Source organism: Flavobacterium sp. GNP008 (assembly GCF_056428965.1).
The window spans coordinates 346,030-402,401 of record NZ_JBWJVL010000001.1 but is presented as its reverse complement, the minus strand read 5'-3'; the positions used below and the strand labels follow the sequence as shown (position 1 = coordinate 402,401).

64 protein-coding genes (2 of these 64 only partly in view) are annotated in these 56,372 nt (G+C 34.5%); 50 read left to right on the top strand and 14 right to left on the bottom strand.

Annotated elements, in window-relative coordinates:
* Window positions 1–436, top strand: the 3' portion of a protein-coding gene (locus tag AC0608_RS01895; protein WP_478287944.1) for a hypothetical protein. Its footprint begins 380 nt before the window's first position; the window shows 436 of its 816 coding nt (coding positions 381–816); its start codon lies beyond the left edge, outside the window; the stop codon is at window positions 434–436.
* 427 nt (window positions 437–863) lie between these two features.
* On the opposite strand, the gene AC0608_RS01890 is transcribed toward AC0608_RS01895, so the two are convergent.
* Both AC0608_RS01890 and AC0608_RS01885 read right to left on the bottom strand, forming a co-directional pair.
* A complete protein-coding gene (locus tag AC0608_RS01890; protein WP_478287943.1) occupies window positions 864–1,649 on the bottom strand; it encodes a YqjF family protein in 786 nt (261 codons plus the stop codon).
* A gap of 10 nt (window positions 1,650–1,659) precedes the next feature.
* Complete coding sequence (locus AC0608_RS01885) at window positions 1,660–3,687, bottom strand: M3 family metallopeptidase (RefSeq protein WP_478287942.1); 2,028 nt, start codon at window positions 3,685–3,687, stop codon at window positions 1,660–1,662.
* A gap of 224 nt (window positions 3,688–3,911) precedes the next feature.
* Here AC0608_RS01885 and AC0608_RS01880 point away from each other — a divergent pair, with 224 nt between their 5' ends.
* Complete coding sequence (locus tag AC0608_RS01880) at window positions 3,912–4,583, top strand: hypothetical protein (protein ID WP_478287941.1); 672 nt, start codon at window positions 3,912–3,914, stop codon at window positions 4,581–4,583.
* A 50-nt stretch (window positions 4,584–4,633) separates the two neighbouring features.
* Here the strand turns inward: AC0608_RS01880 and purE are convergent, their stop codons facing one another.
* Both purE and AC0608_RS01870 read right to left on the bottom strand, forming a co-directional pair.
* Complete coding sequence (gene purE, locus AC0608_RS01875; protein ID WP_478287940.1) at window positions 4,634–5,116, bottom strand: 5-(carboxyamino)imidazole ribonucleotide mutase; 483 nt, start codon at window positions 5,114–5,116, stop codon at window positions 4,634–4,636.
* Between the two features lie 96 nt (window positions 5,117–5,212).
* Window positions 5,213–6,364, bottom strand: coding sequence for a 5-(carboxyamino)imidazole ribonucleotide synthase (locus AC0608_RS01870; protein ID WP_478287939.1), 1,152 nt, complete (start codon window positions 6,362–6,364; stop codon window positions 5,213–5,215).
* A gap of 216 nt (window positions 6,365–6,580) precedes the next feature.
* On the opposite strand from AC0608_RS01870, the gene hpt reads away from it, so the two are divergent.
* The 4 genes from hpt to obgE all read left to right on the top strand — a co-directional run bounded on the left by hpt (window position 6,581) and on the right by obgE (window position 10,217).
* On the top strand, window positions 6,581–7,111 hold the full coding sequence (hpt, locus tag AC0608_RS01865; protein WP_478287938.1) for a hypoxanthine phosphoribosyltransferase: 531 nt from the start codon (window positions 6,581–6,583) through the stop codon (window positions 7,109–7,111).
* Between the two features lie 12 nt (window positions 7,112–7,123).
* Window positions 7,124–7,696 carry an adenylate kinase gene (locus AC0608_RS01860; RefSeq protein WP_417990329.1) on the top strand — a complete coding sequence of 191 codons (573 nt, stop codon included), beginning with the start codon at window positions 7,124–7,126 and terminating at the stop codon, window positions 7,694–7,696.
* A gap of 158 nt (window positions 7,697–7,854) precedes the next feature.
* Window positions 7,855–9,126, top strand: a complete 1,272-nt coding sequence (locus AC0608_RS01855; RefSeq protein WP_417961135.1) for a hemolysin family protein — start codon at window positions 7,855–7,857, stop codon at window positions 9,124–9,126.
* An 89-nt stretch (window positions 9,127–9,215) separates the two neighbouring features.
* Complete coding sequence (obgE, locus tag AC0608_RS01850; protein ID WP_417961133.1) at window positions 9,216–10,217, top strand: GTPase ObgE; 1,002 nt, start codon at window positions 9,216–9,218, stop codon at window positions 10,215–10,217.
* 64 nt (window positions 10,218–10,281) lie between these two features.
* Here the strand turns inward: obgE and AC0608_RS01845 are convergent, their stop codons facing one another.
* Window positions 10,282–11,274 carry a glycosyltransferase family protein gene (locus tag AC0608_RS01845; protein ID WP_478287937.1) on the bottom strand — a complete coding sequence of 331 codons (993 nt, stop codon included), beginning with the start codon at window positions 11,272–11,274 and terminating at the stop codon, window positions 10,282–10,284.
* 85 nt (window positions 11,275–11,359) lie between these two features.
* Window positions 11,360–12,175 carry a UDP-2,3-diacylglucosamine diphosphatase gene (locus AC0608_RS01840; RefSeq protein ID WP_478287936.1) on the bottom strand — a complete coding sequence of 272 codons (816 nt, stop codon included), beginning with the start codon at window positions 12,173–12,175 and terminating at the stop codon, window positions 11,360–11,362.
* Window positions 12,176–12,319: 144 nt separating this feature from the next.
* On the opposite strand from AC0608_RS01840, the gene AC0608_RS01835 reads away from it, so the two are divergent.
* From AC0608_RS01835 to AC0608_RS01810, 6 genes are read left to right on the top strand one after another with little or no spacing between them, the layout of a single operon-like run.
* Window positions 12,320–13,027 (top strand): tetratricopeptide repeat protein, encoded by a 708-nt coding sequence (locus AC0608_RS01835; RefSeq protein ID WP_417961127.1) that lies wholly within the window; start codon window positions 12,320–12,322, stop codon window positions 13,025–13,027.
* A 37-nt stretch (window positions 13,028–13,064) separates the two neighbouring features.
* On the top strand, window positions 13,065–14,420 hold the full coding sequence (locus AC0608_RS01830) for a UDP-N-acetylmuramate--L-alanine ligase (protein WP_478287935.1): 1,356 nt from the start codon (window positions 13,065–13,067) through the stop codon (window positions 14,418–14,420).
* A gap of 7 nt (window positions 14,421–14,427) precedes the next feature.
* Window positions 14,428–14,886: a GNAT family N-acetyltransferase gene (locus AC0608_RS01825; RefSeq protein ID WP_478287934.1), complete on the top strand. Its 459-nt coding sequence runs from the start codon at window positions 14,428–14,430 to the stop codon at window positions 14,884–14,886.
* 11 nt (window positions 14,887–14,897) lie between these two features.
* Window positions 14,898–15,593 (top strand): RadC family protein, encoded by a 696-nt coding sequence (gene radC / locus AC0608_RS01820; RefSeq protein WP_478287933.1) that lies wholly within the window; start codon window positions 14,898–14,900, stop codon window positions 15,591–15,593.
* 9 nt (window positions 15,594–15,602) lie between these two features.
* Window positions 15,603–16,292, top strand: a complete 690-nt coding sequence (locus AC0608_RS01815; protein ID WP_417961119.1) for a YjjG family noncanonical pyrimidine nucleotidase — start codon at window positions 15,603–15,605, stop codon at window positions 16,290–16,292.
* A 2-nt stretch (window positions 16,293–16,294) separates the two neighbouring features.
* Complete coding sequence (locus AC0608_RS01810; protein WP_478287932.1) at window positions 16,295–17,056, top strand: hypothetical protein; 762 nt, start codon at window positions 16,295–16,297, stop codon at window positions 17,054–17,056.
* 73 nt (window positions 17,057–17,129) lie between these two features.
* On the opposite strand, the gene AC0608_RS01805 is transcribed toward AC0608_RS01810, so the two are convergent.
* Complete coding sequence (locus tag AC0608_RS01805) at window positions 17,130–18,407, bottom strand: replication-associated recombination protein A (RefSeq protein WP_478287931.1); 1,278 nt, start codon at window positions 18,405–18,407, stop codon at window positions 17,130–17,132.
* A 253-nt stretch (window positions 18,408–18,660) separates the two neighbouring features.
* Between AC0608_RS01805 and AC0608_RS01800 the strand changes: the two genes are divergently transcribed.
* The gene (locus AC0608_RS01800; protein WP_417961114.1) at window positions 18,661–19,359 is read left to right on the top strand and encodes a rhomboid family intramembrane serine protease; all 699 of its coding nucleotides are present in this window, start codon (window positions 18,661–18,663) and stop codon (window positions 19,357–19,359) included.
* A 105-nt stretch (window positions 19,360–19,464) separates the two neighbouring features.
* Here AC0608_RS01800 and rlmB read toward each other — a convergent pair whose 3' ends face one another.
* From rlmB to AC0608_RS01770, 6 genes are all read right to left on the bottom strand, one after another.
* On the bottom strand, window positions 19,465–20,199 hold the full coding sequence (gene rlmB / locus AC0608_RS01795; protein ID WP_417961112.1) for a 23S rRNA (guanosine(2251)-2'-O)-methyltransferase RlmB: 735 nt from the start codon (window positions 20,197–20,199) through the stop codon (window positions 19,465–19,467).
* A gap of 66 nt (window positions 20,200–20,265) precedes the next feature.
* Complete coding sequence (locus AC0608_RS01790) at window positions 20,266–21,714, bottom strand: SusD/RagB family nutrient-binding outer membrane lipoprotein (protein ID WP_478287930.1); 1,449 nt, start codon at window positions 21,712–21,714, stop codon at window positions 20,266–20,268.
* Between the two features lie 4 nt (window positions 21,715–21,718).
* Window positions 21,719–24,934 carry a SusC/RagA family TonB-linked outer membrane protein gene (locus AC0608_RS01785; RefSeq protein ID WP_417961108.1) on the bottom strand — a complete coding sequence of 1,072 codons (3,216 nt, stop codon included), beginning with the start codon at window positions 24,932–24,934 and terminating at the stop codon, window positions 21,719–21,721.
* Window positions 24,935–25,211: 277 nt separating this feature from the next.
* Window positions 25,212–26,663, bottom strand: a complete 1,452-nt coding sequence (locus tag AC0608_RS01780; protein WP_478287929.1) for a SusD/RagB family nutrient-binding outer membrane lipoprotein — start codon at window positions 26,661–26,663, stop codon at window positions 25,212–25,214.
* Between the two features lie 3 nt (window positions 26,664–26,666).
* Window positions 26,667–29,924, bottom strand: coding sequence for a SusC/RagA family TonB-linked outer membrane protein (locus tag AC0608_RS01775; protein WP_478287928.1), 3,258 nt, complete (start codon window positions 29,922–29,924; stop codon window positions 26,667–26,669).
* An 84-nt stretch (window positions 29,925–30,008) separates the two neighbouring features.
* Entirely contained in the window at window positions 30,009–31,520 is a 1,512-nt protein-coding gene (locus AC0608_RS01770) for a BamA/TamA family outer membrane protein (RefSeq protein ID WP_478287927.1), read from the bottom strand.
* Window positions 31,521–31,895: 375 nt separating this feature from the next.
* On the opposite strand from AC0608_RS01770, the gene rpsL reads away from it, so the two are divergent.
* From rpsL to ctlX, 37 genes are all read left to right on the top strand, one after another.
* Window positions 31,896–32,279, top strand: a complete 384-nt coding sequence (rpsL, locus tag AC0608_RS01765) for a 30S ribosomal protein S12 (RefSeq protein ID WP_007136570.1) — start codon at window positions 31,896–31,898, stop codon at window positions 32,277–32,279.
* Window positions 32,280–32,377: 98 nt separating this feature from the next.
* Window positions 32,378–32,854 (top strand): 30S ribosomal protein S7, encoded by a 477-nt coding sequence (rpsG, locus tag AC0608_RS01760; protein ID WP_035668130.1) that lies wholly within the window; start codon window positions 32,378–32,380, stop codon window positions 32,852–32,854.
* Window positions 32,855–32,864: 10 nt separating this feature from the next.
* Window positions 32,865–35,021 (top strand): elongation factor G, encoded by a 2,157-nt coding sequence (fusA, locus tag AC0608_RS01755; protein WP_417961100.1) that lies wholly within the window; start codon window positions 32,865–32,867, stop codon window positions 35,019–35,021.
* Window positions 35,022–35,032: 11 nt separating this feature from the next.
* Entirely contained in the window at window positions 35,033–35,338 is a 306-nt protein-coding gene (gene rpsJ / locus AC0608_RS01750) for a 30S ribosomal protein S10 (RefSeq protein WP_011963470.1), read from the top strand.
* Between the two features lie 154 nt (window positions 35,339–35,492).
* Window positions 35,493–36,110 carry a 50S ribosomal protein L3 gene (rplC, locus tag AC0608_RS01745; protein WP_478287926.1) on the top strand — a complete coding sequence of 206 codons (618 nt, stop codon included), beginning with the start codon at window positions 35,493–35,495 and terminating at the stop codon, window positions 36,108–36,110.
* On the top strand, window positions 36,110–36,739 hold the full coding sequence (rplD, locus tag AC0608_RS01740; protein ID WP_478287925.1) for a 50S ribosomal protein L4: 630 nt from the start codon (window positions 36,110–36,112) through the stop codon (window positions 36,737–36,739). The genes rplC and rplD overlap by 1 nt, the downstream gene beginning before the upstream one ends.
* Window positions 36,740–36,745: 6 nt before the next feature.
* The gene (gene rplW, locus AC0608_RS01735; RefSeq protein ID WP_073018945.1) at window positions 36,746–37,036 is read left to right on the top strand and encodes a 50S ribosomal protein L23; all 291 of its coding nucleotides are present in this window, start codon (window positions 36,746–36,748) and stop codon (window positions 37,034–37,036) included.
* A 6-nt stretch (window positions 37,037–37,042) separates the two neighbouring features.
* Window positions 37,043–37,867 (top strand): 50S ribosomal protein L2, encoded by an 825-nt coding sequence (gene rplB, locus AC0608_RS01730; protein WP_059114053.1) that lies wholly within the window; start codon window positions 37,043–37,045, stop codon window positions 37,865–37,867.
* A gap of 6 nt (window positions 37,868–37,873) precedes the next feature.
* Entirely contained in the window at window positions 37,874–38,152 is a 279-nt protein-coding gene (rpsS, locus tag AC0608_RS01725; RefSeq protein ID WP_007136562.1) for a 30S ribosomal protein S19, read from the top strand.
* 6 nt (window positions 38,153–38,158) lie between these two features.
* A complete protein-coding gene (gene rplV / locus AC0608_RS01720; RefSeq protein WP_478287924.1) occupies window positions 38,159–38,572 on the top strand; it encodes a 50S ribosomal protein L22 in 414 nt (137 codons plus the stop codon).
* 2 nt (window positions 38,573–38,574) lie between these two features.
* Entirely contained in the window at window positions 38,575–39,333 is a 759-nt protein-coding gene (rpsC, locus tag AC0608_RS01715) for a 30S ribosomal protein S3 (protein WP_131909655.1), read from the top strand.
* 19 nt (window positions 39,334–39,352) lie between these two features.
* Window positions 39,353–39,778, top strand: coding sequence for a 50S ribosomal protein L16 (rplP, locus tag AC0608_RS01710; RefSeq protein ID WP_007803637.1), 426 nt, complete (start codon window positions 39,353–39,355; stop codon window positions 39,776–39,778).
* 13 nt (window positions 39,779–39,791) lie between these two features.
* The gene (rpmC, locus tag AC0608_RS01705) at window positions 39,792–39,983 is read left to right on the top strand and encodes a 50S ribosomal protein L29 (protein WP_035668115.1); all 192 of its coding nucleotides are present in this window, start codon (window positions 39,792–39,794) and stop codon (window positions 39,981–39,983) included.
* A gap of 8 nt (window positions 39,984–39,991) precedes the next feature.
* On the top strand, window positions 39,992–40,252 hold the full coding sequence (rpsQ, locus tag AC0608_RS01700) for a 30S ribosomal protein S17 (protein ID WP_066081027.1): 261 nt from the start codon (window positions 39,992–39,994) through the stop codon (window positions 40,250–40,252).
* A gap of 2 nt (window positions 40,253–40,254) precedes the next feature.
* Complete coding sequence (gene rplN / locus AC0608_RS01695) at window positions 40,255–40,623, top strand: 50S ribosomal protein L14 (RefSeq protein ID WP_026717863.1); 369 nt, start codon at window positions 40,255–40,257, stop codon at window positions 40,621–40,623.
* Window positions 40,624–40,635: 12 nt separating this feature from the next.
* On the top strand, window positions 40,636–40,950 hold the full coding sequence (rplX, locus tag AC0608_RS01690; RefSeq protein ID WP_035668111.1) for a 50S ribosomal protein L24: 315 nt from the start codon (window positions 40,636–40,638) through the stop codon (window positions 40,948–40,950).
* Between the two features lie 2 nt (window positions 40,951–40,952).
* Window positions 40,953–41,504, top strand: a complete 552-nt coding sequence (gene rplE / locus AC0608_RS01685; RefSeq protein WP_091173704.1) for a 50S ribosomal protein L5 — start codon at window positions 40,953–40,955, stop codon at window positions 41,502–41,504.
* Between the two features lie 3 nt (window positions 41,505–41,507).
* Window positions 41,508–41,777, top strand: coding sequence for a 30S ribosomal protein S14 (gene rpsN / locus AC0608_RS01680; RefSeq protein WP_007136553.1), 270 nt, complete (start codon window positions 41,508–41,510; stop codon window positions 41,775–41,777).
* A 123-nt stretch (window positions 41,778–41,900) separates the two neighbouring features.
* Window positions 41,901–42,299 (top strand): 30S ribosomal protein S8, encoded by a 399-nt coding sequence (gene rpsH, locus AC0608_RS01675; RefSeq protein ID WP_066081018.1) that lies wholly within the window; start codon window positions 41,901–41,903, stop codon window positions 42,297–42,299.
* A gap of 17 nt (window positions 42,300–42,316) precedes the next feature.
* Window positions 42,317–42,859, top strand: a complete 543-nt coding sequence (gene rplF, locus AC0608_RS01670) for a 50S ribosomal protein L6 (protein WP_417961095.1) — start codon at window positions 42,317–42,319, stop codon at window positions 42,857–42,859.
* Between the two features lie 11 nt (window positions 42,860–42,870).
* Entirely contained in the window at window positions 42,871–43,221 is a 351-nt protein-coding gene (gene rplR / locus AC0608_RS01665) for a 50S ribosomal protein L18 (protein WP_113636694.1), read from the top strand.
* Window positions 43,222–43,227: 6 nt separating this feature from the next.
* The gene (rpsE, locus tag AC0608_RS01660) at window positions 43,228–43,755 is read left to right on the top strand and encodes a 30S ribosomal protein S5 (RefSeq protein WP_035668102.1); all 528 of its coding nucleotides are present in this window, start codon (window positions 43,228–43,230) and stop codon (window positions 43,753–43,755) included.
* 12 nt (window positions 43,756–43,767) lie between these two features.
* Window positions 43,768–43,950 carry a 50S ribosomal protein L30 gene (gene rpmD, locus AC0608_RS01655; protein WP_027310825.1) on the top strand — a complete coding sequence of 61 codons (183 nt, stop codon included), beginning with the start codon at window positions 43,768–43,770 and terminating at the stop codon, window positions 43,948–43,950.
* A gap of 11 nt (window positions 43,951–43,961) precedes the next feature.
* Window positions 43,962–44,414 (top strand): 50S ribosomal protein L15, encoded by a 453-nt coding sequence (gene rplO, locus AC0608_RS01650; protein ID WP_126451843.1) that lies wholly within the window; start codon window positions 43,962–43,964, stop codon window positions 44,412–44,414.
* Window positions 44,415–44,427: 13 nt separating this feature from the next.
* The gene (gene secY, locus AC0608_RS01645) at window positions 44,428–45,774 is read left to right on the top strand and encodes a preprotein translocase subunit SecY (RefSeq protein ID WP_099713440.1); all 1,347 of its coding nucleotides are present in this window, start codon (window positions 44,428–44,430) and stop codon (window positions 45,772–45,774) included.
* Between the two features lie 4 nt (window positions 45,775–45,778).
* The gene (gene infA / locus AC0608_RS01640; RefSeq protein WP_011963449.1) at window positions 45,779–45,994 is read left to right on the top strand and encodes a translation initiation factor IF-1; all 216 of its coding nucleotides are present in this window, start codon (window positions 45,779–45,781) and stop codon (window positions 45,992–45,994) included.
* 12 nt (window positions 45,995–46,006) lie between these two features.
* Window positions 46,007–46,123: a type B 50S ribosomal protein L36 gene (gene ykgO / locus AC0608_RS01635; protein WP_008992256.1), complete on the top strand. Its 117-nt coding sequence runs from the start codon at window positions 46,007–46,009 to the stop codon at window positions 46,121–46,123.
* A gap of 2 nt (window positions 46,124–46,125) precedes the next feature.
* Window positions 46,126–46,500, top strand: a complete 375-nt coding sequence (gene rpsM / locus AC0608_RS01630) for a 30S ribosomal protein S13 (RefSeq protein WP_417961092.1) — start codon at window positions 46,126–46,128, stop codon at window positions 46,498–46,500.
* A gap of 8 nt (window positions 46,501–46,508) precedes the next feature.
* Window positions 46,509–46,892: a 30S ribosomal protein S11 gene (gene rpsK / locus AC0608_RS01625; RefSeq protein WP_024981527.1), complete on the top strand. Its 384-nt coding sequence runs from the start codon at window positions 46,509–46,511 to the stop codon at window positions 46,890–46,892.
* A gap of 91 nt (window positions 46,893–46,983) precedes the next feature.
* On the top strand, window positions 46,984–47,589 hold the full coding sequence (rpsD, locus tag AC0608_RS01620; RefSeq protein WP_091173719.1) for a 30S ribosomal protein S4: 606 nt from the start codon (window positions 46,984–46,986) through the stop codon (window positions 47,587–47,589).
* Between the two features lie 21 nt (window positions 47,590–47,610).
* Window positions 47,611–48,603, top strand: a complete 993-nt coding sequence (locus AC0608_RS01615) for a DNA-directed RNA polymerase subunit alpha (RefSeq protein WP_039110214.1) — start codon at window positions 47,611–47,613, stop codon at window positions 48,601–48,603.
* A 31-nt stretch (window positions 48,604–48,634) separates the two neighbouring features.
* The gene (rplQ, locus tag AC0608_RS01610) at window positions 48,635–49,120 is read left to right on the top strand and encodes a 50S ribosomal protein L17 (protein ID WP_073210393.1); all 486 of its coding nucleotides are present in this window, start codon (window positions 48,635–48,637) and stop codon (window positions 49,118–49,120) included.
* 371 nt (window positions 49,121–49,491) lie between these two features.
* Window positions 49,492–50,592, top strand: coding sequence for a glutamine-hydrolyzing carbamoyl-phosphate synthase small subunit (carA, locus tag AC0608_RS01605; RefSeq protein WP_478287923.1), 1,101 nt, complete (start codon window positions 49,492–49,494; stop codon window positions 50,590–50,592).
* A gap of 418 nt (window positions 50,593–51,010) precedes the next feature.
* A complete protein-coding gene (gene eno, locus AC0608_RS01600; protein WP_417961086.1) occupies window positions 51,011–52,303 on the top strand; it encodes a phosphopyruvate hydratase in 1,293 nt (430 codons plus the stop codon).
* A 153-nt stretch (window positions 52,304–52,456) separates the two neighbouring features.
* Window positions 52,457–53,740, top strand: coding sequence for a citrate synthase (locus AC0608_RS01595; protein WP_417961084.1), 1,284 nt, complete (start codon window positions 52,457–52,459; stop codon window positions 53,738–53,740).
* Window positions 53,741–53,804: 64 nt separating this feature from the next.
* Complete coding sequence (locus AC0608_RS01590) at window positions 53,805–54,719, top strand: dimethylarginine dimethylaminohydrolase family protein (protein WP_478287922.1); 915 nt, start codon at window positions 53,805–53,807, stop codon at window positions 54,717–54,719.
* Window positions 54,720–54,781: 62 nt separating this feature from the next.
* Window positions 54,782–55,717: a citrulline utilization hydrolase CtlX gene (ctlX, locus tag AC0608_RS01585; RefSeq protein WP_478287921.1), complete on the top strand. Its 936-nt coding sequence runs from the start codon at window positions 54,782–54,784 to the stop codon at window positions 55,715–55,717.
* Between the two features lie 49 nt (window positions 55,718–55,766).
* Here the strand turns inward: ctlX and AC0608_RS01580 are convergent, their stop codons facing one another.
* Window positions 55,767–56,372, bottom strand: partial view of a MarC family NAAT transporter gene (locus AC0608_RS01580; RefSeq protein WP_417961077.1) — the 3' portion only. It continues 24 nt past the right edge of the window; only the last 606 of its 630 coding nucleotides appear in the window; the start codon falls outside the window, past its right edge — the gene reads right to left on this strand; the stop codon is at window positions 55,767–55,769.

The window sequence follows — 56,372 nt, the reverse complement described above, 5'->3', positions numbered from 1 at the left end:
CGGTGTAAAAATTTATATTGTGGCTTCGTGTTGGGTAGGAGTGACTTTGGTATTACCACTCTTAAATGCGGGTATTCCTCTTACTTCCGACTTCTATTTGAAATGCATGCAACGCTTTCTCTTGATTTTTATTTTGGTACTAATTTTTGAAATCATTGATTTTGCAGAAGACGACCCACATTTGCAAACCGTGCCACAGCAAATAGGAGTAAAGCGAACAAAAATAGTAGGGTTATTACTTTTGCTGCCATTTTATTTTTTAGAGTTTTTCAAAAGCAATTTTGATAAAAAGCAATTGATTGTCAACTTGATTTTAGTGATTATTATTTCTTTATTTCTGCTTTTTGCCAATAAAAAAAGGACAAAATATTACACCTCTTTTTGGGTAGAAAGCATTCCGATAATTTGGTGGATACTACTTCTTGCTTTAAGATGAAGCTTTCCAAATTATATTTCCTTCAAGAATAAAAGGAATCAGGTGATTTTTGGAAACATAAATAATAATAAACCAAAGATATCGTAAGGTACTTTATAATGAATTTTTATCGTTCATAACGATTTATTACTTTTTTGTATAAAACAAATGGTTGTGTCTTAATGGATTGAATTTTGCCTCCTCTATTTAATCTGCAAAATAAATAGACTGTTCATTAAGTTATATGGTTTTTGAGCGTCTGATAAAAATAAAATATTTTCCATGTCATGTTCTCGTTTTATTATAAGTGACCAATCCCTTTGTTGTTCTTTCAATTGCAATTGTAGTGCTTATAGATTGTTGCTGTTCACTAACCTTTCATGATACATCAAAAACGGTTTGTAGCGGAGCATTTATTTAGATCCGTATTTTTTTTCGGGTCATTAAATTATATTTTTCTTTTGTCTTCGATGGTTATTTTTGAGCCAACAGCGAGAAAGACGGAGGTAGGTTCTAAATCTTTAATAAAAGCAAATTCTTTACCGTAAACCCCTTCAAAATCAATTACTGATTTGTTCTTGATGACTTCATATTGTTGCCATCTGGGATGCGTAATTTGATATTCAAAAGTTTCGTTTTTATTGATTTTGGTGTACCCAAAATAATGTTCTGTGATAAATTCTGCTTCAGAATTCGGTTCAATTGCTATGGGTTTTTTATTGGTTTCTACATGAATAGTGTTCCAGTTGTTATTTACTTTCCATTGGTAAATAAATTTGCGAGAATGTTCTAGTACTTCAAGCGTATGTTTCATCGGTAAGGTCTGGTAATGTTCGTTGTAGAACGTATTTGCAATGAACGAAATAGCGTATTTAGGGACAATTTCGCTAATAAAAACAGCGCCTCTTTTCCATACTCCATTTTCAAAACGCCTTACGTAAAACCGAAGATTAACTTCCTCGAAATCAGAATGAAATGGAATTTTCATTCCTAAAACACGTACTTTTTCGAAAAGGAATCCAATAAAGCTGACATAACATTTGCCATTCCAGTAATCTATTTCGGTTCCTTTTGGAACATATTTTTCTAAAATTTCAGGATTGACTTCATAATTAATCATGGCTAAATTATTCCATTCGGCTTTTAAAAAACTCATCGTTGTTTTGGGTTTTAACTTGTGTGAAATATTAAAAGTGTATTGCAAACCAAGAGGGGTTACACTTCTGGTTTGCAATACTTGTGTTTTAAACCAATCCGGCTCTTTTTAATAGCGCTTCTGGTTTGGGTTCTTGTCCTCTAAAGCGTTTGTATAAAATCATTGGATGTTCCGTACCACCTTTAGAAAGTACATTTTCTTTAAATTTGGTAGCCACTTCTTTATTAAAAATTCCTTTTTCCTGAAAATATTCAAAAGCATCAGCATCCAGTACTTCTGCCCATTTGTAGCTGTAATATCCAGAAGAATAACCACCTTGAAAGATATGGGAAAAGGAAGTGCTCATTGCATTCTCTTTTACTTCTGGATACAATTGTGTAGCTGCAAATTGTTCTGTTTCAAAAGCTTTGATGTCTTTGATATTGGAAGGATCTTGTGCATGCCAGCCCATATCTAACAACCCAAAACTCAATTGGCGCATTGTTGCCATGCCTTCTTGAAAACTAGCACTTTCTTTAATTTTATGAACCAATTCCATCGGAATCATTTCGCCAGTTTCATAATGATACGCAAATAAAGCGAGTGCTTCCGGTTCGTAACACCAGTTTTCGAGAATCTGACTTGGTAATTCTACGAAATCCCAATAGACAGAAGTTCCTGAGAGACTTGGATATGTTGTATTGGCTAATATTCCATGTAACGCATGCCCAAATTCATGGAATAAAGTTGTTACTTCGTTGAAAGTTAATAGCGATGGTTTTGTTTCGGTGGGTTTTGTGAAATTGCACACAATAGAAATATGCGGTCTTTCGTTGGTCTCTTTTTTGATGTATTGCGATTTAAATGACGTCATCCAAGCACCGTTGCGTTTGCCTTTTCTTGGAAAGAAATCAGTATAAAACACAGCGACAAGTTGGTTCTCTTCGTCTTTAACTGCGTATGTTTTTACTTCTTCATGGTATTTGTCCACTTCGAAAATTTCTTCGAAAGTGATTCCATATAATTTTTGCGCTACTGCAAAAGCACCGTCTAAGACTTTTTCCAATTGAAAATACGGTTTTAATATTTCATCGTCCAAATTGAATAATTGTTGCTTCAATTTCTCCGAGTAATAGGCGCCATCCCATTTTTCCAGTTGTTCAATACCGTCTAGCGCTGTAGCGAAAGCAGTTAATTGCGCAAATTCTTTTAAAGCTGCTGGTTTGGCTTTCTCCAATAAATCATTCGAAAATGTTTTTACTCTTTCCGGACTTTCTGCCATTCTTTCTTCGAGAACAAAATGAGCGTGTGTAGCATAACCCAAAACCTGCGCTCTTTCAAAACGCAATTGGGCAATTTTAAGCACAATTTGCTGATTGTCAAATTCATTGTTTTGAAAACCTTTGGCGCCAAAAGCAATGGCCATTTTTTGACGCAATTCCCGATTGTCAGCATAGGTAACAAAGGGAACATAACTGGGATAATCCAACGTGAAAATCCAACCTTCTTTTTCTTGGCTTTTGGCCAAAGAGCGAGCGGCTTCGATTGTACCTTCCGGTAAACCGGCTAAATCCGATTCATTGGTAATGTGTAATTGATAGGCTTGCGTTTCGGCCAAAACATTTTCGCCAAATTGCAAACTCAATTGCGATAATTCTTTGTCAATTTCTCGCAATTGATTTTTTTTGTCTTCCGGCAAATTGGCTCCGTTTCTGGAGAAGCTTTTGTATTTTTTATCCAAAAGCGTAGTTTGCTCTGGATTTAAATTCAGTTTTTCTCGTTGCTCATAAACCGTTTTTACTCGAGCGAATAAATCAGGGTTAAGACGTACATCATTTCCAAATTCAGATAATAATGGAGAAACTTCCTGAGCTATTTTTTGAATCTCATCATTCGTTTCCGCTGAATTCAAGTTGAAAAATATACTGGAGATTCTGTCCAAAACATCACCGCTGAAAGCCAATGCTTCAATCGTGTTTTCAAAAGTTGGTTTTATAGGGTTTCTTACAATAGCTTCAATTTCAGCTTTTGCTAATTCGATTCCTTTTTGAAAAGCAGGAAGAAAATCTTCGTTTTTAATTTTCGAAAAAGGCGCTGTGTTATAGGGAGTATTGAAATGGTGGGTTAGGATGCTCATTTGTGTTTTTTAGTAAAAAGAATTCAGTGTTTAAAGATATCAAAGGTACGGATTTAATAAAAAAATGTGTTAGTCTAATTAATTGATTTGGTAAAAAATAGCACATTCAATACTGTTATTTAAATGTTATTTATTTCTTCTCACCGGAATAAAGTCTTAAATTGTAAAAAAAGATTGGTTTTTGAAGAAACGAATTAAAAACACACCGTAAAATTAAATAAAAGATGAACTACCAAATTACAATAAATAGGGCGACTACTGTAGATGAAATTGAAGGATACTGGACTGACGAAGATTACATAAAGTTATTGGAGAAATTCGATTACCCAGATGCTTCAGATGCTGATACAGCTAGTTTAAGAGAGTTGTTGTTTATGGCAATTTCTGATTTCGAGCCTAAAGATGCTGCTGCAATCGTATTAGAATATAAATTATCCGAAGATTTGAATGAAGGTCAGATTCAGCAAATTTCGAACGATATGCTTTTAGACAAAGTATGTGAAGAATATCCTGAAATAGGATTGCATTCCACTTTATTTCATATTAATCAATTGCTTTTTAAAGCTTACAATGGTAAATTTCCCAATGCAAAAGCTACTATTATTGAATGTAGTTTTACACCAATAGCAGGAGAAAATGAAAACGAATTGACTAAAGAAAATATTTTAAAATTATTAAATAACGGATTGTCGGACAGTACTCTTATCAAAAGATTGTTTGATGTTCCTATGAAGGAAAACGTACCTTTCCCGGAAGCAGAGGATATTCTTTGGGACGCAGAGACTAAAGATATGTTGAATTATACGCTTACAACCTCTGAATACTGGTTGAGTAAAGATGATATTATTGCTTCAGAATTTGAAGGAGTTCTGGAGATTGTAGTTGAAGCGGAATAAATTAGTGCAAGATTTAAAGTAATAAAAAAAGCTCCATCATGGAGCTTTTTTTATTTTTGAAGACTTTCTGAGGCGATGTTTACCGCTTCTTTTAATCCTGTTTTGTAATGTATCATTTTGTCCATCACACTTTTGTCGTGGCTTCCGAGAATTTGAACTGCCAGAATTCCTGCGTTTTTAGCGCCGTTTAATGCAACAGTTGCTACGGGTACACCTCCAGGCATTTGTAAAATGGATAAGACGCTATCCCATCCATCAATTGAATTGCTTGATTTTATAGGAACGCCAATTACTGGAAGTGGAGACATTGATGCGACCATTCCAGGCAAATGCGCCGCACCTCCTGCTCCGGCGATAACTACCGATATGCCTCGATTGTGTGCGTTTTTGCTGAAATCAAATAGTTTTTCGGGAGTTCTATGTGCTGAAACAATGTCGACTTCAATTTCTATATCAAATGCTTTTAAAATATCAATTGCTTCTTGCATGATTGGCATATCTGAAATGCTTCCCATTATTACGGCTACTTTCATTTTTTGTTTTTATTTAAAGATTTGAGTATTTAAAGATTTTTTGAGAAATTCAATTTAGTTGGTGTCCTGAATTTTTCAATCTTTTAATTTTTTTAATTAACTGATTACTCTGATTGTATTCTTGACATCTTCGGCAATTCTTCGGGCTTCATTAATATCTTTGTTTACGATAGTGACATGTCCCATTTTTCTAAATGGACGTGTTTGTTTTTTTCCGTAAATGTGCGGGGTAACACCATTCCATCCTAATATTTTCTCAATATTTTCATAAACCACCTCACCTGAAAATCCTTCGGCTCCCACTAAATTTACCATAATTCCGGCTACTTTACTGTCAGTATTTCCTAATGGTAAATCAAGAATGGCGCGCAAATGGTTTTCGAATTGTGAAGTATAACTGGCTTCAATTGAATAGTGTCCTGAATTATGTGGGCGGGGAGCTACTTCGTTCACAAGGATTTCATCGTCTTCGGTTTGAAACATTTCTACCGCTAGCAATCCCACATGGTTGAATTTCTCTGAAACATTCAATGCTATTGCTCTTGCTTTTTCGGCTACTTTATTATCAATTCGAGCCGGACAAATCACATATTCTACTTGGTTTGCTTCTGGATGGAATTCCATTTCTACTACAGGATAGGTTTTTATTTTGCCTGATGGATTGCGGCAAACGATAACAGCCAATTCGTTTTTGAACGGAACCATTTCTTCAGCAATACATTCAACATTGGCTAAATTGTCTAAATCTGAAATTTGTCGTATGACTTTTACGCCGTTTCCATCATAACCAAATTCCGTACATTTCCATACAAATGGCAATTTTAATTTAGAATCCAGAATGTCAACAATTAGGCTTTTTAGGTTGTTGAATCGTTTGTAATTGGCTGTTGGAATGGCATGTTGCGTGTAAAAATCTTTCTGAATTCCTTTATTTTGAATCAATTTCAATGTTTTTGGCGAAGGATATACTTTTAATCCTTCTTTTTCGAGTTGCAACAAAGCTTCCAGATTTACCAACTCAATTTCGAAAGTCAAAACGTCTACTTTTTTGCCAAAGTTATAAACCGTTTCAAAGTCCATCAAATCGCCTTTGAAGAATTGGTCACAGGCAATTTTGCAAGGTGCTTCGTCACTTGGATCCAGAACATAGGTTTGTATGTCAAATTTTCGGGTATCAAACAACAGCATTTTGCCCAGTTGTCCGCCTCCGAGAATTCCTAATTTGAAATCAGAAGAAAAATAATTCATTATCTAGTTGTATGTTTAAGCAAAGATACTTTATAATGATTGAATCCGAAAATGGTATTTTATTTTCTTCGGAATTTCTATTGTATAATTTGTCGCATTCCCTACATTTTAAATTCTTTTTTTGTGAATTTTACTAATAAATACAAATTAATACTCATTTATCAATTCTCAAACCCGAATTCAGTATCTTTGCACATTATTTTAAATACGAAAATAATGATACAACTTCACGATAAACAATTTGTTCCGTTTATTTCGGCTAAAGAAATAGAATTTGCCTTGACAAAAATGGTAGCCCAGATAGGGGACGATTTTGCTGATGAAACGCCACTATTTATAGGTGTTTTGAATGGTTCTTTTATGGTTGTTTCAGATTTTATGAAACTGTATAAAAAACCATGTGAAGTATCTTTCATAAAAATGGCTTCTTATGAAGGAATTTCTTCAACAAACCAAGTGAAACAATTGATAGGATTGAACCAAGATTTGACAGGACGATCAGTTATTATAATAGAGGATATTGTAGATACAGGAAATACTTTGGTAGCATTGAAAGAATTATTCAAACAACAAAACGTAAAACATTTTAAGATAGCCACTCTGTTTTTTAAACCGGAAGCATACACTAAAGACATCAAAATAGATTATATTGGGATTCGAATTCCAAATAAATTTATTGTGGGTTATGGCTTGGACTACAATGGTTTAGGCAGGAATTTACCGGAAGTATATAAATTAAAAGAATAATTACACAACAACATGACTAACATTGTTTTATTTGGAAAACCAGGAGCAGGTAAAGGGACTCAAGCAGAGTTTTTGAAAGAAAAATACAAATTAACACATATATCCACTGGTGATGTATTTCGTTTTAATTTAAAAAACGATACTGAACTTGGTAAGCAAGCAAGAGTATACATGGATGCGGGTGATTTAGTACCGGATGAATTGACTACAAAAATGCTTATTGATGAGGTGAACAAACATCCTGAGACGAATGGAGTTTTATTTGACGGCTATCCAAGAACAATATCGCAAGCTGAAGATTTAGATCGATTTCTAACTTCAATTGGGTCTAAAGTTGCCGCGACAATTGCCCTTGAAGCCGATGATGAAGTTTTAGTTCAACGGTTGTTAGAAAGAGGGAAAACAAGCGGTAGAATAGACGATCAAGATGAAGAGAAAATTAGAAATCGCTATCAGGAATACAACGAAAAAACAGCACCATTAATGGAGTATTATCAAACTCAAGGTAAATTCTATACTGTTAATGGAATAGGTTCCATTGCAGAGATTACCAAAAGAGTTAGTGAAGTGATTGATAATTTATAACAGTAAATTCCAGTAGTTCTTACGAGTCCTGGATGGTAAGTGGTTTTTTCAATAAAATTTTACTGCTTTCGGAACTACAGAATAGAAACTACAAACTACCGATTTCAAAAAAAAAATTAGAAATCACATTTTAATACATAAACGAATCAACTAAGAAATTGGAAATACTAATAATATTTTTTCTAATACTATTAAATGGGGTTTTCTCGATGTCAGAAATCGCATTGATTTCTGCACGAAAAAACAGATTAGAGACTGCAGCAAAAAAAGGGAATAAAAGTGCAAAAATTGCTTTAGACCTGGCGAATTCGCCAAATAAATTTTTGTCAACTGTACAAATCGGGATTACCTTAATAGGTATTCTTACGGGGATCTATAGTGGGGATAAAATAACCAAAGATGTTGAGGTATTTATAAAAGGATTCGAAGTACTAACTCCTTATGCACATCCTGTGGCAGTAGGATTAGTTGTGGTTGTGCTTACTTTTTTCTCTCTAGTGTTAGGGGAATTATTGCCAAAAAGACTAGGATTGAATCATCCAGAAGCAATAGCAAAAGCTGTAGCTTTACCGATGAAAGTAGTTTCAATCATAACCGCACCATTCATTTGGTTGCTAACACATTCAACTGATTTTTTACTGAATATTTTACAAATTAAGCCAACGGCAGACGGAAAAGTAACCGAAGAGGAAATAAAGGCGATTATTAAAGAAGGTACTGAAGGTGGTGAAGTTCAGGAAATAGAGCAAGATATTGTGGAACGTGTTTTTCACATTGGAGATAGAAAGATAAATTCATTGATGACACATAGGAAATCAGTGGTCTTTTTACCTTTTCATTCGGATAAAGAGCAGGTCAAAGATTTTATGCTCAAAGAGTTGCATTCTATTTATCCGGTTTATGGGGAAAATTATGACGATATTGTAGGAGTTGTTAATTTAAAAAATATTTTTGCTCATTTTGAGAATGAAAATTTTAATTTGGCTGATATAATGACCGAAGCTCCTTTTATGATGGAGCAAACCACGGCTTATATTGCTTTGGAAAATTTCAAAAAAACAGGTATACATTATGCATTTGTATCAGATGAATATGGTGTTTTCCAAGGAATAATTACATTGAATGATATTTTGGAAGCCTTGGTAGGAGATGCGTCTGATTTTTACAAGGATGATTTTCAACTGATAGAAAGAGAGGATGGTACGTGGTTAGTTGACGGGCATTATTCGTTACACGATTTCTTGACTTATTTTGAATTGGATGAATTAATCAATGATTATGAAGTCACTACGGTAAGTGGATTAATAATGACCGAGCTTTCTCATATTCCAAAACAAGGCGAGAAATTAATTTGGCAAAAATTTGAGTTAGAAGTCATAGATATGGATGGCGTGAAGATTGATAAAGTGATGGTGAAAGCACTTAAATAATAATACAAGCTTTTGGAGATAGGATTTGGGATTTAAGTACATGGGTGCTGAAACTAAATACTGCGACTGAATGCTGAATACTAAAAAAAATGACAGAAGGGAATTTTGTAGATTACGTTAAAATATATGTTTCTTCCGGCAAAGGAGGAAAAGGATCTACGCACTTGCATAGAGAAAAATTTATTGAAAAAGGTGGTCCTGATGGGGGTGATGGTGGTCGTGGTGGTCATGTTTTTTTGGTTGGTAACAAAGGTCTTTGGACATTGTTTCATCTTAAATTTGCACGTCATATCAAAGCTGGTAATGGTGGTGATGGGAGCGGAGATAGAAGTACGGGTGCTGATGGAGACGATAAATTTATCGAAGTTCCATTAGGAACGGTAGTAAAAGATAAAGAAACAGGAGAAATACTATTTGAAATTACCGAAGACGGTGAAAAACAAATTCTTTCTCGTGGAGGTAAAGGAGGGTTAGGAAACTGGCATTTTAGAAGTTCAACGAATCAGACACCAAGATATTCACAGCCTGGTTTACCAGGAGCAGAAATGGATGTGATTTTAGAACTTAAAGTATTGGCTGATGTCGGTTTAGTGGGTTTTCCTAACGCAGGTAAGTCAACATTGTTGTCAGTACTTACTTCAGCTAAACCCAAAATTGCAGATTATCCGTTTACTACCTTAAAGCCAAATCTTGGAATTGTTGCCTACAGAGATTTTCAATCTTTTGTAATCGCTGATATTCCCGGAATTATTGAAGGTGCTGCCGAAGGGAAAGGTTTAGGACATTATTTCTTGCGTCATATTGAACGTAATTCAACTTTATTATTTCTAGTTCCCGTGGATACGACAGATATTAAAGCCGAGTATGATATTTTAGTTAACGAATTGACAAAATACAATCCAGAGATGTTGGATAAAGAGCGTTTGTTAGTAATTTCAAAATGCGATATGCTCGATGATGAATTGAGAGCGGAACTTAAAGTAGAATTAGATGTCGCTTTCAAAGATATTCCGTACATGTTTATTTCTTCTGTTGCTCAACAAGGTTTGACAGAATTAAAAGACAAGTTGTGGAAAATGTTGAACGACTAATTTTCTTAAATTTCATAAAAAAAGGTGTTCTTTTAGAACACCTTTTTTATTGCTATAATTTGAATTAATTGCTATTATAGGTGTCAAATAAGAACTGTAATGTTTCAGGGACTGTATTAGCTATTATGTTGGGGATAGGAGTATCCGTATTAAGCCAGTTTTCTATAATTAACTCAAAATTATCACCTACTTCGTAAACTACTGGAACCCCCATTTTTTTTAGTGCTGCGGCATTACACTCTTGCTCGTAATGATTTCGTATAGGGATGCTAAGTATTTTTTTTCTAAGATACAATGCTTCTGCGGGTGTTTCAAATCCACCACCGGTTATGATGCCATGACAGTTGATTAAGCTTTGATTGAACTGTTTTTGATTCACAGGATAATAGGTGATGTTGCCAATGGTATGTTTGAGTTTTACATCATTCAAAAACCAGTGAAAATTAATCTCGGTGCGTTTATTAAAAGCCTTTTCTAAACAGTCTTTTTGGAAAGAAGGCAGATAAACGGTTATGTGTTTTAGATCTTTTGGTTCGGCTTCTATAATTTCATCTTTAATAATTGGAGGGAGAATGAAAGAATCATATTTCTCAAAATGCAATCCAATATACTGTGGAGAAGGTGCATAATGTTTTAAAATTATTTCTCCCACAAGACTTTTTTTCTCTGGTCTGGGGGTTGAATCTGAAGCAAAACTGGCTTGATGTCCAAGTTGTACGGAATGTACTTTCTGTAATTTACACGCAAGAGAAGTAATGGAATCAAAATCATTAATTACTACATCATAATTTTTTAAAGGCAGGGATTTCGCATCTTTAAACATCTGTAGTGGTCTAATATTTCTAGCAATATCTAAATAATTTAATCCACCACATTTACTATAGTGCAAGCTACACCCGTCGCTTTTGTATTTTATTGGTAAATCAATTTTTAGACTAGCATTATTTCCACTCATGAAAAAATCTACAGTGCCAAATTTTTGTAAATATGGGTAAAGTTGCATAGCCCTACTGATATGACCGTTGCCAGTTGCTTGAATTGCATAAAATATTTTCATGTGCTTTATTTAAATGGTATTGAATAGTAGTTTTTTTAAATTGATCTTTAAAATGAAATAGATTTTTATAAAGTAGCTGAATTAATTAGGACAGAATTTTGGTTACAATGTCATTCATAATTAATTCTTCTTTGTTATCATGGTGTATATAGTCCGTTTTATTGTATTGATAAATACTCCATTTTTCTTTTTTGTATTCCAATGCGGTAAGGTTTTCGACCCAGTCACCACTGTTTAAATACATAACTTTTCCATATTCGTTTTCTACTTCTCTCATTTGGGGTTTGTGAATGTGTCCGCAAACTACATAGCTGTATTTTTTTTGGATGGCAATTTCGGCGGCTGTAGTTTCAAAATTTGACACAAAAGAAACGGCTTTCTTTACACTGTCCTTAATCATTTTAGAATAGCTTCTTTTTTCTTTTCCTAAAAGGACTAAAACCCAATTGATAAAACTATTTATCAAAATCAATAAATCATAGCCTTTTCCGCCAAGTTTGGCCAATATTTTTGCATAGCCTTTTGTAGAAGAATCGAAAACATCTCCGTGAAAAATCCAGGTTTTTTTTCCGTCTAAGTCCAGAATTAATTTATCTGCCAATTCAAAATTCCCTAAAATAAAATCGGAATATTTTCTTAAAGCTTCATCATGATTTCCAGTAATATAAATAACCCGGGTTCCTTGATTGGACATTTTTATGATTTGTCGCAATACATTCATGTGTGAGGCGGGAAAATATCTTTTGGTAAAACTCCACATATCAATGATGTCTCCATTTAAAACCAGCATTTTTGGCTGAATCGATTTCAAATATTGCAGTAATTCGTTGGCTTGACAACCATATGTTCCTAAGTGTACATCGCTTAATACGACTAAAGGAATTTTTCTCTTTCTTTTCATAATTTGTTTTGACGAAATTAATTGCTCTGTGTTATGGTAATGTTTCTTATGTATTATTATTACACATTACACATATTGATTTGTTAACTTTTTTTAAGATTAAAAAAGCTGTTTAATACTTTAAATTTTCCTTATTTTTGAAGAATGAAACATTTTATACTAGTCTTTTTATTATTTCCTATTATGATTTGGTCTCAATCCAATTTTGAAAAAGCGGAAAAACTCTTCAAAGAGGAAAAGTATGAGCAGGCGCAAACCATATTTGAATCGGTTCTAAAAACGAATCCATCGGATCTAAAAACGATAGAGTATTTAGGAGATATTGCAGGCTTTTATAATTCTTGGGATAAAGCAATTGTTTATTATAAAAAGTTGAAAATAGTGAAGCCATCTGAAGCCAACTATTATTATAAATATGGGGGTGCGATGGGAATGAGAGCTAAAGAGAGCAGTAAATTTAAGGCGCTTGGGATGATTGCTGAAGTGAAAGCATCTTTTGAAAAGGCTATAAGTCTTAATCCAAAACACATAGACGCGCGCTGGGCTTTAATAGAATTGTATATTCAATTACCAGGTATTATTGGTGGGAGTGAAACTAAGGCGGTGAAATATTCTAATGAATTATTGCGATTATCTCCTGTTGATGGTTATTTGTCCAGAGGACATATTGAGGAATATTTCAAACGATATAAAGGGGCGGAACAGCAGTATAAAAAAGCAATCCTTGCCGGAGGTTCAAAAATAAGTTACCAAAAGCTAGCTAGCTTGTATAAGAATAAAATGAATGAAACTGAAAAGGCAAAATCTCTTTTAGAATCCTATAATAACAAAAAAGTTCAAAGTAATTTTTAATTCACTTGGACTGTAAAACCTTAAATTAAAACAATTAATGCGTACACATTTTATAGCTATCGGAGGAAGCGCCATGCACAATCTGGCTTTAGCATTACACAACAAAGGATATCAAGTTACGGGAAGTGACGACGCCATTTTTGAACCATCAAAATCAAGATTAGCTAAAAAAGGAATCTTGCCTTTAGAGTTGGGTTGGTTTGCTGAAAATATTACACAAGATATCGGAGCTGTTATTCTAGGAATGCATGCTAAAGCGGATAATCCAGAATTGCTGAAAGCACAACAACTAGGATTAAAAATATATTCTTATCCAGAATTTTTATACGAGCAATCCAAAAATAAAACTCGTGTCGTAATTGGTGGTTCTCATGGGAAAACAACCATAACCTCAATGATTTTGCATGTGATGCATTACCATGGTATAGCTTTAGATTACATGGTAGGAGCCCAACTGGAAGGATTTGATACGATGGTACATCTTACCGAGGAAAATGATTTTATCGTTCTAGAAGGGGATGAATATTTGTCTTCGCCGATAGACAGAAGGCCAAAGTTCCATTTGTATCAACCTAATATTGCTTTGATTTCTGGAATTGCTTGGGATCATATTAATGTTTTCCCTACCTATGAAAATTACGTAGAACAATTTGAAATTTTTATTGGTAAAATTACTAATGGAGGAATTCTCGTTTACAATGAAGATGATGCTGAAGTAAAACGTGTTTCCGAATCGGCTACGAATCCAATACGTAAATTAGCGTATCATACCCCAAAGTATTCTGTAAGTGATGGAATCACGCTCCTTGAGACACCAGAGGGCGATATGCCAATTGAAGTTTTTGGGGCACATAATCTTAATAATTTAGCTGGAGCCAAATGGATTTGCCAGAATATGGGAGTTGATGAAGCTGACTTTTACGAAGCGATTGCTAGTTTTAAAGGCGCATCAAAACGATTGGAAAAAATTGCGGAGAGTAAAACAAAAGTTGCCTACAAAGATTTTGCACATTCCCCAAGTAAAGTAGCAGCAACTACCAAAGCGGTTAAAGAACAATATCCAAACCGTACCTTAGTTGCTTGTTTAGAACTCCATACCTATAGTAGTTTGAATGCGGAATTCTTGAAAGAATATGAAGGCGCATTGGAGTTTGCTGATACCGCAGTGGTTTTTTATTCACCGGATGCAGTAAAAATTAAGCAATTGGAAGAAGTTTCGTATGAACAAATTGCAACGGCTTTCAATAGAAAAGATTTAATAATTTATACTAATCCCAAAGATTTCAAAGATTATTTATTTCATTTAAATTTAGAGAATTCAGCTTTATTGTTGATGAGTTCCGGGAATTATGGCGGGCTGAATTTTGATGAGGTTAAGGTATTGATACAATAATGAATTTATGAAGGACACCCTAAAAATTTTTAAAACCACCAGTGAAAATCCAGATTTTGTCAATTTGATAGCTAAATTAGACAAGAGCTTATGGGACCGATATCCAGAATTAAAAGTGGATTATTGGGGTAATAATATTTTGGAATTAAATCCAAATGTTATTGTTGTTTATGTCAAGGACAAGCCTGTAGCCTGCGGTTGTTTTAAGAAGTACGATAAAAGTTCAATTGAAATAAAACGGATGTTTGTTTCTCCAGAAGTGCGAGGAAAAGGTTTGGCTCAAGCTATTTTGAAAGAGTTAGAACTTTGGGCACAAGATTTTGGGTATTCGTTTTCTGTTTTGGAAACGTTATACAAACAAGAAGAAGCTATTGCGCTGTATCTAAAGGCCGGGTATGCTATAGTTGATAATTACGAACCCTATGTAGGTTTAAAAAACAGTATTTGTATGCGTAAACAACTTTAAACACTAAATGAATGGCCGAAAATCCCTTTTTTCCTATTACGAATTGGTCCGAAGAGGATAAGCCACGGGAGAAACTCATGCTAAAAGGCAAAAGTGTTTTGAGTGATGCGGAACTTATTGCCATCTTGATAGGTTCAGGAAGTAGGAACGAATCGGCGGTGGATTTAAGTAAACGCATTTTAGCAAGTGTCGATAATAACTTGAATGCACTGGGTAAATTATCCCTTTCACAATTGATGACTTTTAAAGGAATAGGGGAAGCAAAGGCAATTTCTATCCTAGCAGCTATGGAATTAGGTAGGCGAAGGCGTTCGGAAGGAGTAGTAGAATTAAAGAAAATTACTTCTAGTAAAATAATTTTTGATATTATGCAGCCTATTATTGGGGAACTGCCACATGAGGAATTTTGGATTATCTATTTAAATAATTCCAATAAAGTGATTTCAAAATCACAATTAAGTAAAGGTGGAATTACGGGGACATTAGTTGATGTCAGAATAGTTTTCAAAACGGCACTCGAAATGGGGGCCACAGCATTGGTATTGTGTCACAATCATCCTTCAGGAAGTTTAATTCCCAGTGATGCAGACAAGCATATTACAAGAAAGTTGAAGTTAGCAGGCGATAGTTTAGAAATAAAAGTATTGGATCATCTTATTATTACTGAAAACAGTTATTTCAGCTTTGCGGATGAAGGAATATTTTAAAATAAAAAAATGAAACACACACACATAAAAGACGTTTTTTTCGATTTAGATCATACGCTTTGGGACTTTGATAAAAATTCAGAGTTGACATTTGAAACTATTTTCAATAGTAAGCATCCAACCATTGAGACCAAAGAATTTATTGATAAATATGTGCCTATAAATCAAGCGTGTTGGAAATTATACCAGTACGATAAGATAACCCATGAAGAGTTGCGCTACAACCGATTGAAGTACTCTTTTGATGCAATGAATTATTCTATTTCTGATGAGGATATAGAAACGATTGCCACAGATTATATTCGTTTTTTACCGGATAATAATCATCTTTTTGATGGGACAATTGAAGTATTAGAGTATTTGAAACCGAAATATAACTTGCACATTATTACAAATGGTTTTGCAGAGGTTCAATTTAGAAAATTGAATAATTCAAAAATCGGAACTTATTTTCAGACTATAACTAATTCTGAAATGGCAGGAGTAAAAAAACCAAACCCTATTATATTTGATTACGCTTTAGATTTGGCTAATGCTCAAAAAGCCAATAGTATCATGATAGGAGATAGTTTAGACGCGGATGTTCAAGGCGCACTTGATGCGGGATTGGATGCTATTTATTTTAATGAGAGTAAAATGCTGGTTGAAGATCACATCAAACAAATTAATCATTTATTAGAACTTAAAAAATATTTGTAAATATGAAAAAGTTATTTATTACCCTATTAGTATTCGTTATTAATTGTTCTTATGCTCAATCAGTGAATGAGTATAAAGCTTTAATTGTTCCTTTAAAGTATGATTTTCTAAAAGGGGAGAATCAATATCGTTTGAATACATTAACCAAGTTTAATTTGAATAAAGCCGGTTTTAATTCGTTTTATAATAATGAGATAATTCCAACTGAATTTAATGATAGATGTAGTTTGTTATATGTGGATGTGGTAAAGGAAAAGTCTTTTTTAACAACAAAACTGTATATTACTTTCAAGGATTGTAATGGTAAAATGATTTTTCAATCAGGAACCGGTATGAGTAAAGAAAAAGAATACCAAGCTGCTTATACTGAGGCATTAAATAAAGCGTTTCAATCAGTCAATGATTTACAATATACATATACTGGAACTGCAGTTACAAAAATTCAGCCAAAGGCGTTGCAAGAAATAAGTACAACCGTAACGGCTTCGCTTGCTGAGGTTGAAAAAACGTTACGAACGGGGACTAATGTAATAAATAAGACAGATGTTAACGTGCTTTATGCGCAACCTACTACTACCGGCTATCAATTAATAGACAGTACGCCAAAAGTTATTATGAAAGTATTTAACACTTCTAATAAAGAATGTTACATCGCATACAAAGGAAATATTCAGGGAGTTTTAGTCAGTAAAAATAGCCAGTGGTATTTTGAATATTTTCAAAACGATAAATTATGGTCTGAAAGTGTCACCATAAAGTTTTAGAGTTGAAACGTTAAATAATTAAAATTTATAGAAAGAAATTGTATTGATTTCTCCCATGATTTCTTTTGAATTATTAATATCCATATTTATTTTTCCAGCGATTTTTAAGAAATTCTCGTATTGTATTTTCTCTGGAATTAGTGCCGGGAGTATATATTGGTTTATTAGTTAATCCTTCAGGCAGGAATTCCTGCTCTGCAAAATTATTGTTATAATCATGTGCGTATTTGTATTCTTCGCCATATCCTAATTCCTTCATTAATTTAGTTGGCGCATTTCGAAGGTGAATAGGGACAGGTAAATCTCCAGTTTGTTTTACGAGTTGTTGTGCGGTTCCAATGGCTAAATAAGAGGTATTGCTTTTAGGGGATGTCGCTAAGTATATGGCACATTGACTCAATATAATTCTACTTTCAGGATAACCAATAATTGCAACGGCCTGAAATGTATTGTTGGCCATAATAAAAGCAGTAGGATTTGCATTTCCAATATCTTCACTGCTAAGAATAAGCATTCTTCGGGCAATAAATTTTACATCTTCGCCACCTTCAATCATTCTGGCAAGCCAATATATAGCGCCGTTAGGGTCACTACCGCGAATCGATTTTATAAAAGCAGATACAATGTCATAATGTTGTTCGCCTGTTTTGTCATATAAAACTGTGTTTTGTTGTACTAAATTAAAAACTAGATCGTTAGTGATTACAATTTCGTCTTCATCAGATGCATTTACCACAAGTTCGAAAATATTTAATAGCTTACGTCCATCTCCACCGGAAAGTCGTAATAAGGCTTCTGTTTCGTTCAGTTTAATGTTTTTTCTCAACAAATAGGGGTCTGTTTTCATAGCTCGGTCTAGTAATAATTTTAAGTCTTTTTTGGTAAAAGCATTTAAAACATAAACTTGACAACGGGAAAGTAAAGCAGGAATAACTTCAAAACTTGGGTTTTCGGTAGTGGCACCGATAAGTGTAATCCACCCTTTTTCAACGGCTGCTAGTAGTGAATCTTGTTGTGATTTGCTGAAACGATGAATCTCATCGATGAATAAAATAGGATTTTTAGCGGTAAATAAACCACCGCTTTGCTTGGCTTTTTCAATCACATCACGAATATCTTTAACCCCGGAATTGATAGCACTTAAAATATAAAACGGTCGCTTTGATTCCTGTGCGATAATTTGTGCCAAAGTTGTTTTCCCCGTTCCTGGTGGCCCCCAAAAAATTAAAGACGGAATGATTCCTTTTGCAATTTGTTGTGTCAAAGAGCCATTTGGTCCTACCAAGTGAGATTGACTGATGTAGTCTTCTAATTTTTGTGGTCGTATGCGTTCTGCAAGTGGTGCTTCCATGATGTAAAATTACTATTTTTCAAACTGAACTCGTTTTAGTTTCTAATTTTTTTTGCAGCTATTTCCAGCTGTTCACTATATCTTTTTATCTCGTTAAAAAAAAACGAGATAAAAAGGATGCCGTTTCCATCTGGGCTAGGCATACTAATTTAAAAATATTTTTTTAATTTTAGTATGACAAAAATAGCTTTAGATTACTTTTGGAGAAGTTTCTAATTTTAATTAAGCTAGAACACGAAATCTAACACTTATAATGGATAATCATTTCAAATTTACTAATTCAGTTATCGGACTTCCGCTGTTTTTTGTGGTGTTGCTGTGGTTTGTTTTTTGGCTGGAAATCCGATTCGATTTTGACTTTGTGCAAAATGGTATTTATCCAAGAACTTTTTCAGGTTTACAAGGTGTTTTTCTAAGCCCATTTATTCATGCTGATATGGAGCATCTGTATAATAATTCAATTCCGTTATTAATTTTATTGGCTGCAGTACAATTTTTTTATGCAAATCTGTCTGTTAGGATCATTGTTTTTGGAATTTTATTTTCAGGAATGATAACTTGGGTTGTTGGTAGGGAAAATTTCCATATTGGTGCTAGCGGTTTGGTTTATGTTTTGGTGAGTTTTATTTTTTTTAAAGGCATTCAAACAAAATATTATCGCTTGGTTGCTTTATCGCTATCAGTGATTGTAATTTATGGTGGTTTAATTTGGTATGCTTTTCCGGAAGTAGATGATAAAGTTTCTTGGGAAGGTCACTTAGCTGGATTGATTACGGGTTTTTGTCTTTCTTTAATTTATAAAACACCAGAGTACAAAAAGATAATCAAATACGATTGGGAAAAAGCAGAATACAATCCATGCGAAGATAAATTCATGCAGCGATTTGATGCCAATGGAAACTTTGTTAATTTACCAAAAGTTGAAGATGTTGACGAACAGCAGGGATTGTAAACATAATATATTTCAATTTTAGATAAATTACCAAGTTGATGCAAAAAAAAATGAACCATAACCGAAGTCATAATTCATTTTATAAGAAGTTAATGTAATAAAATTCTAAGCTCGCTGTCTGACCGCTTCGTATAAAAAAGCGCCACAAGCCACTGATACATTTAAGGAGCCAATGGTTCCAAACATAGGAAGTTTTGCTTTTTCATCCACAATTTTAAGAACGGAAGGATTTACACCGCGATCTTCAGATCCCATAATTATCGCTACAGGTTCATTTAATGAAATGTCATATATAGTTTGATCTGTTTTTTCCGTTGCAGCTACAGTTTTTATACCACTAGCTTGTAAAAGAAAAATAGCATCTTTGATGTGTTCTACTTTGCAAATAGGAATGTTGAATACGGCGCCTGCGGATGTTTTTACAGTATCGCCATTGACAGGAGCTGATCCTGCTTTTTGAACAATGATTCCATTTACTCCAGTACATTCGGCTGTTCGAATTATTGCACCAAAATTACGGGCATCCGATATTTGATCCAAAATTAAAAACAATGGTTTCTTTCCATTCTCTATTACGGATTCAATCAAAGATTCTAAATCAAAAAAGGAAATTGGCGAGATAGTCGCCACCGCACCTTGGTGATTATTTGGGGTTAATCTATTTAGTTTTTCAACAGGAACATACGAAAAGTTAATATTGCCACGCTTCATTACTTTCATCAAGTCTTTCATTAGCTCGCTGCTCGCTTCCTTTTGAATATAGACTTTATCCACTGTTGCGCCTGCTTGAATAGCTTCAATAATTGCTCTAATCCCGAATATTTGATGTTCTTTTTCCATGCTGCAAATATATAAAAAAAAACCACCCCAAAAAATGGGATGGTTTTTAATAACAGAATTCTGAAATTAATTATGTACAGGCGTTTTCGTGATAATAGAAGGTAAAGGTTTCGGAGTATTTGGATTCGCATTGACTTCTACTTGAGGGTATAAGAAACGTTCTGGTGTTCCCGTATTACCCGTTTTTAATTGAATTTGAGCCAAATTATTGGATCTTCCAAAATCATTATAACTTTCATAATTAGCCATAAAATAAATGTATCTTTCTTGGAATATTTCTCTTAATAATGCATTTTGAGCAGTAAGAGTTCCGGAAGTATTCTCTATGCCTGTAGGAGCAAAATCAAGTGCTGTGTAAGGTGCGTAGCTAAATCCTTCGCCGTCATAGCCATCATTAGCTACCCCAATTGAATAACCGGTGTTTAGTAAAGTTCTATAATTATTATAGGAAACTAATCCAGTCACAAAGGATGTTCTTGCGTCAACTTCAGCAATTATTAGTAGCATTTCTCCATAGGTTACCATAGGTAATGGAGAGTCACTTCCGAATTTTCCGTTAGTTCCTCCATAATCTGAACCATAGATATTTAAGCCATATGGATCGAAGTATTCTTGATTGTATGTAAATGCATATCTTGCTGATTCATCAGTTTTTGCATTACCTCTATATAAAGACGAAGAAGGATCTAATATTCTAGCAGCATAACTGTCTCCAGACATATAATCATCTCTGTCGTAAACTAGGAAGGAATAGAATGGGTTAAAATTTTGAGCATATGAATTTCCAAATATGGCTTTGAAATCATCACTAGCAGTATTGATACCTAAAAGTGCATTTGCTTTAGCTTTTGCATAATCTTTTACGTGAATATAGTATCTGGCCTTTAGTGAATAGGCTAATCGCAACCATTTTGATGCATTTCCAGCGTAATAGATATCTTTTGCAGCAGGAATTCCCTTTCCTTTAGTTGAACTAAGATTAGTTATAGCGTTATCTAATAAAGTTTGGATATTACTATAAATAGCAGCTTGCGAATCGTATTTTGGGGTTAAATTATTTCCTGTAATGTCCAGTTCAGAATACGGGACGTCACCCCATAAGGCAGTTACGGTTCCTATACAATGTGCTTCTATTACCTGGGCGGCCCCTTTTAGTTTGGGATTCAATTCTTTGTCCGCTTTAGCTACAGTTATTTTTGCTTGAGTGATGCAATTTACATATGCATTATTCCAAGTGTCATCAAATGCAGATGCAGTGGTATTGTTCCAGTTATTTAGAGCAATATATTGTCTGTTTTCTCCTTTAGCTTGGTTTAACCAAATCATTACTTCTCTGGTACTTGAACTGGTTTGAAAAAATTGATTGGCTAAAAGTACTCCTTGAAATAAGTTTGTAGCGTCACTATCAGACAAGTTATCTGGATCTACATTAATGTTGTCTACGTAATCAGTACAACTAAATATAGTTGTAATTAGTACGCATAGACTTGCTGTTTTTAAAAATATATTTTTCATTTTTTTAGAATTTTAAGTTTACGCTAAATAACAATGACTTAGAGTTTGGACTATTGAAATATTGTAATCCTCTTCCGTTTGAACCTCCTGTAAGATTAGTTTCCGGATCTTGGCCTAGGTCTTTTGCTTCTGTCCATAACCATAAATTTCTACCTGTTCCAGAGAAAGTAATACTTTCAACTCCTATTTTAGTGTCTTTAAATTTCAATAAATAAGATAAAGTTAATTCCCTCCATTTTACCCAAGATGCCGATTTGATAAATTGTTCAGAAACGGGACCAAAACCACCTCCAACACTCTGATACCAGGTTTGATCAAGGAAAACGGGTCCTGCTCCAAAATCACGGATATTTCCCCTTACTGTACCTATAGGTATAGTAGCCCCATTGTAGTTTACCAATGGAGTTGTTAAAGTAGACTCGTTTGCGGTTTCCCAAGTTCTACCAAAGTTGTTTAAGGCACCATTAGTTCCGTCCCATAATTCTCCTCCAATTGAAGCATCAAATAAGGTGCTCAATTTAAAGTTTTTGTATGATACTGAAGTTCCAATTGCTCCTCTCCAATTTGGGTTAGGATCTCCTATTACACCTTCAGATAAAGCAACTGTTGGGAAACCATTGGCGTCTAATATCATAGTTCCATTTGTGTCTCTGTCAAATTTCCCGCCCCAAAGCACACCAAGGGGTTGTCCTAATACGGCACGAGAAGAGGATCCTGTAAAACCATTTAAAAACAATGATTCAGTACCTTCTAGTTGTGTTACTTCATTCCTATTCATACTCCAGTTACCAAAAATATTCCATTTTACAGCTGAATTAGAAGACAGGATATTAGCATCAAAATCAATTTCAATTCCTTTGTTTTGGATTGTTGCAAAATTACCATACAGCGTGCTAAAAGTTGAACTACCATTCAAAGGAACGTCTACGAGTAAATCTTTAGTTTCATTTGTATAGTAGGTTGCGTTTAATTTAATTCTATTAAAGAATTCTAAATCGGTACCAATTTCAAATTCTGTTTTTATTTCAGGTTTTAAGTTCGGATTTCCTCCTGTGGCCGATCTTTGAAAAGAACCATTGTATACTCCAGAGTCATAAGCGGGTCCATACCCTTCAGCTCCAACAGCAGAGTTGAAATAAGTTATTCCTGCATATGGTCTAGGAATAGAGGCTATTTGTCCAAATGTTAAACGAAGTTTTCCATCGGTAAGTACTTTGTTTTCTAAATTTTTTGTGAATTTATATCCAAATTCTGCTGTAGGATAAAAATAAACTTTCAAATTTGGGTCGTAACTAGAAGAGGTTTCAAAACGTCCACCTAAAGTTAAGAATAGATAATCCTTATAATCAAAGGCTGCAGAAAAATAAGCACCACTAAGTTTTGAGTATGTTCTATCTAAAAATGTTGTTTTGTCATTAATCAGTGCGTTGTCGTATGAAAACGTATTGGTGTCAATTAAAAAGTTTTTGTATGTTCCGCCTCTTTGATCATATTTCGTTTCAGCAAAATTAATTCCAGCTAAGTAGTTAAGGCCTACATTGTCATTCACTTTTAAGTCTCCTAACGCCATAAAGTCCACATTGTATTGTTGGAAATCAGTAACACTTTCGCTAGCGCTACCATTTCCTGCATTTTCAGAGGAGTTCATTGGAAACATGGTAATTCTTTTGTCGCTATACCCATCTAAACCAACCCTTGCTAGTAAAGATAACCAGTCTTTAACCTCATGCTTTAATTCGAATCCTGCTATGTAGCGATCAACAGTATTTGGATTTTTTTGTATATCCGTTGTCCAAAGTGGATTGTTATAACTAGGATTTAAATCCGTGTCAAAAGTTCCCGTATCTTGTCGATAGGCTCTTTGGCTGTTAAATGATGGAACTCCAGTAGCACTAAAATTAGTCCCTATAAAATCCCTATTGTCAAAATCAGCAGGGGTTCTGTATAGTCCTAAATATAGCCCACTTAAATTAGAACCTGTTTGAATTCTATTCGAATTGGAAGACGAATAACCAAATTTACTTTTAAACGTAGTTTTGTCTCCAATTTTAGACTCACTTGTAAAATCTATACTTGTTCTTTCATAATCAGAATTTCTAACGATACCATCTTGTTTGGTACTTCCTACTCCTAGGTAAAAGTTAGTGTTCTCTCCACCACCACTAATTCCTATGTGATTGTCTATAGAAAATCCATCTCCAATAACTGAATCCATGTTGGAGTCATTAAAGTTGGCAGTACTTCTTTTACCACCTGAAGCTATTGGATAAATAGTATTTCCATTATTAGAAAGAAAAGAGCGTGCTGTAGTATTAAATACATCAAGTCCACCTGCTCTTGCAGAAATTTTGTCCCCAAAAGAGTTGGCATTGTTTCTCGTCCAAGCACCATTTGTACCTTGTCCAAAACGATCTTGAAGGCTCATTCGGATGTTAACTTTATCAAAAGAAACAGTTGAATTTACATTTACAGATATTTTCCCTTTTTTTCCTTTTTTAGTTTTAATAAGCACTACGCCATTGGCTGCTCTATATCCCCAGAGTGCTGCTGCAGAAGCACCTTTTAGTACTTCCACTGATTCTACATCATTTGGGTTGATATCGTTCATCCTACTTTGTTGTCCTACACCATCTACCGTACTTCCTATTTCGTCACTTGAAATCGGTATACCATCGATAACGAATAAAGGTTGTGTTGAACCAGTTATGGAATTTTGTCCTCTAATTTGGATATAAGCTCCAGATCCTGGATCACCAGAATTAGAAACAATACTGACACTAGATGCTTTAGCCGATAATCCTTTTAAAAGTGAGGTTTCACCAGAATTTGTTAAGGCAGTACCTTTTACTTTTGAGTAGGCAGATGCAGATTGATTTTTCTTTACTTCCACTCCTAAAGCATTGATAACAACACCTTCTAGTTCTACTGAATCATCTGCCATCTTTACATTCATCGTAGCTGAACTAGCTGTCATTTCTTGGGTTTTCATCCCAATGTAGCTGAAGATTAAAACTTGGGAAGAGGTTGCTTTGATAGAATATTTTCCGTCAAAATCAGTTTGTGTCCCAGATTTAGTCCCTTTTACTAATACACTCACACCTGGTAAAGGCATTCCTGCATTGTCAGAAACAACACCTGAAACAGATCTTTCTTGCGCAAAAGTTAATTGCACAATCAGTACTAAAAGAAGTACTAGGAATCCATTGAACTTTAGTTTCATTTTGTATAATTTTTGATTAGTTGCATCAAAAATCATAATTAATTGTTAATATTCCTAATGTTTCAGTAATTATTACTTAATGTTTAAACTTTTAACATAAATTTTTTTAAATAAAACTGTATTTCTAATTTAAACTTCTATTCAAATTAAATATTTTTAATACTATCTCAATTAAAAATGGATAAAAAAAAACAGTAGTAAACTTTTGTTTACTACTGTCTGTATTTTTAAGAATCTATCTCAATTTTTTAAGTACTGAGAAGTGATTTAATGATAATTAGAATTTATCCCAGAAGATTTTTGATGTTAATTTATCTCCACCTGTAACCGTTGCAGCAGCAGCATTTAAATTGGTTGCATTAACTGTAGCTTCACCAGCAGGATAAGTTAATCTTGTAGGAACAGATTTTATATCGTTGTAAGTTGTTGCTGGAACTACTAATACTGGAAAATCTAATCTTCTCCATGAATTCCATGCTTCAAAGCCTCTGTTGTATAAAGCAATCCACGCTTGCTCTCCAATACTTTTTTTCCAAGCTGCAGTTGATGTACCATTATACGGATTAGCTATTAAATAAGCTGTAGCATCAGTAGAGGTGACACCCCAGCTATTCATAGAAGCTGAAACAGCGTTGTTGTAATGCGCTGCGGCTACTCCAGCGGCAGCAATACCTCTTGCAGCTGCTTCTGCTAACAAAAATTCTTGTTCACTGTATGCAAGTATAGTTCCTGGGAATGTTGGTGCTAAAAGCGTATTGTTCACTGTAGAAAAGTTAGTATAGCTATTAGATGATCCGTATATTCCTCCTTTATATATAGTTGTACCTGGAGCAAATGTGAAATATTTAGCTCTTCTAGGATCAGATAATGCTTCTAATTTATTAACAAAAGTATCGGCAATAACAAAATCTTTTCTTCCACTTGCAACTAAATCAACAAATAATGGATTTGCATTAGGTTGCGCTCCTAAATAAACCAAATTAGCATCATCACTATTACTTATCATAACTCCAGCATTAATAGCAGCTGTAGCTTGTGTAGATGCATAAGTAGCATCTACATCAGACATGTTTACAGCAAGTCTTAATCTTAGCGTATTTGCAAATTTTTTCCATTTTGAAGTATTACCTCCATATATTAGATCTGCAGAACCAAAGCTACCTTCTGAGGTGTTTAATAAAGCCTGAGCAGCAGTTAATCTAACAATAAGATCTTTGTATATAGTTTGTGCATCATCGTACTTAGGTAATGGATGCCCTTCTATGTCTAGAGCTTCTGTGTACGGAACATTTCCAAAACTATCTACTAGCACACTAAAAGTGTAAGCATTCATAATTTCAATGACAGCTTTTTTATTAGCTAAAACAGCACCTTCACTTGGTCCAGCAGTAACAACCTTATTAAGTAGTACAGTCGACTCTTTAAAATCTCTTAGTACATCTCTATATAATGCTGTAAAGTGAGTGTCAGGAATAGGTCTGGTAGTCAAATTATACTGACTTTCGTCTGGATAAGTAGTCTCTGTCCATTGTTGAACTAACATTCTGAAAACATTTCTGTTTACAGAAGCGTTTACCATTTGGTCTACTAAAGCCTTTTGTGCATTTGTAAATAAATACTCGGGTTTAGCAGTTGTTGGATTTTTCGTGTCTGTATTTAGACCAGTTATATCATCAGTACATGATACGGTTAGTGCTAAAAACGTGAATAATAAAACTATTTTTTTCATGATTTAAAATTTAAATGTTACGTTAACACCAACGTTTCTTGTTGTTGGTAATGAACCTACGGAGTATCCAGAAGATGAAGCATTTGCACTTAATCCACTTTCAGGGTCAGCGTATGGAAGGTTTTTGTCTATTATCCACAAATTTGAACCTACAATACTAAACTTCATTTCTTGAAGATTCATTCTTGTAACTAGAGTAGTTGGTAATGAATAAGTAATATTTACTTCTCTTAACTTGATGAACGAAGCATCATATACGAAAGCTTTGTTTGGAGCTCTTCTATATCCTGATACGTTACCGTACTGGTCCGGAGAAGGAGTGCGTGTAGTATTTATAGAACCATCTGCTTTCACACCTGGTAAGATAACCCCACCACCATTGGCAATCGTATTTCTAATCGGGTTGCCCAGTTCGTTATTACCTGCGGTAACATCATATAAACCTGTAGCTAAACCATAAGATTGGTCAAGCGAGAAAATATCGCCTCCTTTTTTCATGTCGATTAAGAATCCAAATGATAAGTTTTTGTAAGTAAACTTATTACGAATTCCACCTAACCAATCAGGATTTACATCTCCAATAACATTGTTTGCAGATGCATTTAAGACATATCTACCATTTGCACCTACAATTCTTTCTCCGTTTAAATAAGTGAAGTCAGTTCCTTTAAGTACACCATATGGTTGTCCAATAGAAGCATTTAGAGTTACCCCACCTTGGAAAATGTTCAATCTTAAATTTTCAATCCCTTCAGCTAACTTAGTAACCTCATTTTTATTTTTAGACCAGTTTACAAAAACATCCCAAGCGAAATCTTTTGTCTTAATTGGAGTAGCATTAAATTGAACCTCTAAACCTTTGTTCTCTACAGTAGCTGCATTAATATATCTTGCGCTATTACCCGTTGCAGTAGAAAAAGGTACTTGAAAAGCTTCTCCGTTATTTACGTTTTTGTACGCACTTACTTCAAATCCAACTCTTCTGTTTAAAAATTGCATTTCTAAACCAATTTCTTGAGTATTAGTTTTTACTGCTTGTAAGTTTGGATTGTTTTTGGTTCCAGAAACAGAATATTGTTGATTAGATCCAAAAGGGTCATTCTTAACATAGGTATCTACTAAAGATAAATTTGGAGTACCTAATGGGCTTTCAGAATATCCAGCTCTAATTTTACCAAAACTTAACCATGGTTGGTTAATATGGTTGGTAAATACATAACTCCCAGAAGCAGAATAACTCCAAATTGCATTTTTTCCAGCAGGTAAGCTCGAAAATGCGTCTCTTCTGGCCGTTGCATCTACGAAAAAGTAATCTTTGTATCCTAAAGAAGCCGATCCATAATAACTATTAATTCCTTGATTAACTTCTGATTCTAAAGGAAAAGGAACAGTTTGAACTGAATTTGATAAGCTGAATAAGTCTGGTACAATTAAGCCACCTTGAGTAGAGTTTAAAGTTGATATAACCCTAGTTCTTACTGCTGTACCTCCAGCTAAACCACTAAAACTAATGCTTTCAGAAATATCTTTTTTAAAGGTTAAAATGAAATCATAATTTTGTTCAGAAAAAGATCTTTGGTATTTTTGATATCCAGAAGTTTCATCCAATCTATTTATGCCAAAAAGACCAGCAATAGATCCAAATGCTCTTCTTTCTTCACGTAATTCACTATATGAATCAGTTGATATCTTTGCTGTTGCAGTTAACCAATCAGCAACTTTATAATCCAATTTCGAGTACCCGATAAAACGGTTTCTTTCATCAGATTGAAAGTTTTTGTTTCTTATAAAATAAGGATTATCCCAGTATATCTGTCTTAAGTCAGAAGGGTCAGTATAGTTCCAGTTGATATTTTGTCCTCCAGATCTTTCGTATACTTGTTTTAATTCTTGAACGTCAACGTTAGTTTGCCACCACTGACGAAAATTTGACATAATATTTTCATTATATCCAGTTGAATTTCTACCTACTGTGTTTTGAGCATTGTAATTTGCAAAAACACTAGCAGTTAATTTATCAGTAAATTGATGATTAATTTTAGCACTTACGCTATTTTTTTTCATTGAACTGTTTGGAAGGATACCTGTTTGTTTTGAATTAGTGTAATTTAATACAAAATTTGTTTTATCATTACCATCTTCAATAGAAACGGAGTTGTTAAAAGAAGTGCCTGTTTCAAAGAATGTCGTTGGGTCATTCTTAGCAGCTGTCCATGGAGTAGCCTTTTGATAATTGTCAGACCAAGGAGTAAATGCATTCCAGTTATAAACCATTAAATTAGGGTCAAATGCAGCACCATAAGATGCATCTTCTGAAGTAGGTACAACTAAGTCTTCTACACCATCTCCATTTACATCTCTAGATAAGAAAAAACCTGAAGCATCTTCATAAAAAGGACCATAACCTGCTCCATATTTATCTTGGTATTTAACAAATGTAGATTTGTCAATAGTACTTCCGACAAACTCAGAAGATACGGTTATACCCATTCCTTTTTTTGCTCTACCTTTTTTAGTAGTGATCATTACTACACCATTACCACCTAAGTAACCATACAATGCAGATGCTGCCGCACCTTTTAGAATATTTACACTTTCAATATCTTCAGGATTGATGTCCATTGCGGTATTACCATAATCATATGTCCCACCTGCTCCACCTGCTTGGTTTCCTGTACCACCAGTTACTAAAGAGTTGTTGATAGGCATTCCGTCAATTACAATAAGCATTTCATTGCTACCTGTTAAACTTTTAACCCCTCTAGATACAATACTAGATGAACCACCAAAATTATTGTTTCTTTTGATGTTAACACCTGCTACTTTTCCAGAAAGTTCATTAATAAAGTTTCCACTTCCTGCTCCTGAATTTAAGTCCTCGGCTTTTACCTCTTGAGTAGCATACCCTAGAGATTTTTTTTCTCTTTTAATCCCTAAAGCCGTTACAACAACACCTTCAAGTTCTAAAGCATCACCTGCTAATTTAACACTTACAGTTGATGAAGTAGCTGCTATTTCTTTGGTTTTCATACCAATATAGCTAAATACCAAGACTTGGCTTGGAGTTGCTCGGATAGAATATTTTCCGTCAAAATCAGTTTGAGTTCCAGTTTGAGTTCCTTTAACTAACACACTCACACCTGGTAAAGGCAGTCCTGCATTGTCAGAAACAACTCCTGTAACAGCTCTTTCTTGCGCAAAGGTAATCTGCGCCACAAGTACTACTAATAGTACTAAGAATCCATTAAACTTTAGTTTCATTTTTTAATATTTTGAATTAGTTTCGCAAACTTCTTAATAATTTGTTAACTTTCCTAATATATAAAACGCTATTTTATAGTCGATTTAAAATTTAACATTGTAGCTTATGTGGATAATAGTATTGTAAATCTCAAATTGTTGTTTTTTTGTGTTGCCGTTTGCTACCGCTAGTTTTAACAGCCCATTTTTAGTCTGCAATCCTATTCCTAATCCTACACCTATTAAGTTAACCGTCGTGTCAGCTTTTTCTACTCCACTTTTGTGTTTAAATAAACAATAATCTAGAATCGAGTGCATGTACAGATCAGGAGAGAGAGAGTAGCGGTATTCTGTGAGTATTGAAGTTGTAAAATAGGCTTGAAGGCTATTTTCAGTAAAACCTCTTATGCTATTGAAGCCTCCAAAACGAAATAATTCATTGGTAACATAAGTTTTACTTTTTAAATAATAATTTTGACTATTTATGTTAATCGAATTTTTTTTATTTAAATAAAAATTATGCATTGCATCTATGGTAACTGCTAGCTGATTGTTTTTTGAGTCTGAACTTATCTTGTTAATAATTCTTTTGCCTATTCCTAAAGAAGCGAAAATTTTTGTTTTTATTGGAAAAGTATAATTAATTGGATCTGATTTTGAGTGCTCAAAACTGGATGTTAAGAAGGAATTGTTGAAATCGCTCAGAGAAGTACTGTTTTGATTTTGAATGTCACTAGATGTTGTTGCTTGGTATCCCAAATAGAATCGAGTATTATAATTTGAAAAATAGCTCAAATCAATAGCAGTTTTTGTGTTTTGAAAAGTAGTGTCTTGTCTGAAAAGATGCAGTTGGGCTTTTAGACCTATTGGACTTTTTAATAAATATGGAAGTTCAAGACTTGTTTTAAATATTTTCTGGTCATTCCCATCGCTTTTCCATTGTATCAAAAACTGTTCGCCAGTGCCTAAAATATTTTCTAACTTTAGGTTTAAATATCCTGTTAGTGCTATTTTCTCTTTTTCATTAGTATAAAACCCTATAAAACCGTCAAAGGTATTTGCGTTTCTCTTTTCCAAGTATACGTATACCTTCGTGGTGTCTCTAGTGAATAAAATTTCAGGATATTTTATTTGAGTGACAAATCCGAATTTTTCAAAATCATTATGAATTTGATCTACAATTTTTTGATTAAAAATAGTGTTTTTGTATTTTCTGTTAATTTGTGCTAAATGGCCAAGAGGGAATTTATTTGACTTGGGTTTTTTTGCGTAATTTATTATAATAGAATTTAATATTCTTTTTTTGTCTGATTCTAATTGTAAATCAGCGTAAATTACGGTGTTCATTCTTTTAATGTTTGTTAGCTTCAATCGTGATAATGCAAATCCGTTTTGCTCTAATCTTTGTATGGTTTGTTTTAAAAAAGAATCAATTTCTGAATAAGGCAGTGCTAAAGTGTCTTTTTTATTGTCTAAGTCTAACAAGTCGTCAAATAAATTATTCCTACCTATATATATATGTATTGATTTTATTTTTCTTCCAAGTGTAAAAGAGGTCACATAGGTAGAATCATTTTTTTTAATGAAGTCAAATGTAGTATTGTCAATGTATCCCATTTGGGATAGTTTGTTTGTTATTTTGTTAATCTCTTCGGTAATTGATTTTGTGTTTTTGTGTTCGGTATTGTATTTTAGAGAATCTATCGTTTTTGTTTCTATTGTACTACTTCCAGTTAGTAATAACTTGAAATTTTGCGCAGAACAAGTAAGGCAAAAAAATAAAAACAATATTAAAATAAGAGAAGATTTCAAAAAGGTAAATTTTTTAATAAATGTAACGCAAATATCTATCGTTTTGAATAAAAATTAAATGATAAAATAATCTTATTGAAAATTAATAGATTAACGTTTGTAGAGTAAAAAATATTTTCTACATTTGCAACCCCGTAAAAAGCGGGAATTTAATATAATAAGAAATTTTTAGTATTAATTATGCCAACAATTCAACAATTAGTAAGAACAGGAAGAACTCAGATAACTAAGAAGAGTAAATCGGTTGCTTTAGATTCTTGTCCTCAAAGAAGAGGGGTTTGTACGCGTGTTTACACTACAACACCAAAAAAACCAAACTCTGCAATGCGTAAAGTAGCGCGTGTACGTTTGACAAATGGTAATGAAGTGAATGCTTACATCCCTGGTGAAGGACACAATTTACAAGAGCACTCGATAGTATTAGTTAGGGGTGGAAGGGTAAAAGATTTACCAGGAGTTAGATATCACATCGTTCGTGGTGCACTTGATACGTCAGGAGTAGCAGGAAGAACGCAAAGAAGATCTAAGTACGGAGCTAAACGCCCAAAAGAAGCAAAAAAGTAATTAATTAGTCCAATAGTCAAAAATCGAAAGTTGAATGTGTTTTTGCGCATTATAACTTTATGATTTTTTGGTAGTAAGACTTTTTTAAAAAAAAAGACATGAGAAAAAGAGCGGCAAAGAAAAGACCACTTTTACCAGATCCAAGGTTTAATGACCAACTGGTAACACGTTTTGTGAACAACTTAATGTGGGATGGAAAAAAATCGACAGCGTTTAAAGTATTTTATGATGCAATTGACATCATTGAGTCTAAAAAACAAGATGCAGAGAAGCCGTCATTAGAAATTTGGAAAGATGCTTTAACTAACGTTATGCCTCACGTAGAAGTACGTAGTCGTAGAGTAGGTGGAGCGACGTTTCAAATTCCAATGCAAATTCGTCCAGACAGAAAGATCTCTATGGCAATGAAGTGGTTGATACTTTATTCTAGAAGAAGAAATGAAAAGTCTATGGCTCAAAGGTTAGCGTCAGAATGTTTAGCTGCGGCTAAAGAAGAAGGTGCTGCTGTTAAAAAGAGAATGGATACTCACAAAATGGCAGAAGCTAATAAAGCATTCTCTCACTTTAGATTTTAATTCATAAGAAATGGCTAGAGATTTAAAATATACAAGAAACATAGGAATTGCTGCTCACATTGATGCTGGTAAAACAACAACAACGGAGCGTATATTATTCTATACTGGAAAGTCACATAAGATAGGTGAAGTACATGATGGTGCTGCAACTATGGACTGGATGGCACAAGAGCAAGAAAGAGGTATTACAATTACGTCTGCAGCTACAACTTGTGAATGGAATTTCCCAACTGAGCAAGGTAAGGTTTTACCGGATACATTACCGTATCACTTTAATATTATTGACACCCCAGGACACGTTGACTTTACTGTTGAAGTAAATCGTTCTTTACGTGTACTTGATGGGTTGGTTTTCTTGTTTAGTGCTGTTGATGGTGTTGAGCCGCAATCAGAAACGAACTGGAGACTAGCGGATCAATATAGAGTGCCACGTATCGGTTTTGTTAACAAAATGGACCGTCAAGGTTCTAACTTTTTGATGGTTTGTCAGCAAGTTAGAGATATGTTGAAATCTAATGCGGTTGCTATTACTTTGCCAATTGGTGAAGAAAACGACTTCAAAGGTGTAGTTGATTTAGTAAAAAATCAAGCTATTGTATGGCATGAAGAAGGACTTGGTGCTACATATGACATCGTGCCTATTCCTGAGGATATGATTGCGGAAGTGAAAGAATACAGGTCAATTCTTATTGAAGCAGTAGCTGATTATGATGAGACTTTGTTGGAAAAATTCATGGAAGATGAAGACTCTATTACAGAGGAAGAAATCAACATTGCATTAAGAGCTGCTACTATGGATATGGCTATCATTCCGATGATTGCTGGTTCTTCTTTCAAAAACAAGGGAGTTCAATTCATGTTAGATGCAGTATGTAAATATTTGCCATCTCCAATGGATAAAGAAGGTATCGAAGGGATTCATCCTGATGATGCTGATTTATTAGAGGAGGATCAAACTAAAATTTTGCGTAAGCCAGATGTTAAAGAGCCATTCGCTGCTTTGGCATTTAAAATCGCTACTGACCCATTCGTAGGTCGTTTAGCTTTCTTCCGTGCTTATTCAGGACGTTTAGATGCAGGTTCTTATGTATTGAACACACGTTCAGGAAACAAAGAAAGAATTTCTCGTATCTACCAAATGCATGCAAACAAGCAAAACCCAATCGATTATATCGAGGCAGGTGATATTGGAGCGGCTGTTGGATTTAAAGATATTAAAACTGGAGATACATTGTGTGATGAAAAACACCCAATTATCTTAGAAAGTATGAAATTTCCAGCTCCGGTTATTGGTATTGCAATTGAGCCTAAAACTAAAGCAGATGTAGATAAAATGGGTATGGCTTTGGCTAAATTAGCAGAAGAAGATCCAACATTTACTGTTAGAACAGATGAGGCGTCAGGTCAAACTATTATATCAGGTATGGGTGAGCTTCACTTAGATATCCTTGTTGATAGAATGAAACGTGAATTTAAAGTTGAAGTGAACCAAGGGGAGCCTCAAGTTGAATATAAAGAAGCATTTACTAAATCTGCACAACACAGAGAAACGTACAAAAAACAATCAGGTGGTCGTGGTAAATTCGGTGATATCGTATTTAGAATCGAACCAGCGGATTTAGTTGACGGTAAAGCTCCGGTTGGATTGCAGTTTATTAATGCAGTAAAAGGAGGTAACGTTCCTAAAGAATATATCCCTTCAGTTGAAAAAGGTTTCAGAGAAGCTATGAAAACAGGTCCTTTAGCAGGATACCAAGTAGATAGTTTGAAAGTAACTTTATTAGACGGATCTTTTCACCCTGTCGATTCAGATGCGCTTTCTTTTGAGTTAGCTGCAAGAATGGGTTACAGAGAGTCAGGTCGTGCTGCAGGTGCTGTTATTCTTGAACCTATCATGAAAATGGAAGTTATTACACCAGAAGAAAACATGGGAGATATCGTAGGTGATATCAACCGTCGTAGAGGTCAGGTTAATGACATGGGTGATAGAAATGGTGCTAAAACTATCAAAGCAGATGTGCCATTATCAGAAATGTTTGGTTATGTTACTACTTTGAGAACTTTGTCTTCAGGTCGTGCAACATCAACAATGGAATTTTCACATTACGCTGAAACTCCTTCGAATATTTCGGAAGCAGTTATCAAAAAAGCAAAAGGAAACGCTTAATCTTTAAGAAAATGAGTCAAAAAATCAGAATAAAATTAAAATCTTACGATCACATGTTGGTAGACAAGTCTGCTGAGAAGATTGTAAAAACTGTAAAAAGTACCGGTGCGGTAGTAACAGGACCAATTCCATTACCAACTCACAAAAAACTTTTCACTGTACTGCGTTCTCCACACGTTAACAAAAAAGCGAGAGAGCAATTTGAAGTAATGTCATACAAGAGATTAATTGACATTTATTCATCTTCATCTAAAACTATTGATGCATTAATGAAACTTGAATTACCAAGTGGAGTTGAAGTTGAAATCAAAGTTTAAGTAGTTTAAGAGTAAAAAAGGACGCTGTTTTTAATCGAAAATTATTTTTTTGGTTTGTGTGTAAATAAGTTATACATTTGCACCCACTAAAAAAATAGGATTCGGTTAAAAGCTGCGTTCTATATTTATATTTAATAATTAATAATTAATAATTATGTCTGGGTTAATTGGTAAAAAAATCGGCATGACTAGCATTTTCGACGAGAACGGGAAGAATATTCCTTGTACAGTAATCGAAGCTGGACCATGTGTTGTTACCCAAGTCAGAACCAAAGGTGTTGACGGGTACGAAGCGTTGCAACTTGGTTTCGATGACAAAAACGAGAAACATTCCACAAAAGCGGCTTTAGGTCACTTTAAAAAAGCGGGAACTGTAGCTAAGAAAAAAGTCGTTGAATTCCAAGATTTCGCAACAGAGCAAAAATTAGGAGATCTTATTGATGTTTCTATTTTTTCTGAAGGAGAATTTGTAGATGTACAAGGTGTATCTAAAGGTAAAGGTTTTCAAGGGGTTGTTAAACGTCACGGTTTTGGTGGTGTTGGTCAAGCAACTCACGGTCAACACAACCGTTTAAGAGCGCCGGGTTCTGTAGGAGCTTCATCTTATCCATCTAGAGTATTCAAAGGAATGCGTATGGCTGGACGTATGGGAGGAGACAATGTAAAAGTTCAAAACCTTAGAGTTTTAAAAGTAGTAGCTGAAAAGAACCTACTTGTTATTAAAGGGTGTATTCCTGGATGTAACAACTCTTATGTAATCATTCAGAAGTAATGGAAGCAAAAGTATTAGATTTCAACGGAAAAGATACTGGAAGAAAAGTTCAACTTTCTGATTCAGTATTTGGTATAGAACCAAACAATCACGCAGTATACCTTGATGTTAAGCAATATCTTGCTAATCAAAGACAAGGAACGCACAAAGCTAAAGAAAGAGCTGAAGTAGCGGGAAGTACACGTAAGATTAAAAAACAAAAAGGAACTGGTACTGCTCGTGCGGGTAGTGCAAAGAATCCATTGTTTAAAGGTGGTGGAACAGTTTTTGGACCAAGACCAAGAAGTTATTCATTCAAATTGAATAAAAGCTTGAAACGTTTGGCAAGAAAATCTGCTTTCTCAATAAAAGCTAAAGAAGCGAATATTATCGTTCTTGAAGATTTTAATTTTGAAACACCAAACACTAAAAATTTCATTAATGTTTTGAAAGCTTTAGAGTTAGAAAATAAAAAATCCCTGTTTGTGTTGGGTGATGTAAATAAAAATGTATATTTGTCGTCACGCAATTTAAAAGGCTCTAGTGTGGTAAGTAGCTTAGAATTAAGCACTTACGCTATATTAAACGCTAATAACTTAGTGCTTTTAGAGAGTTCTTTAGAGATAATTGAAGAAAATTTAAGTAAATAATAGGATATGAGCATCATAATTAAGCCTATAGTAACAGAAAAAGTAACCAAAGAAAGTGAAGTTTTAAACCGCTTCGGATTCGTTGTTGACAAAAAAGCAAATAAAGTACAAATTAAGAAAGCTATTGAAGCTGCTTATGGAGTGACTATTTTGAGTGTTAACACGATGAACGTAAGGCCAGACAGAACTACAAAATACACTAAAAGTGGTTTAATCAGTGGAAAGACGAATGCAATTAAAAAGGCAATTGTTCAAGTACAAGAAGGACAAACAATTGATTTTTACAACAATATCTAAGATAAAATGTCAGTAAGAAAATTAAAACCTATTACCCCAGGTCAGCGATTTAGAGTTGTGAATGGTTATGACGCCATTACAACTGATAAGCCGGAACGCTCTTTGATAGCGCCGATAAAAAACTCTGGTGGTAGAAATAGTCAAGGAAAGATGACCATGCGTTATACGGGTGGTGGTCACAAGCAGAGATATCGTATTATTGATTTCAAACGTACAAAAGAAGGAATTCCAGCTACAGTGAAATCAATCGAATATGATCCAAATCGTACTGCTTTTATCGCTTTGTTAGCGTATGCTGATGGAGAGAAAACGTATGTTATTGCTCAAAACGGATTGAAAGTAGGTCAGAAACTTGTTTCTGGTCCAGAATCTCAGCCTGAAATTGGTAATACTTTACCTTTAAGTAGAATTCCATTAGGAACTGTTATTTCTTGTATCGAATTGAGACCAGGACAAGGGGCTGTAATTGCTCGTTCTGCTGGAACATTTGCTCAGTTAATGGCAAGAGATGGAAAATATGCTACAATTAAAATGCCTTCTGGTGAAACAAGATTGATCTTGTTGACTTGTTCGGCTACAATTGGAGCGGTTTCTAATTCAGATCACCAATTAGTTGTATCAGGAAAAGCTGGTAGAACTAGATGGTTAGGAAGAAGACCTAGAACAAGACCTGTTGCAATGAACCCTGTCGATCACCCAATGGGTGGTGGTGAAGGACGTTCTTCTGGTGGACATCCACGTTCAAGAAATGGAATACCAGCTAAAGGTTATAGAACTCGTTCTAAGAAAAACCCGAGTAACAAGTATATCGTAGAACGTAGAAAGAAATAATAAGATATGGCACGTTCATTAAAAAAAGGACCTTTCGTTCATTATAAGTTAGACAAGAAAGTTCAAGAAAACATTGCAGGTGGAAATAAAGGAGTGGTAAAGACTTGGTCTAGAGCTTCTATGATTACTCCAGACTTTGTTGGACAAACTATCGCAGTTCATAACGGTCGTCAATTTGTACCAGTTTACGTAACAGAAAACATGGTAGGTCACAAATTAGGAGAATTTTCACCAACGAGATCTTTTAGAGGTCATGCTGGAGCAAAAAATAAAGGTAAAAAATAAGAAGCAATGGGAGTTCGTAAAAGAGAAACAGCAGATGCAAGAAAAGAGGCTAACAAGTCATTGGCTTTTGCAAAGTTAAATAACTGCCCTACTTCACCTAGAAAAATGCGCTTAGTAGCAGATCTAGTAAGAGGTCAGAAGGTAGAAAGAGCACTTAACATCTTAAGATTTAGTTCTAAAGAAGCTTCAAGAAAATTAGAAAAATTGGTTTTATCTGTAATTGCCAACTGGCAAGCAAAAAACCCTGACGCTAATATGGAAGAAGCAGGTTTATTTGTTAAAACGATTACAGTAGATGGTGGAATGATGTTGAAAAGACTTCGTCCAGCTCCACAAGGTCGTGCGCACAGAATTAGAAAACGTTCTAATCACGTAACAATCGTGCTTGGATCTATTAATAACACACAAAGCAATTCTTAAGCATGGGACAAAAGACAAATCCAATTGGAAATAGACTTGGTATCATCAGAGGATGGGACTCAAACTGGTATGGTGGAAATGATTACGGTGATAAACTTGCCGAAGATTTTAAAATCAGAAAGTATATCCATGCTCGTTTATCAAAAGCTAGTGTATCAAAAGTAATCATCGAGAGAACTTTGAAACTTGTAACCGTTACTATCACTACTGCTAGACCTGGTATCATTATCGGAAAAGGCGGACAAGAGGTAGACAAGTTGAAAGAAGAACTTAAGAAAATTACTGACAAAGAGGTTCAAATCAACATCTTTGAAATAAAAAGACCTGAACTTGACGCGTATCTAGTTGCTACAAGCATCTGTCGTCAAATCGAAAGCAGAATTTCTTACAGACGTGCAATCAAAATGGCTATTGCTGCTTCTATGCGTATGAACGCTGAAGGTATCAAAGTTTTGATTTCTGGTCGTTTGAATGGTGCTGAGATGGCTCGTTCAGAAGGTTTCAAAGAAGGTAGAATTCCTCTATCAACTTTCAGAGCTGACATTGATTACGCACTTGCTGAAGCGCATACTACTTATGGTAGAATGGGAATCAAAGTGTGGATCATGAAAGGTGAAGTTTATGGAAAGAGAGATCTTTCTCCGCTTGCTGGAATGGACAAAAAACAATCTGGTGCTGGTGGTAAAGGTGGTGATTCTCCAAGAGGAGATAGAAAACCTTTTAATAAAGGTGGTAAACCAGACGCTCGTAAACGAAAGTAAATTTTTAAACTAAAGAAAAATGTTACAGCCTAAAAGAACAAAATACCGTAAGGTACAAAAAGGTAAAATGAAAGGGAATTCTCAAAGAGGACATGAACTTTCTAATGGAATGTTTGGTATTAAATCTGTACATGAAGATGGAATGTTCTTAACCTCTCGTCAAATCGAAGCTGCGCGTATCGCTGCAACTCGTTTTATGAAAAGAGAAGGACAATTATGGATCAAAATATTTCCAGACAAACCTATCACAAAGAAACCTCTTGAGGTACGTATGGGTAAAGGTAAAGGTGCAGTTGAGTATTGGGCTGCCGTTGTTAAACCCGGAAGAATTATGTTTGAAGTTGGAGGAGTACCTTTGTCAGTTGCAAAAGAGGCGTTACGTCTTGCGGCTCAAAAGCTTCCGGTAAAAACTAAATTCGTCGTTGCTAGAGATTTCGAAGCATAATTAATAATATATTATGAAACAATCAGAAATAAAAGATCTTTCTGCAGCGGAGTTGCAAGAAAAACTTAGTCAGACTAAGAAGGCATATGCCGACTTAAAAATGGCTCACGCTATTTCTCCAATTGAGAACCCACTTCAGATTAGAAGTGTAAGAAGAACAGTTGCGAGGTTAGCTACAGAACTTACTAAAAGAGAATTACAATAATTCTAAAGATGGAAGAAAAAAGAAATTTAAGAAAAGAAAGAGTTGGTGTTGTTACTTCAGACAAAATGGATAAATCTATTGTTGTTGCAGAAGTGCGTAAAGTTAAACACCCATTATACGGTAAGTTCGTGTTGAAGACTAAAAAGTATCACGCACACGACGAAATGAACGACTGCAATATTGGAGATACAGTAAGGATTAGCGAAACGCGTCCTTTAAGTAAAACAAAATGTTGGAGGTTAGTTGAAATCTTAGAAAGAGCTAAATAATTATGGTACAACAAGAATCAAGACTAAAAGTAGCAGATAACACTGGAGCAAAGGAAGTTTTAACGATCCGTGTTTTAGGAGGTACCAAAAGAAGGTATGCCTCTGTTGGTGACAAGATTGTAGTTTCTATCAAAGATACTGCTCCTAACGGAAGCGTTAAAAAGGGAGCTGTTTCAACTGCAGTTGTTGTACGTACCAAAAAAGAAGTGAGAAGAGCCGATGGTTCATACATTAGATTTGATGACAACGCATGCGTGTTATTGAATGCTGCTGGTGAAATGAGAGGAACTCGTGTTTTTGGTCCGGTAGCAAGAGAACTTCGTGAAAAACAATTCATGAAAATTGTATCATTAGCACCAGAAGTGCTTTAATTCGTTTTTAAGATGATAAAGCTAAAAATAAAATCAGGTGACATTGTAAGAGTAATTGCTGGAGACCATAAAGGTGCTGAAGGTAAAGTTTTACGTGTTTACCGTGAGAAAAACAAAGCGATTGTTGAAGGTGTAAACATGGTATCGAAACACACGAAACCTAGTGCAAAAAGCCCTCAAGGTGGTATCGTAAAGAAAGAAGCTTCTATACAAATATCTAATATTTCTTTAATTGATCCTAAAACTAAGGAAACAACTAGAGTAGGTATTAGAGTAGAAGGAGATAAGAAAGTAAGATTTTCAAAAAAATCTAATCAAGTACTATAGTAATGGCGTATATACCTAGACTAAAAGAAGAATATAAGAGCAGAGTAATTGCTGCTCTTAAAGAGGAATTCGGATACGTAAACGTAATGCAAGTTCCAAAATTGGAAAAAATCGTTTTAAGTAAAGGAGTTGGTGCAGCTGTATCTGATAAAAAACTAATTGACTATGCGGTTGATGAGTTGACAAAGATCACTGGACAGAAAGCAGTATCTACAATTTCAAAGAAAGACGTTGCGTCATTCAAATTGAGAAAAGGGATGCCGATTGGAGCAAAAGTTACTTTGCGTGGAGAAAGAATGTATGAGTTTTTAGATAGACTTATTACTTCAGCTTTGCCACGTGTGAGAGACTTCAGTGGTATTAAAGCTACTGGGTTTGATGGAAGAGGAAATTATAACCTTGGAGTTTTGGAACAAATCATTTTCCCAGAAATTGATATTGATAAAGTAAACAAAATTTCAGGAATGGATATCTCTTTTGTAACTAGTGCAAAAACGGATAAAGAAGCAAAGTCTCTATTGACAGAATTAGGATTACCTTTTAAAAAGAATTAAGACATGGCTAAAGAATCAATGAAAGCCCGCGAGGTTAAGAGAGAAAAAACAGTAGCTAAGTATGCTGAGAAAAGAAAAGCTTTGTTAGAAGCTGGAGATTTCGTAGGTTTGCAAAAGTTACCAAAAAATGCTTCGCCAGTTCGTTTGCACAATCGTTGTAAATTAACAGGTAGACCAAGAGGGTATATGCGTCAATTCGGTCTTTCACGTGTTACATTTCGTGAAATGGCAAATAACGGATTGATACCTGGTGTTAAAAAAGCATCCTGGTAAGACGTAATTTATTGCGTCCTGATACAGACTTAACTTACGTTTTGTCTGTATCATAAACATTTATAAATTGGTTTCAGGTTCGGCAAATAGTTTGTTGAAAACCAAAACCGCAAATTAATACACATGTATACAGATCCTATTGCAGATTACTTGACAAGAGTTCGTAACGCTGTGGCTGCAAACCACAAAGTTGTTGAAATTCCTGCCTCTAATCTAAAAAAAGAAATAACTAAGATCTTATTTGATCAAGGTTATATCTTGAGTTACAAATTTGAAGACAACGCTGTTCAGGGTTCAATCAAAATCGCTTTGAAGTATGATAAAGATACTAAAGAGTCAGTAATTAAAGATATCCAAAGAATTAGTAAACCAGGTTTACGTAAATATTCAAGTTCTTCAACTATTCCTAGAATCCTTAACGGATTAGGGATTGCTATTGTTTCTACATCAAAAGGTTTGATGACAGGAAAGAAAGCCAAACAGTTAAATGTTGGTGGTGAAGTAATTTGTTACGTATACTAATTTAAAGACGATATAAGATGTCAAGAATAGGTAAAAATCCGGTTGTAATCCCTGCTGGTGTAACTGTTGAAGTTGCAAATGGTATTATTACAGTGAAAGGAAAGAATGGTCAACTAACTCAGGAGTTTTCGGACGTTACTGTTACAGTTGAAGATGGTCAAGTTCAAGTAGACAGATCGTCTGATCATAAAGATCAAAGAGCAAAACACGGTTTATACCGATCTTTAATCAATAACATGATTATCGGTGTAACAGTAGGTTTTACTAAGTCATTAGAATTGGTAGGAGTTGGTTACAGAGCTTCAAATCAAGGACAAAAATTAGATTTAGCACTTGGTTATTCTCACAATATCGTTTTAGAAGTTGCTCCAGAAGTAACCTTGGAAACAATATCTGAAAAAGGTAAAAACCCTATCGTGAAATTAACATCATTTGACAAACAACTTTTAGGGCAAGTAGCTGCGAAAATCAGAGGTTTCCGTAAGCCTGAGCCGTATAAAGGAAAAGGTGTTAAATTTGTAGGGGAAGTATTAAGAAGAAAAGCAGGTAAATCAGCTTAAAAAATAAGATTATGTCATTAACAAAACCTGAAAGAAGACAACGAATTAGATTCAGAATTAGAAAAACAATTAGTGGTACTGCTACTAATCCAAGACTATCTGTATTTAGAAGTAACAAAGAAATTTACGCACAACTTATTGATGACGTAAACGGAGTTACTATATTGGCGGCTTCTTCAAGAGAAAAAGAAATAGGTAACGGTACGAACATTGAAGTTGCTACAGCAGTTGGAAAACTAGTTGCTGAGAAAGCTTTAAAAGCTGGGATAGACGTAGTAACTTTCGATAGAGGAGGTTATTTATATCACGGGCGTATTAAATCATTAGCGGAAGGCGCAAGAGCGGCTGGACTTAAATTCTAATATAGTATGTCTAATAGTAAATACAAGAATGTAGAGTTAGTAAAACCAAGTGGTCTTGAATTAAAAGATCGTTTGGTAAGTGTAAATCGTGTTACTAAGGTTACAAAGGGTGGTAGAGCTTTTGGTTTTTCTGCTATTGTAGTTGTAGGTGATGAAAATGGAGTGGTTGGACACGGATTAGGAAAATCTAAAGATGTTTCTGAAGCAATTGCGAAAGCAGTAGAAGATGCTAAGAAAAATTTAGTTAAAATTCCTTTGAATGGTCAGTCAGTTCCTCACGAACAAAAAGGTAAATTTGGTGGTGCACGTGTTTTCTTAATTCCTGCCTCACATGGTACAGGAGTTATTGCTGGTGGAGCGGTTCGTTCGGTTCTTGAATCAGTAGGAATTCATGATGTATTATCTAAATCGCAAGGATCTTCAAATCCTCACAACGTAGTAAAAGCGACTTTTGATGCTTTATTACAAATGAGAAGTGCTTATACTGTTGCAAAACAAAGAGGCGTTTCTTTAGAAAAAGTTTTTAAAGGTTAATTCAAGGAAATTATGGCTAAATTATTAGTAAAACAAGTTAGAAGCAAAATCAACTGTCCTCTTACTCAAAAGAGAGGATTAGAAGCTTTAGGTCTACGTAAAATGGGACAAGTTGTAGAGCATGATTCAAACCCTACAATCCTTGGGATGATAAATAAAGTTAAACACTTAGTTTCTGTTGAAGAAGCTAAATAACAAATACTGTTATGAATTTAAGTAACTTACAACCTGCTGAAGGTGCTACACACAATCAAAATAAAAGATTAGGTAGAGGAGAAGGTTCTGGAAAAGGTGGTACTTCTGCAAGAGGTCACAAAGGAGCAAAATCTCGTTCTGGTTATTCTAAAAAGATTGGTTTTGAAGGAGGTCAAATGCCACTTCAAAGACGTGTACCTAAGTTTGGTTTTACAAACATCAATCGTAAAGATTACGAAGGTGTAAATCTTGATACACTTCAACTTTTAGTTGATAATGGTGTTATTAAAGATACTGTTGATATGACAGTTTATGTTGCTAATCGTTTGGCTACTAAAAATGAAATCGTTAAGATTTTAGGTAGAGGTGAATTGACAGCAAAATTAAAAGTAACCGCTCACAAATTTACTGCTACTGCAAAAGCTGCTATTGAAGCTGCTGGTGGAGAAGCTGTAACAATGTAATTTTTCAATTAATATGAAGAAATTTATTGAATCAATAAGTAATGTCTGGAAAATCGAGGAACTGAAAAATAGAATCCTTATCACATTGGGTTTACTTTTAGTTTATCGTTTTGGGGCTCAAGTAACCCTTCCAGGTATTGATGCTACTCAGTTAGGTAATTTAGCTGGGCAAACTAAAGAAGGAATTGGTTCAATTCTTGACATGTTTACTGGAGGTGCATTTTCTCAAGCGTCAGTTTTCGCTTTAGGAATTATGCCTTATATTTCTGCTTCTATTGTGGTTCAGTTAATGGGAATAGCGATTCCTTATTTGCAAAAACTACAAAGTGATGGAGAAAGCGGTAGAAAAAAGATTAATCAAATTACGCGTTGGTTGACAATTGGGATTACTTTAGTTCAAGGTCCAACTTACATCTATAATTTATATAGAACATTACCTAGTAATGCATTTTTATTGGGATTCAATTCATTTGAATTCTTATTCTCTTCAGTTGTCATTTTAGTTACGGGTACAATTTTTGCCATGTGGTTAGGAGAAAAAATTACTGATAAAGGAATTGGAAATGGTATTTCTTTGTTAATTATGGTTGGAATTTTGGCTAGATTACCTCAAGCCTTTATTCAAGAATTTACAACAAGAGTTACCAATAATAATGGTGGACCGATGTTGTTAGTTATTGAAATCATCATTTGGTTGTTAGTTATTATTTGTTGTGTATTATTGGTAATGGCGATCAGAAAAATACCTGTTCAATATGCTCGTCGTACTACATCAGGTGATTTTGAACAAGACATGTTGGGTGGAAACAGACAATGGATACCTTTGAAGCTTAATGCTTCTGGGGTTATGCCAATAATTTTTGCGCAAGCAATTATGTTTATTCCGGCAGCCCTAGCGGGTTTGTCTAAATCAGATGCATCACAATCTATTGTTGGCGCTTTTAGTAACATGTTTGGGTTTTGGTATAATTTTGTATTTGCAACTTTAATAATTGTATTTACATTCTTTTACACAGCAATCACAGTACCTACTAACAAAATGTCCGATGATTTAAAGAGAAGTGGCGGTTTTATTCCAGGTATTAGACCGGGAGTTGAAACTTCTGATTATCTTGATAAAGTGATGTCTTTAATAACTTTTCCAGGATCTTTATTTCTTGCTTTGATAGCTGTGTTCCCAGCAATTGTTGTGAGTCTTATGGATGTTCAGCAATCTTGGGCGATGTTTTTTGGAGGTACTTCATTGATAATTATGGTTGGAGTTGCTATAGATACCATGCAGCAAATCAATTCATATTTGTTGAATAAGCATTATGATGGTTTAATGAAAAGTGGTAAAAATAGAAAAGCAGTAGCTTAACTTTATGGCAAAACAATCAGCAATAGAACAAGACGGAGCAATTATTGAAGCATTATCAAATGCCATGTTCCGTGTAGAGTTAGAAAATGGACATATTGTAATAGCACATATCTCTGGAAAAATGCGTATGCATTACATCAAATTATTACCTGGTGATAAAGTGAAACTAGAAATGAGCCCTTACGATTTGTCAAAAGCAAGAATTACTTATAGATATTAAAGGATATTCAAAATGAAAGTTAGAGCTTCAGTAAAAAAGAGAAGTCCCGAGTGCAAAATTGTACGAAGAAAAGGGAGATTGTACGTAATAAACAAAAAGAATCCTAGATTTAAACAAAGACAAGGATAATTATGGCAAGAATAGCAGGGGTAGATATCCCAAAAAATAAGAGAGGTGTTATAGCACTTACCTACATCTTCGGATTAGGAAGCAGTAGAGCTATTGAGATTTTAGAAAAAGCTCAAGTTAGCCAAGATAAAAAAGTTCAAGACTGGAATGATGACGAGATCGGAGCAATTCGTGAAGCGGTATCAACTTTCAAAATTGAAGGAGAATTACGTTCTGAAGTTTCTTTAAACATCAAACGTTTAATGGATATTGGATGTTATAGAGGTATCCGTCATAGAACTGGTCTTCCGTTAAGAGGACAAAGAACTAAAAACAACTCTAGAACAAGAAAAGGTAAGAGAAAAACTGTTGCCAACAAGAAAAAAGCAACTAAATAATAAGTAATATGGCTAAAGCAACTGCAAAAAAACGTAAAGTTATCGTTGAATCAACGGGAGAAGCTCATATTTCTGCTACTTTTAACAATATCATCATTTCTTTGACAAACAAAAAAGGTGAAGTTATTTCTTGGTCTTCAGCTGGTAAAATGGGTTTTAGAGGTTCTAAAAAGAATACTCCATACGCAGCCCAAATGGCAGCAGAAGATTGTAGTAAAGTAGCTCTTGAAGCTGGACTTAAAAAAGTAAAGGTTTATGTAAAAGGACCAGGAAACGGACGTGAGTCTGCTATCCGTTCGTTACATAACGGTGGAATTGAAGTGACTGAGATTATCGATGTTACTCCAATGCCTCACAATGGGTGTCGTCCTCCAAAAAGACGTAGAGTTTAATTATATATTTAAGTATAACTAGGTAGAATATACGATTATCGAAGGATATGACCTGAATTCATAATCTCTACCTTAAATTTAATTTTTAGAAATGGCAAGATATACTGGTCCAAAAACTAGAATTGCTCGTAAATTTGGCGAAGCAATCTTCGGAGATGATAAATCTTTCGAAAAAAGAAATTACCCACCTGGACAACACGGGATGGCTAAAAAAAGAGGTAAAAAATCTGAATATGCAATCCAGTTAATGGAAAAGCAGAAAGCTAAATATTCTTATGGAATTTTAGAAAAACAATTCAGAGGTTTATTCAAAAAAGCATCAGCTACTAAAGGTGTAACTGGTGAAGTTCTTTTACAATTGTGTGAGGCAAGATTAGATAACGTTGTTTTTAGAATGGGTATTGCTCCTTCTAGAAGAGGTGCTAGACAACTTGTTTCTCACAGACACGTAACCGTTAATGGTGATGTTGTAAATATTGCTTCTTACCACCTTAAACCTGGTGATAAAGTTGCTGTTCGTGAAAAATCTAAGTCATTAGAAGCTATCGAACGTTCTTTATCTAATTCAAGTCATGTTTATGAATGGATTACTTGGAATAATGATATCAAAGAAGGTACTTTCGTTTCTGTACCAGCAAGACTTCAGATCCCAGAAAACATCAAAGAACAATTAATCGTAGAGTTGTACAACAAATAATAATTGACTTAGTCGAAATTTATGGCAATATTTAATTTTCAGAAGCCCGATAAAGTTATCATGATCGATTCAACCGATTTTGAAGGTAAATTTGAATTTAGACCTTTAGAACCAGGATACGGATTGACCGTTGGTAATGCACTTAGAAGAGTTTTGCTTTCAGCATTAGAAGGTTATGCAATTACATCTGTTCGCATTGAAGGTGTAGATCATGAGTTTTCTACTATTTCAGGAGTTGTTGAAGATGTTACCGAAATTATCCTTAATCTTAAACAAGTACGTTTCAAACGTCAAATTGAAGATATAGATAATGAATCAGTTACTATTTCTGTTTCAGGTAAAGATCAATTGACAGCTGGTGATTTTCAAAAATTTATTTCAGGTTTCCAAGTTTTGAATCCAGAACTTGTGATCTGTAATTTAGACAGTAAGATCAAACTTAATTTCGATTTAACGATCGAAAAAGGTAGAGGATATGTTCCTGCTGAAGAGAACAAAAAACAGAATGCTGCAATTGGAACTATTTTTACAGACTCCATTTTTACTCCGGTAAAAAATGTAAAATATGCAATTGAAAACTTCCGTGTTGAGCAAAAAACAGATTATGAAAAATTAGTTTTTGAAATAAAAACAGATGGTTCTATTAATCCAAAAGATGCCCTTACTGAAGCTGCAAAAGTTTTAATTCACCATTTCATGTTGTTTTCTGACGAAAGAATTACACTCGAGGCTGACGAAATTGCACAAACGGAATCCTATGACGAAGAGTCATTGCATATGAGACAATTGCTTAAAACTAAGCTTGTTGATATGGATCTTTCTGTAAGAGCATTAAATTGTTTGAAAGCGGCTGAAGTTGATACACTTGGTGATTTAGTATCGTTCAATAAAAATGACCTAATGAAATTCCGTAATTTTGGTAAAAAATCTTTAACTGAACTTGATGAACTTGTTGCAGTTAAAAATTTAAACTTCGGTATGGATTTAGCAAAATACAAACTAGATAAAGAATAATCTAAGCCGCAAGGTTTAAATTTACATAGCAATGAGACACGGAAAAAAATTCAATCACTTAAGCAGACAGACAGCGCATAGAAAATCTATGTTAGCTAATATGGCTTGTTCTCTTATCGAGCACAAACGTATTAACACTACTGTTGCTAAAGCAAAAGCGCTTAAACAATTTGTTGAGCCTTTAATAACAAAATCAAAACAAGATACGACTCACAATCGTCGTATCGTTTTTGCTTACTTACGTAGTAAATATGCGGTAACTGACTTGTTCAGAGACGTAGCTGCTAAAGTAGGAGACCGTCCAGGTGGATACACGCGTATCATTAAAGTTGGAAATCGTTTAGGAGATAATGCTGATATGGCAATGATCGAATTGGTAGATTTCAATGAACTTTACAATGGTGGTAAAAAAGAAGTTAAAAAAGCAAAAAGCCGTCGTGGTGGGAAAGCTAAGAAGGACGAAGCTACTGAAGCTCCAGCTGCTGAAACTGAAACAACTACAGAGACTGCTGAATAGTTATGAAAATAATCATTCAATAAAAATTAAGGATAAGCTAGTACTAGTTTATCCTTTTTTTTTGATTTTTTTTGTAAGATAAAAATATGCTATATAAGTTTTGAATTCTCTTTACTGAGACATGGAGTATATTTACTTTTGGTAGTTCTATGGGATGAACTATTGGGTCAATAGATACTGGTTTACGGATTAGTTTTGGGTATATATAGGTAAACGTTTTTTTAAGTATGAATTTGAAGCTATGGTTATATGTTTTTCTTTAAAATATTGTATCCCTTGTTTTTTAAAATTAAATTTGCACAATATTTAATTACAGATGAAACTAGTTTTCTTGTTATAGAAGACTTTAAAAAAATAATAGAAATCAACTAATGAAATATACAACACGACAAAAAGCAATTCTTCTATTAAGTGACGGAACCATATTCCACGGTAAATCTATTGGTATCATTGGCACTACTTTTGGTGAAGTTTGTTTTAATACAGGAATGACAGGGTATCAAGAAATATTTACCGACCCTTCTTATTTTGGACAACTAATGGTTGCTACCAATGCGCACATTGGGAATTATGGAGTAAATGATTCAGAAGTTGAATCACAGAGTATTAAAATTGCGGGTTTAGTTTGTAAAAATTTTAGTTTTAATTATTCTCGTGAAGGAGCTTCGGGGAGTTTAGAAGACTATTTTATCAAACAAAACCTTATCTGTATATCGGATGTTGATACCCGTGCTTTAGTAAGTTATATTCGGGACAACGGGGCTATGAATGCAGTAATTTGTACCGATGAGACGCCAATTGAAGAATTGAAAATTGCATTGGCAAAAGTTCCTGACATGAAAGGCTTAGAATTAGCTTCTAAAGTTTCGACTACTGAACCTTACTTTTTTGGGGAAGCCAACGCAACTTATAAAATTGCAGCACTCGATTTAGGAATAAAAACGAATATTCTTCGCAATTTGGCTAAACGCGATTGCTACATCAAAGTGTTTCCTTTCGATTCCTCGTATCAAGATCTTGCCAGTTTTAATCCAGACGGCTATTTTTTATCTAATGGACCTGGTGATCCTGAGCCTCTTTCGGGGGCTATACAAGTAGCAAAAGAAATTCTTCAAGACAACAAACCTTTATTCGGGATCTGTCTTGGACATCAAGTAATTGGCCTGGCAAACGGAATTTCAACATATAAAATGTTTAATGGTCATAGAGGAATAAATCACCCCGTAAAAAACATCATTACAGGAAAAGGAGAAATTACTTCTCAAAATCATGGTTTTGCAGTCAATAAAGAAGAGTTGGATATTCATCCAGATTTTGAAATCACTCATTTACATCTTAATGATGGAACAGTTGCAGGAATGCGTATGATAAATAAAAATTGTTTCTCCGTTCAATACCATCCGGAGGCAAGTCCTGGTCCACATGACTCTTCTTATTTATTTGATCAGTTTATTGAAAATATAAAAGGGTAGGTATTGATATCATTTGATAGTACTTATTGTTTTAAAATATAAGGGTTTGACTTTTAATTAAGTCATCCCTTTTTTTTTGTTCTTATTTTAAGGAGAATGCAACAGTAATTTTTATTTTTTTTGGAGCGAGAAGCTGTTGTTGCAGTGATTGTCAACTGTGTTTGTTAATTAATTGTTTTATTTAAGAATTATTCAGTGGGTAAATACTATTGCTCATCAGGGGTATGATTTACAGTCTATATTTTCTTATTTTAAGTAAATACCGTAAAATACTAAATGGTGTAAAATAGTTTTTTCTAAAAGCCAAATATTTGGTTTGCAAAAAATTACAACGTTTTCGTTAATAACATTCATTATTTTCATAAAATCATTAAGAAAGATAGAATATATTTGTGTTTAAAAAATAAAAAATAAAAGTATGAGTATAATTATCAAAATTCACGCAAGACAAATTTTTGATTCAAGAGGAAATCCTACTGTAGAGGTAGATGTAGTTACAGATAATGGTGTTTTAGGGAGAGCTGCTGTACCATCAGGAGCGTCTACTGGAGAACATGAAGCTGTAGAACTACGTGATGGCGGTAAAGCGTTTCTTGGAAAAGGAGTTTTGAAAGCGGTACAAAATGTTAATACTCTTATTGCTGAAGAATTGTTAGGAACATCTGTTTTTGAACAAAATGTTATTGATCAGATGATGATCGATTTAGATGGTACGCCAAATAAATCAAAATTGGGTGCAAATGCAATTTTAGGTGTTTCTTTGGCTGTAGCTAAAGCAGCGGCTAATGAATTAGGTTTGCCTTTGTACAGATACGTAGGTGGTGTTTCTGCCAATACATTGCCAGTTCCAATGATGAATATCATCAATGGAGGTTCTCATTCTGACGCCCCTATTGCGTTTCAAGAATTTATGATTTTCCCAGTTAAAGCCACATCGTTTTCACATGCAATGCAAATGGGAACGGAAATTTTTCATAGTTTGAAAAAAGTGTTACACGATAGAGGTCTTTCAACTGCTGTTGGAGATGAAGGTGGGTTTGCACCAAATCTTCCTGGGGGAACAGAAGATGCTTTGGATACCATTAAAAAAGCGGTTGAAGCTGCAGGATATACTTTTGGAGATGAAATCATGATTGCTTTAGATTGTGCTGCTGCAGAATTTTATGTAAATGGAAAATACGATTATACTAAATTTGAAGGCGAAACAGGAAAGATTAGATCCTCTGAGGAGCAAGTAGATTATTTAGCAGAATTAGTAGCGAATTACCCGATCATTTCCATTGAAGATGGAATGGATGAAAATGACTGGGATGGCTGGAAGATGCTTACCGATAAAATTGGGGATAAAGTGCAATTGGTTGGAGATGATTTGTTTGTTACCAATGTGGAACGTTTAGCAACTGGTATCGAAAAAGGAATTGCTAATTCTATTCTTATAAAAGTAAACCAAATTGGAACTTTAACAGAAACTATTGCTGCAGTAAACATGGCTAAAAATGCAGGATATACATCCGTTATGTCACACCGTTCAGGAGAGACAGAAGATAATACTATTGCAGATTTAGCAGTAGCCTTGAATTGTGGTCAAATTAAAACGGGTTCAGCTTCTCGTTCTGATCGTATGGCAAAATACAATCAATTATTAAGAATTGAAGAAGAATTAGGAAATACAGCTTATTTCCCTGGGAAAAATGCATTCAAAATAAAATAGTATTTAAGGACTAGTTTAAAGCCATTCACTTCTAATGAATGGCTTTTTTTTTGTAATATTTAACATTATCATTGTGTTATTCTCTTTTTAATTAGTGTTTAATTCCCTAGATTTGATAAATTATTATTTTAAAAGTTTATTTTCAAATATATTATGTCAAAAACAGCAACATTAGAAATCGATGGAAAAAAAATTGAACTGCCTATAATTGTAGGAAGTGAAAATGAAGTTGCTATCGATATTAACAAATTACGAGATTTATCCGGTATAATTACACTTGATCCTGGCTATAAAAACTCAGGCTCTTGTACAAGTGACATTACTTTTCTAGATGGAGAGCTAGGGATTCTTCGTTACAGAGGCTATTCTATTGAAGATTTAGCAGAAAAAGCTGACTTCTTAGAGGTGTCTTACCTTTTGATTTTTGGGGAATTGCCGACAGTTAAGCAATTAGCACAATTTGAAACGGATATTAGAAAATACACCTTGGTCAATGAAGAAATGAAAAACATCATTGATGGTTTTCCTAAGACAGCTCATCCTATGGGCGTTTTAGCTGCTTTGACAAGTGCTTTGACTGCATTTAACCCTAAATCGGTGAATGTTGAGAATGAAAAGGAAATGTATGAGGCCGTTTGTAAAACAATGGGTAAATTCCTTGTTATTGCAACCTGGACTTACAGAAAAAGTATGGGTTATCCTTTGAATTACTATGATAATACTAAAGGATATGTCGAAAATTTCATGCGATTAATGTTTGAATTGCCTACAGAGCCTTACACTGCAAATCCTGTAGTTGTCGATGCTCTAGATAAATTGTTTATACTTCACGGAGATCATGAACAAAACTGTTCTACATCTACGGTAAGAATGGTAGGTTCTTCGCATGCAGGATTATTTGCCTCTATTTCAGCTGGAGTTTCAGCTCTTTGGGGACCATTACACGGAGGTGCAAATCAAGCTGTTCTTGAAATGTTAGAAGAAATCCATAGAAATGGTGGTGATGCTGATAAATATATGGCTAAAGCCAAAGACAAAAACGACCCTTTTAGATTGATGGGTTTTGGTCATAGGGTCTATAAAAATTTCGATCCTAGAGCGAAAATTATTAAAAAAGCAGCTAACGAAGTTTTAGCAACTCTAGGAGTTGAAGACCCCATTCTTGCTATCGCTAAGAAATTAGAAGAGTCTGCTTTAGAAGATGAGTATTTCAAATCAAGAAATTTATATCCTAATGTTGATTTCTATTCGGGGATTATATACAGAGCTTTAGGAATTCCTACAGATATGTTTACCGTAATGTTCGCTATAGGTCGTTTACCAGGTTGGATCGCACAATGGAAAGAAATGCGTGAAAATAAGGAACCGATAGGAAGACCCAGACAAATTTATACGGGACAGCCTTTGAGGGATTTTGTGCCAACAGATAAAAGATAAAATCAGTTTAAAAAGCTTCACAAATTAGTGAAGCTTTTTTTATATTTGTCAAAAGCTAAATTAGATGTTAGAATTAAATATTAAGAATGAAACTTCGAAACTTCGGGCTGTAGTTCTGGGTTCAGCGGTCAATAACGGTCCTACCCCAAAGGCAGAAGAAGCCTACGATCCAAAATCATTGGAGCATATTCTAGCGGGGACCTATCCGCTAGAGAAAGATATGGTAAATGAAATAGAAGCCTTTAATTCCGTATTAAAAAAATATGATGTGACGGTTTATCGTCCGGAGATGATTGAAAATTACAATCAGATATTTACTAGAGACATTGGTTTTGTAATTGATGGTACTTTTATAAAGTCGAATATTTTGCCCGAGAGGGAACGAGAGTTAGATGCAATTCAGTATGTAATTGACCAAATTGACCCTAAGAAAGTAGTGCGGCCTCCAGTAGAAGTCCATATAGAAGGGGGAGATGTCATGTTGTGGAACGAATACATCTTTATTGGTACGTATAAAGGAAGTGATTATAAAGACTATATCACGGCACGAACGAATATGGAAGGGGTTCAATATATCAAGGATTTATTTCCAAATAAAATTGTTAAAGAATTTGATTTGGTAAAATCTAAAATTGAGGCCCGGGATAATGCTTTGCATTTAGACTGTTGTTTTCAACCAGTGGGAAATGACAAAGGGATTATATATAAAAGCGGATTCCGCGAAGAAGCTGATTATTTGTTTCTAGTCAATCTTTTTGGAAAAAATAATTTATTTCATAGCACCAGAGAAGAGATGTATAATATGAATTCTAATATTTTTTCCATTGATACGGATGTTGTCGTTTCAGAACGAAACTTCACTAGATTGAACAATTGGCTGCGTGCAAACGGCTTTGTGGTGGAAGAAATTCCATACGCCGAAATTGCTAAACAAGAAGGATTGCTACGGTGTTCTACCCTGCCTTTAATTAGAGATTAATTATTTATTTAATGTTTAACAACGTTAAACATTAAACTTTTTAATATTAAACTAAAAATAACATGAAACAAATAACAAATTCCATATTGATGATCCGTCCTGTTGCGTTTAGAATGAACGAACAAACGACGGTTAATAATTATTATCAGAAAGTAATAGACGGGCTTTTACCAGCAACAGTAAATGCCAAAGCGCAACAAGAATTTGACGCTTTTGTCGAGAAATTAAAAGCAGTAGGTGTTGATGTCACTGTTGTTGAGGATAGCTTGACTCCGGATACACCGGATAGTCTTTTTCCGAATAACTGGATTTCTTTTCACGAGAATGGAGATGTAGCTTTGTATCCTATGTTTGCTGAAAATCGCCGTCACGAAAGGCGCGAAGATATTTTGGACATTCTGGAAGACAAAGGTTTTGTAATTAATAATATTGTGGATTATACTTCAGCGGAAGAGGATGGTTTTTTCTTAGAAGGAACAGGAAGTTTACTTCTAGACAGGGTCAATAGTAAAGCATACTGTGCTTTGTCCCCCAGAGCAGATGAAGAATTATTTATCGAGTTTTGCGAAGATTTTGACTATGCGCCAGTAATTTTTGAAGCTTTTCAAACTGTGGGCTCAGAACGGAAGCTGATTTATCACACTAATGTAATGATGTGCTTAGGAGAAAATTTTGCAGTACTTTGCTCGGACTGTATCGATGATAAAAAAGAGCGTAAAATGGTGCTGGATAATCTAAAAGCAAACGGGAAGGAAATTATTTTAATCACCGAAGCGCAAATGAATAATTTTGCAGGTAATATGTTGGAAGTCCTTGGAGCAAATGACAAAAGCTATCTGGTTATGAGTGCAGCAGCGCATCAATGTTTGACTCCAAAACAAATTGGACAACTGGAAAATCATGCTGAAATTTTGAGTTCCAGTCTGGATACTATTGAAGCTTGTGGCGGAGGAAGCGCCAGATGCATGATGGCAGAAATTTTCTTGCCTAGAAGTTAATTTTTTAAATTCAGGCAAAGAATTTGAACTTTGCCTGAATTTAAAATTTCTAGGTTAAATTTCCTTTTATAATATTTATAATGGCACTCACAATATATTGGATGCCAATGGCAATTACAATAAAACCAACAATTCTGGATATCGCTACAATTCCTGAGGCACCTAGAATTTTTGCTAAATAATGAGCGCTTTTCAGGATAACAAAAATGGCCACCGCAATTGCAAGAATGGCAAGCGAAGAGATTATAATCTCGCTAGTTGAATTGTGTTCCTGATAAAAAGCAATAAGCAAAGAAATAGAGCCAGGACCAGCAAGCATAGGTATTGCTAGTGGTGTTAATGCTATATCATTTCTTTTTTGAGCATCCGTTTCTGCTTTTTTATTGATACCTCTCTTTTTATTAAATTTCCCTGATAGTAATGAAAATCCAGAACTCACAATGATGATTCCTCCTGCGATTCGCAATGCGTCTATACTGATTCCAAAAAAAAGCAAAACATATTGTCCTATAAAGAACGAGACGATAAGTATGATGAAAACATTTATTGCTGTCCATAAAGAAATTCTGGATCGTTCTTTCTTGGTGTCATCTTGCGTAAGACCTACAAAAATAGGAACGGTACCAATAGGATTTAACACCGAAAAAAGGGCGAC

What these genes read in the sequence shown, in the direction of transcription:
- AC0608_RS01885 (WP_478287942.1), bottom strand. Translation starts at nt 3,687, where the DNA reads ATGAGCATCCTAACCCACCATTTCAATACTCCCTATAACACAGCGCCT.
- AC0608_RS01880 (WP_478287941.1), top strand. Translation starts at nt 3,912, where the DNA reads ATGAACTACCAAATTACAATAAATAGGGCGACTACTGTAGATGAAATT.
- purE (WP_478287940.1), bottom strand. Translation starts at nt 5,116, where the DNA reads ATGAAAGTAGCCGTAATAATGGGAAGCATTTCAGATATGCCAATCATG.
- AC0608_RS01870 (WP_478287939.1), bottom strand. Translation starts at nt 6,364, where the DNA reads ATGAATTATTTTTCTTCTGATTTCAAATTAGGAATTCTCGGAGGCGGA.
- hpt (WP_478287938.1), top strand. Translation starts at nt 6,581, where the DNA reads ATGATACAACTTCACGATAAACAATTTGTTCCGTTTATTTCGGCTAAA.
- AC0608_RS01860 (WP_417990329.1), top strand. Translation starts at nt 7,124, where the DNA reads ATGACTAACATTGTTTTATTTGGAAAACCAGGAGCAGGTAAAGGGACT.
- obgE (WP_417961133.1), top strand. Translation starts at nt 9,216, where the DNA reads ATGACAGAAGGGAATTTTGTAGATTACGTTAAAATATATGTTTCTTCC.
- AC0608_RS01845 (WP_478287937.1), bottom strand. Translation starts at nt 11,274, where the DNA reads ATGAAAATATTTTATGCAATTCAAGCAACTGGCAACGGTCATATCAGT.
- AC0608_RS01840 (WP_478287936.1), bottom strand. Translation starts at nt 12,175, where the DNA reads ATGAAAAGAAAGAGAAAAATTCCTTTAGTCGTATTAAGCGATGTACAC.
- AC0608_RS01835 (WP_417961127.1), top strand. Translation starts at nt 12,320, where the DNA reads ATGAAACATTTTATACTAGTCTTTTTATTATTTCCTATTATGATTTGG.
- AC0608_RS01830 (WP_478287935.1), top strand. Translation starts at nt 13,065, where the DNA reads ATGCGTACACATTTTATAGCTATCGGAGGAAGCGCCATGCACAATCTG.
- AC0608_RS01825 (WP_478287934.1), top strand. Translation starts at nt 14,428, where the DNA reads ATGAAGGACACCCTAAAAATTTTTAAAACCACCAGTGAAAATCCAGAT.
- radC (WP_478287933.1), top strand. Translation starts at nt 14,898, where the DNA reads ATGGCCGAAAATCCCTTTTTTCCTATTACGAATTGGTCCGAAGAGGAT.
- AC0608_RS01815 (WP_417961119.1), top strand. Translation starts at nt 15,603, where the DNA reads ATGAAACACACACACATAAAAGACGTTTTTTTCGATTTAGATCATACG.
- AC0608_RS01810 (WP_478287932.1), top strand. Translation starts at nt 16,295, where the DNA reads ATGAAAAAGTTATTTATTACCCTATTAGTATTCGTTATTAATTGTTCT.
- AC0608_RS01805 (WP_478287931.1), bottom strand. Translation starts at nt 18,407, where the DNA reads ATGGAAGCACCACTTGCAGAACGCATACGACCACAAAAATTAGAAGAC.
- AC0608_RS01800 (WP_417961114.1), top strand. Translation starts at nt 18,661, where the DNA reads ATGGATAATCATTTCAAATTTACTAATTCAGTTATCGGACTTCCGCTG.
- rlmB (WP_417961112.1), bottom strand. Translation starts at nt 20,199, where the DNA reads ATGGAAAAAGAACATCAAATATTCGGGATTAGAGCAATTATTGAAGCT.
- AC0608_RS01790 (WP_478287930.1), bottom strand. Translation starts at nt 21,714, where the DNA reads ATGAAAAATATATTTTTAAAAACAGCAAGTCTATGCGTACTAATTACA.
- AC0608_RS01785 (WP_417961108.1), bottom strand. Translation starts at nt 24,934, where the DNA reads ATGAAACTAAAGTTCAATGGATTCCTAGTACTTCTTTTAGTACTGATT.
- AC0608_RS01780 (WP_478287929.1), bottom strand. Translation starts at nt 26,663, where the DNA reads ATGAAAAAAATAGTTTTATTATTCACGTTTTTAGCACTAACCGTATCA.
- AC0608_RS01775 (WP_478287928.1), bottom strand. Translation starts at nt 29,924, where the DNA reads ATGAAACTAAAGTTTAATGGATTCTTAGTACTATTAGTAGTACTTGTG.
- AC0608_RS01770 (WP_478287927.1), bottom strand. Translation starts at nt 31,520, where the DNA reads ATGGGATACATTGACAATACTACATTTGACTTCATTAAAAAAAATGAT.
- rpsL (WP_007136570.1), top strand. Translation starts at nt 31,896, where the DNA reads ATGCCAACAATTCAACAATTAGTAAGAACAGGAAGAACTCAGATAACT.
- rpsG (WP_035668130.1), top strand. Translation starts at nt 32,378, where the DNA reads ATGAGAAAAAGAGCGGCAAAGAAAAGACCACTTTTACCAGATCCAAGG.
- fusA (WP_417961100.1), top strand. Translation starts at nt 32,865, where the DNA reads ATGGCTAGAGATTTAAAATATACAAGAAACATAGGAATTGCTGCTCAC.
- rpsJ (WP_011963470.1), top strand. Translation starts at nt 35,033, where the DNA reads ATGAGTCAAAAAATCAGAATAAAATTAAAATCTTACGATCACATGTTG.
- rplC (WP_478287926.1), top strand. Translation starts at nt 35,493, where the DNA reads ATGTCTGGGTTAATTGGTAAAAAAATCGGCATGACTAGCATTTTCGAC.
- rplD (WP_478287925.1), top strand. Translation starts at nt 36,110, where the DNA reads ATGGAAGCAAAAGTATTAGATTTCAACGGAAAAGATACTGGAAGAAAA.
- rplW (WP_073018945.1), top strand. Translation starts at nt 36,746, where the DNA reads ATGAGCATCATAATTAAGCCTATAGTAACAGAAAAAGTAACCAAAGAA.
- rplB (WP_059114053.1), top strand. Translation starts at nt 37,043, where the DNA reads ATGTCAGTAAGAAAATTAAAACCTATTACCCCAGGTCAGCGATTTAGA.
- rpsS (WP_007136562.1), top strand. Translation starts at nt 37,874, where the DNA reads ATGGCACGTTCATTAAAAAAAGGACCTTTCGTTCATTATAAGTTAGAC.
- rplV (WP_478287924.1), top strand. Translation starts at nt 38,159, where the DNA reads ATGGGAGTTCGTAAAAGAGAAACAGCAGATGCAAGAAAAGAGGCTAAC.
- rpsC (WP_131909655.1), top strand. Translation starts at nt 38,575, where the DNA reads ATGGGACAAAAGACAAATCCAATTGGAAATAGACTTGGTATCATCAGA.
- rplP (WP_007803637.1), top strand. Translation starts at nt 39,353, where the DNA reads ATGTTACAGCCTAAAAGAACAAAATACCGTAAGGTACAAAAAGGTAAA.
- rpmC (WP_035668115.1), top strand. Translation starts at nt 39,792, where the DNA reads ATGAAACAATCAGAAATAAAAGATCTTTCTGCAGCGGAGTTGCAAGAA.
- rpsQ (WP_066081027.1), top strand. Translation starts at nt 39,992, where the DNA reads ATGGAAGAAAAAAGAAATTTAAGAAAAGAAAGAGTTGGTGTTGTTACT.
- rplN (WP_026717863.1), top strand. Translation starts at nt 40,255, where the DNA reads ATGGTACAACAAGAATCAAGACTAAAAGTAGCAGATAACACTGGAGCA.
- rplX (WP_035668111.1), top strand. Translation starts at nt 40,636, where the DNA reads ATGATAAAGCTAAAAATAAAATCAGGTGACATTGTAAGAGTAATTGCT.
- rplE (WP_091173704.1), top strand. Translation starts at nt 40,953, where the DNA reads ATGGCGTATATACCTAGACTAAAAGAAGAATATAAGAGCAGAGTAATT.
- rpsN (WP_007136553.1), top strand. Translation starts at nt 41,508, where the DNA reads ATGGCTAAAGAATCAATGAAAGCCCGCGAGGTTAAGAGAGAAAAAACA.
- rpsH (WP_066081018.1), top strand. Translation starts at nt 41,901, where the DNA reads ATGTATACAGATCCTATTGCAGATTACTTGACAAGAGTTCGTAACGCT.
- rplF (WP_417961095.1), top strand. Translation starts at nt 42,317, where the DNA reads ATGTCAAGAATAGGTAAAAATCCGGTTGTAATCCCTGCTGGTGTAACT.
- rplR (WP_113636694.1), top strand. Translation starts at nt 42,871, where the DNA reads ATGTCATTAACAAAACCTGAAAGAAGACAACGAATTAGATTCAGAATT.
- rpsE (WP_035668102.1), top strand. Translation starts at nt 43,228, where the DNA reads ATGTCTAATAGTAAATACAAGAATGTAGAGTTAGTAAAACCAAGTGGT.
- rpmD (WP_027310825.1), top strand. Translation starts at nt 43,768, where the DNA reads ATGGCTAAATTATTAGTAAAACAAGTTAGAAGCAAAATCAACTGTCCT.
- rplO (WP_126451843.1), top strand. Translation starts at nt 43,962, where the DNA reads ATGAATTTAAGTAACTTACAACCTGCTGAAGGTGCTACACACAATCAA.
- secY (WP_099713440.1), top strand. Translation starts at nt 44,428, where the DNA reads ATGAAGAAATTTATTGAATCAATAAGTAATGTCTGGAAAATCGAGGAA.
- infA (WP_011963449.1), top strand. Translation starts at nt 45,779, where the DNA reads ATGGCAAAACAATCAGCAATAGAACAAGACGGAGCAATTATTGAAGCA.
- ykgO (WP_008992256.1), top strand. Translation starts at nt 46,007, where the DNA reads ATGAAAGTTAGAGCTTCAGTAAAAAAGAGAAGTCCCGAGTGCAAAATT.
- rpsM (WP_417961092.1), top strand. Translation starts at nt 46,126, where the DNA reads ATGGCAAGAATAGCAGGGGTAGATATCCCAAAAAATAAGAGAGGTGTT.
- rpsK (WP_024981527.1), top strand. Translation starts at nt 46,509, where the DNA reads ATGGCTAAAGCAACTGCAAAAAAACGTAAAGTTATCGTTGAATCAACG.
- rpsD (WP_091173719.1), top strand. Translation starts at nt 46,984, where the DNA reads ATGGCAAGATATACTGGTCCAAAAACTAGAATTGCTCGTAAATTTGGC.
- AC0608_RS01615 (WP_039110214.1), top strand. Translation starts at nt 47,611, where the DNA reads ATGGCAATATTTAATTTTCAGAAGCCCGATAAAGTTATCATGATCGAT.
- rplQ (WP_073210393.1), top strand. Translation starts at nt 48,635, where the DNA reads ATGAGACACGGAAAAAAATTCAATCACTTAAGCAGACAGACAGCGCAT.
- carA (WP_478287923.1), top strand. Translation starts at nt 49,492, where the DNA reads ATGAAATATACAACACGACAAAAAGCAATTCTTCTATTAAGTGACGGA.
- eno (WP_417961086.1), top strand. Translation starts at nt 51,011, where the DNA reads ATGAGTATAATTATCAAAATTCACGCAAGACAAATTTTTGATTCAAGA.
- AC0608_RS01595 (WP_417961084.1), top strand. Translation starts at nt 52,457, where the DNA reads ATGTCAAAAACAGCAACATTAGAAATCGATGGAAAAAAAATTGAACTG.
- AC0608_RS01590 (WP_478287922.1), top strand. Translation starts at nt 53,805, where the DNA reads ATGTTAGAATTAAATATTAAGAATGAAACTTCGAAACTTCGGGCTGTA.
- ctlX (WP_478287921.1), top strand. Translation starts at nt 54,782, where the DNA reads ATGAAACAAATAACAAATTCCATATTGATGATCCGTCCTGTTGCGTTT.